The organism is Streptomyces sp. NPDC053542 (assembly GCF_044544685.1).
GTDB lineage: Bacteria > Actinomycetota > Actinomycetes > Streptomycetales > Streptomycetaceae > Streptomyces.
The window spans coordinates 598689-656359 of the sequence record NZ_JBITXL010000002.1; the positions used below are offsets into that span (position 1 = coordinate 598689).

At 71.4% G+C, this 57671-nt stretch carries 41 protein-coding genes and 2 pseudogenes (1 of these 43 only partly in view); 23 read left to right on the top strand and 20 right to left on the bottom strand.

The window, feature by feature from the left end; all coding sequences use genetic code 11:
- Positions 1–289 precede the first annotated feature (289 nt).
- The 4 genes from ACIGXO_RS06895 to ACIGXO_RS06910 all read left to right on the top strand — a co-directional run bounded on the left by ACIGXO_RS06895 (position 290) and on the right by ACIGXO_RS06910 (position 5100).
- The gene (locus ACIGXO_RS06895; RefSeq protein WP_399781372.1) at positions 290–1516 is read left to right on the top strand and encodes a DUF262 domain-containing protein; all 1227 of its coding nucleotides are present in this window, start codon (positions 290–292) and stop codon (positions 1514–1516) included.
- Positions 1509–2636 (top strand): DUF3696 domain-containing protein, encoded by a 1128-nt coding sequence (locus tag ACIGXO_RS06900; protein WP_399781375.1) that lies wholly within the window; start codon positions 1509–1511, stop codon positions 2634–2636. Before ACIGXO_RS06895 ends, ACIGXO_RS06900 begins: the two co-directional genes overlap by 8 nt.
- Before the next feature lie 69 nt (positions 2637–2705).
- On the top strand, positions 2706–3635 hold the full coding sequence (locus tag ACIGXO_RS06905; protein ID WP_399781378.1) for a hypothetical protein: 930 nt from the start codon (positions 2706–2708) through the stop codon (positions 3633–3635).
- A 55-nt stretch (positions 3636–3690) separates the two neighbouring features.
- Positions 3691–5100: a CBS domain-containing protein gene (locus tag ACIGXO_RS06910; RefSeq protein ID WP_399781380.1), complete on the top strand. Its 1410-nt coding sequence runs from the start codon at positions 3691–3693 to the stop codon at positions 5098–5100.
- A gap of 28 nt (positions 5101–5128) precedes the next feature.
- Here the strand turns inward: ACIGXO_RS06910 and ACIGXO_RS06915 are convergent, their stop codons facing one another.
- Positions 5129–5833, bottom strand: coding sequence for a hypothetical protein (locus ACIGXO_RS06915; RefSeq protein WP_399781383.1), 705 nt, complete (start codon positions 5831–5833; stop codon positions 5129–5131).
- A 173-nt stretch (positions 5834–6006) separates the two neighbouring features.
- A pseudogene (locus tag ACIGXO_RS06920) lies at positions 6007–6180 on the bottom strand (hypothetical protein); the annotation flags it as partial.
- Between the two features lie 273 nt (positions 6181–6453).
- Here ACIGXO_RS06920 and ACIGXO_RS06925 point away from each other — a divergent pair.
- The 8 genes and pseudogenes from ACIGXO_RS06925 to ACIGXO_RS06960 all read left to right on the top strand — a co-directional run bounded on the left by ACIGXO_RS06925 (position 6454) and on the right by ACIGXO_RS06960 (position 22623).
- Complete coding sequence (locus tag ACIGXO_RS06925) at positions 6454–13515, top strand: DEAD/DEAH box helicase (RefSeq protein ID WP_399781386.1); 7062 nt, start codon at positions 6454–6456, stop codon at positions 13513–13515.
- Positions 13512–15764: a UvrD-helicase domain-containing protein gene (locus ACIGXO_RS06930; RefSeq protein ID WP_399781389.1), complete on the top strand. Its 2253-nt coding sequence runs from the start codon at positions 13512–13514 to the stop codon at positions 15762–15764. Before ACIGXO_RS06925 ends, ACIGXO_RS06930 begins: the two co-directional genes overlap by 4 nt.
- A 104-nt stretch (positions 15765–15868) precedes the next feature.
- Positions 15869–16402: pseudogene (locus ACIGXO_RS06935) on the top strand (glycerate kinase); the annotation flags it as partial.
- A gap of 323 nt (positions 16403–16725) precedes the next feature.
- Entirely contained in the window at positions 16726–17589 is an 864-nt protein-coding gene (locus ACIGXO_RS06940; protein ID WP_399781391.1) for an SDR family oxidoreductase, read from the top strand.
- Positions 17586–19664, top strand: coding sequence for an acetate--CoA ligase family protein (locus ACIGXO_RS06945; RefSeq protein ID WP_399781394.1), 2079 nt, complete (start codon positions 17586–17588; stop codon positions 19662–19664). Before ACIGXO_RS06940 ends, ACIGXO_RS06945 begins: the two co-directional genes overlap by 4 nt.
- 39 nt (positions 19665–19703) lie before the next feature.
- The gene (locus ACIGXO_RS06950; RefSeq protein ID WP_399781395.1) at positions 19704–20882 is read left to right on the top strand and encodes an acyl-CoA dehydrogenase family protein; all 1179 of its coding nucleotides are present in this window, start codon (positions 19704–19706) and stop codon (positions 20880–20882) included.
- Position 20883: 1 nt separating this feature from the next.
- Entirely contained in the window at positions 20884–21054 is a 171-nt protein-coding gene (locus ACIGXO_RS06955) for a hypothetical protein (protein ID WP_399781398.1), read from the top strand.
- Between the two features lie 69 nt (positions 21055–21123).
- Positions 21124–22623, top strand: coding sequence for a purine-cytosine permease family protein (locus ACIGXO_RS06960; protein ID WP_399781400.1), 1500 nt, complete (start codon positions 21124–21126; stop codon positions 22621–22623).
- Here the strand turns inward: ACIGXO_RS06960 and ACIGXO_RS06965 are convergent.
- Positions 22598–23728, bottom strand: a complete 1131-nt coding sequence (locus tag ACIGXO_RS06965) for an acyl-CoA dehydrogenase family protein (RefSeq protein WP_399781403.1) — start codon at positions 23726–23728, stop codon at positions 22598–22600. The two genes, ACIGXO_RS06960 and ACIGXO_RS06965, sit on opposite strands and share 26 nt — an antisense overlap.
- Positions 23729–23870: 142 nt before the next feature.
- Here ACIGXO_RS06965 and ACIGXO_RS06970 point away from each other — a divergent pair, with 142 nt between their 5' ends.
- Together ACIGXO_RS06970 and ACIGXO_RS06975 are read left to right on the top strand one after the other, a co-directional pair.
- Positions 23871–25490 carry an AMP-binding protein gene (locus ACIGXO_RS06970; protein WP_399781406.1) on the top strand — a complete coding sequence of 540 codons (1620 nt, stop codon included), beginning with the start codon at positions 23871–23873 and terminating at the stop codon, positions 25488–25490.
- A gap of 4 nt (positions 25491–25494) precedes the next feature.
- Complete coding sequence (locus ACIGXO_RS06975) at positions 25495–26355, top strand: PaaX family transcriptional regulator C-terminal domain-containing protein (protein WP_399781409.1); 861 nt, start codon at positions 25495–25497, stop codon at positions 26353–26355.
- A 206-nt stretch (positions 26356–26561) separates the two neighbouring features.
- Here the strand turns inward: ACIGXO_RS06975 and ACIGXO_RS06980 are convergent, their stop codons facing one another.
- Entirely contained in the window at positions 26562–27326 is a 765-nt protein-coding gene (locus tag ACIGXO_RS06980) for an HAD family hydrolase (RefSeq protein ID WP_399781412.1), read from the bottom strand.
- Between the two features lie 582 nt (positions 27327–27908).
- Between ACIGXO_RS06980 and ACIGXO_RS06985 the strand changes: the two genes are divergently transcribed.
- Positions 27909–28625 (top strand): TetR family transcriptional regulator, encoded by a 717-nt coding sequence (locus tag ACIGXO_RS06985; protein ID WP_399781415.1) that lies wholly within the window; start codon positions 27909–27911, stop codon positions 28623–28625.
- A 124-nt stretch (positions 28626–28749) separates the two neighbouring features.
- Here ACIGXO_RS06985 and ACIGXO_RS06990 read toward each other — a convergent pair whose 3' ends face one another.
- Entirely contained in the window at positions 28750–29769 is a 1020-nt protein-coding gene (locus ACIGXO_RS06990; protein WP_399781417.1) for an MDR family NADP-dependent oxidoreductase, read from the bottom strand.
- 257 nt (positions 29770–30026) lie between these two features.
- Here ACIGXO_RS06990 and ACIGXO_RS06995 point away from each other — a divergent pair, with 257 nt between their 5' ends.
- Together ACIGXO_RS06995 and ACIGXO_RS07000 are read left to right on the top strand one after the other, a co-directional pair.
- The gene (locus ACIGXO_RS06995; RefSeq protein ID WP_399781420.1) at positions 30027–30623 is read left to right on the top strand and encodes a ScbR family autoregulator-binding transcription factor; all 597 of its coding nucleotides are present in this window, start codon (positions 30027–30029) and stop codon (positions 30621–30623) included.
- A 239-nt stretch (positions 30624–30862) separates the two neighbouring features.
- On the top strand, positions 30863–31846 hold the full coding sequence (locus ACIGXO_RS07000; protein ID WP_399781423.1) for a ScbA/BarX family gamma-butyrolactone biosynthesis protein: 984 nt from the start codon (positions 30863–30865) through the stop codon (positions 31844–31846).
- Between the two features lie 34 nt (positions 31847–31880).
- Here the strand turns inward: ACIGXO_RS07000 and ACIGXO_RS07005 are convergent, their stop codons facing one another.
- A complete protein-coding gene (locus tag ACIGXO_RS07005) occupies positions 31881–34238 on the bottom strand; it encodes a bifunctional salicylyl-CoA 5-hydroxylase/oxidoreductase (protein ID WP_399781426.1) in 2358 nt (785 codons plus the stop codon).
- Positions 34235–35062 (bottom strand): enoyl-CoA hydratase family protein, encoded by an 828-nt coding sequence (locus ACIGXO_RS07010; RefSeq protein WP_399781429.1) that lies wholly within the window; start codon positions 35060–35062, stop codon positions 34235–34237. Before ACIGXO_RS07010 ends, ACIGXO_RS07005 begins: the two co-directional genes overlap by 4 nt.
- A 239-nt stretch (positions 35063–35301) precedes the next feature.
- Between ACIGXO_RS07010 and ACIGXO_RS07015 the strand changes: the two genes are divergently transcribed.
- Positions 35302–35727, top strand: coding sequence for an ATP-binding protein (locus tag ACIGXO_RS07015; protein ID WP_399781432.1), 426 nt, complete (start codon positions 35302–35304; stop codon positions 35725–35727).
- A gap of 155 nt (positions 35728–35882) precedes the next feature.
- On the opposite strand, the gene ACIGXO_RS07020 is transcribed toward ACIGXO_RS07015, so the two are convergent.
- From ACIGXO_RS07020 to ACIGXO_RS07055, 8 genes are all read right to left on the bottom strand, one after another.
- Entirely contained in the window at positions 35883–37322 is a 1440-nt protein-coding gene (locus ACIGXO_RS07020) for an amino acid permease (protein WP_399781435.1), read from the bottom strand.
- A 198-nt stretch (positions 37323–37520) separates the two neighbouring features.
- Positions 37521–38525: an ornithine carbamoyltransferase gene (gene argF / locus ACIGXO_RS07025; RefSeq protein ID WP_399781438.1), complete on the bottom strand. Its 1005-nt coding sequence runs from the start codon at positions 38523–38525 to the stop codon at positions 37521–37523.
- A gap of 147 nt (positions 38526–38672) precedes the next feature.
- Entirely contained in the window at positions 38673–39896 is a 1224-nt protein-coding gene (locus tag ACIGXO_RS07030) for an arginine deiminase (protein WP_399781441.1), read from the bottom strand.
- A gap of 198 nt (positions 39897–40094) precedes the next feature.
- Positions 40095–41018 (bottom strand): LLM class F420-dependent oxidoreductase, encoded by a 924-nt coding sequence (locus ACIGXO_RS07035; protein ID WP_399781444.1) that lies wholly within the window; start codon positions 41016–41018, stop codon positions 40095–40097.
- 145 nt (positions 41019–41163) lie between these two features.
- Positions 41164–41631 (bottom strand): DUF6099 family protein, encoded by a 468-nt coding sequence (locus tag ACIGXO_RS07040; protein ID WP_399781447.1) that lies wholly within the window; start codon positions 41629–41631, stop codon positions 41164–41166.
- Positions 41632–41762: 131 nt separating this feature from the next.
- Complete coding sequence (locus ACIGXO_RS07045; protein WP_399781450.1) at positions 41763–42107, bottom strand: nucleotide pyrophosphohydrolase; 345 nt, start codon at positions 42105–42107, stop codon at positions 41763–41765.
- Positions 42104–43486: an AAA family ATPase gene (locus ACIGXO_RS07050; RefSeq protein WP_399781452.1), complete on the bottom strand. Its 1383-nt coding sequence runs from the start codon at positions 43484–43486 to the stop codon at positions 42104–42106. Before ACIGXO_RS07050 ends, ACIGXO_RS07045 begins: the two co-directional genes overlap by 4 nt.
- Before the next feature lie 84 nt (positions 43487–43570).
- Positions 43571–43960, bottom strand: a complete 390-nt coding sequence (locus ACIGXO_RS07055) for a cell division protein SepF (RefSeq protein WP_399781455.1) — start codon at positions 43958–43960, stop codon at positions 43571–43573.
- A 194-nt stretch (positions 43961–44154) separates the two neighbouring features.
- On the opposite strand from ACIGXO_RS07055, the gene ACIGXO_RS07060 reads away from it, so the two are divergent.
- Positions 44155–45411 carry an SLC13 family permease gene (locus ACIGXO_RS07060; protein WP_399781970.1) on the top strand — a complete coding sequence of 419 codons (1257 nt, stop codon included), beginning with the start codon at positions 44155–44157 and terminating at the stop codon, positions 45409–45411.
- On the opposite strand, the gene ACIGXO_RS07065 is transcribed toward ACIGXO_RS07060, so the two are convergent.
- The 3 genes from ACIGXO_RS07065 to ACIGXO_RS07075 are packed head-to-tail and all read right to left on the bottom strand — an operon-like array spanning position 45398 to position 50964.
- Positions 45398–48334, bottom strand: a complete 2937-nt coding sequence (locus ACIGXO_RS07065) for an FAD-binding and (Fe-S)-binding domain-containing protein (protein WP_399781458.1) — start codon at positions 48332–48334, stop codon at positions 45398–45400. The two genes, ACIGXO_RS07060 and ACIGXO_RS07065, sit on opposite strands and share 14 nt — an antisense overlap.
- On the bottom strand, positions 48300–49667 hold the full coding sequence (locus ACIGXO_RS07070; RefSeq protein WP_399781461.1) for an MFS transporter: 1368 nt from the start codon (positions 49665–49667) through the stop codon (positions 48300–48302). The genes ACIGXO_RS07065 and ACIGXO_RS07070 overlap by 35 nt, the downstream gene beginning before the upstream one ends.
- A gap of 13 nt (positions 49668–49680) precedes the next feature.
- Complete coding sequence (locus ACIGXO_RS07075; protein ID WP_399781464.1) at positions 49681–50964, bottom strand: hydroxyacid-oxoacid transhydrogenase; 1284 nt, start codon at positions 50962–50964, stop codon at positions 49681–49683.
- A 179-nt stretch (positions 50965–51143) separates the two neighbouring features.
- Here ACIGXO_RS07075 and ACIGXO_RS07080 point away from each other — a divergent pair, with 179 nt between their 5' ends.
- The 3 genes from ACIGXO_RS07080 to ACIGXO_RS07090 all read left to right on the top strand — a co-directional run bounded on the left by ACIGXO_RS07080 (position 51144) and on the right by ACIGXO_RS07090 (position 54418).
- The gene (locus ACIGXO_RS07080) at positions 51144–51974 is read left to right on the top strand and encodes an IclR family transcriptional regulator (protein WP_223735452.1); all 831 of its coding nucleotides are present in this window, start codon (positions 51144–51146) and stop codon (positions 51972–51974) included.
- A 164-nt stretch (positions 51975–52138) separates the two neighbouring features.
- A complete protein-coding gene (locus ACIGXO_RS07085) occupies positions 52139–53776 on the top strand; it encodes a M4 family metallopeptidase (protein WP_399781468.1) in 1638 nt (545 codons plus the stop codon).
- Between the two features lie 90 nt (positions 53777–53866).
- Positions 53867–54418, top strand: a complete 552-nt coding sequence (locus ACIGXO_RS07090) for a hypothetical protein (protein ID WP_399781471.1) — start codon at positions 53867–53869, stop codon at positions 54416–54418.
- Between the two features lie 10 nt (positions 54419–54428).
- Here the strand turns inward: ACIGXO_RS07090 and ACIGXO_RS07095 are convergent, their stop codons facing one another.
- The gene (locus ACIGXO_RS07095; RefSeq protein ID WP_399781474.1) at positions 54429–55430 is read right to left on the bottom strand and encodes an AraC family transcriptional regulator; all 1002 of its coding nucleotides are present in this window, start codon (positions 55428–55430) and stop codon (positions 54429–54431) included.
- A gap of 133 nt (positions 55431–55563) precedes the next feature.
- On the opposite strand from ACIGXO_RS07095, the gene ACIGXO_RS07100 reads away from it, so the two are divergent.
- Entirely contained in the window at positions 55564–56364 is an 801-nt protein-coding gene (locus tag ACIGXO_RS07100) for an ANTAR domain-containing protein (RefSeq protein ID WP_399781476.1), read from the top strand.
- Between the two features lie 21 nt (positions 56365–56385).
- Here the strand turns inward: ACIGXO_RS07100 and ACIGXO_RS07105 are convergent, their stop codons facing one another.
- A protein-coding gene (locus ACIGXO_RS07105; protein ID WP_399781479.1) for a GMC family oxidoreductase crosses the window boundary here: on the bottom strand, positions 56386–57671 show its 3' portion. It continues 268 nt past the right edge of the window; 1286 of the gene's 1554 nt are visible here — the last part of the coding sequence; its start codon lies off the right edge, out of view; it ends in the stop codon at positions 56386–56388.

A 57671-nucleotide genomic window follows, 5' to 3' on the forward strand; every position in this document is an offset into this window, starting at 1 on the left:
CGGGCGGGGGGCCCCCCCCCCCCCCGCGCTGCGGGGGGGGGTGGGTGGGGGGTTTTTGCGGGGTTTGTTTGGTGCGGGCGGGGGGGGCCGGGGGGGCCCCCCCCCCCCCCCCCCCCCCCCCCCCCCGCAACTGTCAGGCCCCCTGAACGGCTCGACCGCCCGCCCGGAACTGGCCCGATTCTTTCGGCCTTTTCAGGACAGAACGTAAGGCGGCACTCACGGCCGATCAGCTACTGTACGGACACGTTCGATTCGTGATCGACACGGACATACCGCGGAGGGGCACATCTTGGTCGGCGACGTTCCCGAGCCCTCGCATGACCCCCCGTCGGAAACCTCCTCCGCCGACCAGGCGACGCCTTGGGCGGACGAACCGCGGGTCGAGTTCACGGACACCGGACGCAGCACCGGCATCGAGACCGAAGACATCGGGGAAGCCGGGCGGACGCCCTTCGATCCGGAGCAGATCGAGGTCCACCCCCGTAACCCCACGGTCGACCTCATCATCCAGCGGCTGAAACGTGACCTCATCGACCTTCAACCGGACTTCCAGCGCAAGTCCGGTATCTGGAACGGCCGGGCACAGAGCCGGCTGATCGAGTCGCTTCTGCTGCGTATCGCGCTGCCGACGCTCTACGTAGCGGAAGAAGAAGACGAGTCCTGGTCGGTGGTCGACGGGGTGCAACGGCTCACCACCATCGTCAGATTCGTCAACCCCGCGGCCGCCGGCCTGGAGCCGCTGCGACTGAGCAGCCTGGAATACCTCGACCGTTACAACGGCAGCCGCTTCGAAGACCTGCCCGGCCGGATGCAGACGCGCATCCTGGAGACCGAACTCTCTGTTCTGGTGATCCGGCGCGGCACCCCTGAAGAAGCCAAGTTCAACATCTTCGCGCGGATCAACACAGGCGGCCAGCCACTCACCCGGCAAGAGCTGCGGCACGCCCTGATTCCCGGTCCCGCGCGCGCCTTCCTCGCCAAGCTGGCAGACAACGACTCCTTCCTGAAGGCGACCGGGCACAGCGTCAATCCCGCCCGCATGGCAGAACGCGAACTCTGTCTGCGTTTCCTCGCCTTCACGATGACGGAGCCCGAGCGGTACACCACACAGGACTTCGATGGCTTTCTCCGCCGGACCATGCATGACATCAATGGGCTCACGGACGACGCCCGTGCACGTCTGGAAGCTCATTTCAACTACGCGATGCTGGGGTGCGAACAGATCTTCGGGGATCAAGCCTTCCGCAAGCAGTTCAGCGGGGTCACCCGCCGCTACCCGATCAACAAGGCATTGTTCGAGGTCCAGGCGCTGAACGTGGCGAAATGCACGCCTGAAGAGATCAACGCTTTGCGAGAGCAGGCGTCGACCGTGCGGAAGGCGTTCCACACGCTTATGGACAACCCTACATTCTACGACTCCATCTCCTCCGGCACCGGCGATGCCGACAAGGTCAACTATCGATTCCAGTCCATGAAGGACTTGTTCCGCGAGGTGTTGGAGGCCACGAATGCTTGAGTCGCTCACTCTCACCAACTTCAAAGCGTTCGCTCACCAGGAACTGCGTCTGGCCCCCTTCACGCTGCTGACGGGACTCAATTCCTCCGGCAAGAGCTCGGTGCTCCAGGCATTGGCACTGCTGCGACAGTCGAACGAGTCGGGTGACCTCGCCCCTATCGGGGGCAGCGAGGCCGGACTGCTGCTCAACGAGGAATTGGTGCAGCTCGGTACCGGACAAGATGTCCGCTACGAGTTCTACGACGAGACCGGTCCGCACATCACGCTCGCGCTGCGGGGCGATGGATCAGCCGTGCAGTGGAGCGCGGTTTACGAGCAGGAAGCAGATCACCTCAAACTGCTGCCGGACAAGGAAAGGGAGAGCGGGGCACCGGCCCAACAGCTGCCGACCCTGTTCGGCCCCGGATTCCAGTACCTCAAGGCCGACCGTGTCTCCCCGCAGGTCAGCTACCCGCGCTCGCACCACGCCGTATCCACTCGCGGCTTTCTCGGCGCTCAGGGCGAGCACACCGTGAACTATTTGCGCGCCCACCAGGACGATCCCGTCGAAACCTCCGATCTCCTCGGCCCCGCGGCCGCTTCCGCCACGCTGCTCGGGCAGACCGAGGCGTGGATGCAGAGGCTGTGCCCCGGAGTGAGTCTGGAGGCGGCGGACATCCACGGCACCGACACCGTCCGCCTCAGCTACCGCTTCGGACACGGCGTCGATCGCTCCAACCGTTACCGACCGACCAATGTCGGATTCGGGCTCACCTACGTCCTCCCGATCGTGGTGGCCTGCCTGTCGGCCGAGCCCGGGACGCTGATTCTGCTGGAGAACCCGGAAGCTCACCTGCACCCGCAGGGGCAGACCTGGATGGCATACCTCGCGAGCGCGGCGGCGGCGCGCGGAGCGCAGATCATCATGGAGACGCACAGCGACCACGTACTGAACGGACTGCGGCTTCGCGTGAAGAACGGCCCGCTGAAGACAGAGCAGACCGCTGTGCACTACTTCCGTCGCAATGGGCAGACCTCGGAAGTCGTCAACCCGGTCATCGGGCCCGACGGACGGCTGTCCGACTGGCCGGAGGGTTTCTTCGACGAGTGGGAGAACTCCCTGGACCAGCTGCTCGACTGAGCATATCGAGTCAATGGATGTGTCCCGGGGGGTCGGGGACATCAGCGCGGATCAAGAATGGGGTGGGGCGTGCCGCTGCACGTGTTTCTCAACGAACGGTCCTGTGCGTCCGAGTGCGGGACGGACGAAGTCGCCGAGGGCATGCGCGCCTTTGTAGGTGTGCTCAGAGAGTTGCAGCGATGGCGCGGCATCAGCCTCGCCACGCAGAATCCCTTCGACGAAACGGAACTCGCCCGAGGCTACTACTACGCGCAGTGGCGCAACGATGCCCGCAACAAGGAAGAAGCCCGGTACATCCAGCGGATGCGGGACCGCTGCACGACCTTCACGGCCGCGCTTCACTCGGCGGCGCGCGACCGGGACGACATCTGGCACCGACACGATGGCGTCTACGTCTTCGGCTTGGCTGCTGCCCATTTGGCGGACGGCATCGCCGTCAGCCTGCCGCTCGCCCCGGACTGGGACACGGCCTGGCTGGACTTGCACATCGAGGAACTGTCGGAGGACCCCGAGACCGGGGAGAGCGTCGCCGACGAGTATGCGGAGAAGGTGCGGCACGCCTCCCGTAAGGCACACCTCCGCGAACACGAGAAGTGGGGCCGGCTGGAAGGGCTGGACCGCGTTTCGAGTGGTGCGGAACTGTGGGCGGGACGCGCGGACTTCTTCCCCGACCTCCAGTTCCTCGAACACGTGCAGGACCACCTGGAGAACCTGGACCCGAAGTGGTTCAAAGGCGCCCGCCAGCTGTTACGCCAACTCCAGATGACCGCTGCGGCATGGGATTCCGATGCCTCCCCCGCAGGCCCGCACTGGGAGGCTCCGAACATAAGACCGGAACACGAAAACGCCCGCAGGCACCGGTTCTGGGAGGACTTCGACGGCGAGAGCCGTTGCTTCGAACTTCACGGAAACCTCAACCGGGGCGCCGGACGCATCTACTTCCGGCTCGTCCACGAGGAGAGCAAGATCCGCATCGCTCACATCGGCCAACACCTCTGACACCTACGACTTCAACCCCTCTCCTACCCTCTCCACCAAGGAAGGCACAGGCGACATGGCTGACACCCCCGAGGCCGCGGAGACACAGTCACGCGCCAGCTACCTTCTCGATGGCAGGCGCGTGACCGTCGCGGACCTGCTCGACAGTGGGTTGCTCAAGGAAGGGGAGCAGTTGACTTTCACCCGCCCCCGCGTCGGAGAAGAACACACCGCCACGGTCACGTCCCGAGGCTGGATCCATCTGGCGGACGGGGAAGAGTTCCGTTCCCCCTCCAAGGCAGCCACGGTGGCCGTCGGATACGGGACGTTCGACGGGTGGGAGGCGTGGCAAGCGGACGACGGAAGATTCCTGTCGCAGCTGCGCCAGGAATTGCTGGACCGGGCCGCCTCCGAGGCCGACAGCAAGGAGCCAGGGGACCGTCCGCAGACGTCGGTGTCACCCAGCGAGCGGCACTCCAGGCTGAAGAATGCGCGCGCATCGGCCGAGGCGGGGAGCCCACTGTCTCTGTCGGTGCAGGAACTGCTGGCCTGGTGGGGCGCAACGGGCCGTGGGCTCGTCAACGAACTGATCGAGGCCGAACTTGCCAACCACGGCTTGTTCACGTCGCCGGAGTTCGACAAGGTGCCCCTGTCAGCGACGGTCCAGCTGGTCAAGGCCACCGAGCCGGAAAAGGACACCGGCCTCCCCACCGAAGCGCTGATGACCGGAGCCGTGCCGGCCGGAGCATCTGAAGAGCTGGAGCCACGTGAGGCCGGACTGACCGTCGGTACGCTGCCCTCCGCTTTGGGCGGTGTCATCAGCGTCAAACCGACGGCCACCTTCGAAGAGGTCATCACGCTCATGGTCCTTCATGACTTCTCCCAGCTGCCCGTGCTTGCCGGCTCGCACAATCTTCGTGGTTCCGTATCGTGGAAATCCATAGCCCAGACCCGGCACGCCGACCCCGGCGCCCACCTCTCCCAGGCCGTCAGGGACGCGCGCGAAGTCCGCTACGACCACGACCTGATCGATATCCTTCCCACCCTGGCCGAGCACGACTTCGTGCTCGTCAGGGACCAGCACAACGCCATCGCCGGGATCGTCACCGCCGCCGACGTGGCCCAGGCATACGGCGATCTGGCCGGGCACTTCCTCCTGATCGGCGAGATGGACCGCCGACTGCGACAGGTCATCGCGGGCGCCTTCACCCTGCCCGAGGTCACTCGTCTCTGCGACCCGGCGAATGAGCGCATCACCTCTTTCGGCGACATGGCCGTCGGCGACTATCAGCGAGTGCTGGAGAACCCCGAGTTGTGGGAACAACTCGGATGGCCGCTCGACCGGAAGGTGTTCATCACAAGGCTGGAAGAGATCCGGAAGATCCGCAACAACGTCATGCACTTCAACAGCAGCGATCCCCTGCCAAAGGCGGACGTGGACAAGATCCGCCACCTCAACAAGCTGCTGAGGGAGTACGGGGAGTAGTACGGGGTGACTCTCGGCAGGGGTGGGCTCAGCATTCCTGCTCACGTAGGGAGTTCACTGTGAACGTCATGTGCTGAACGTTCCCCACCCGGTTCCACACGGAATGATTGCCCGTACTCGTAGCACCCCGGCTCCGGTCATGCAGCCATCGCTCCCCCGCGCTCGCCTGCGGTGCCCGGAAGTCTGCGAGGTCTGTCAGGGACCGAGCGGCATGCCGGTTGGCGTCGTCATACTGTCTGCCGAGCGGCACCTTGGCCAGATGGTAGGAGCGGGCGGTCGTGTAGCGGAAGATTCCCCAGGACGGCCCGCCCCTGCCCGAAGGCGGGGTCCGGGCGGCATACGTAGCGGGGTGGACGCCGTAGTCGCCGTAGCGCAGCCGGGGAAGGTACGGGCGTTCAGCGTGCCGGAGCTCTTGCCAGGTCTCCCAGTCCGGACGCGGCTCCTCGTGCGGAACGCCTTCGCGGAAGTCCGCGGGCGGATCGGGGAAGCCGCCCGCCACGACGGCGACGGTTCGCCAAGAGGTGAGCGGCATCAAGGCGTCCACGGCGCGCAGCGCCTCCTTGGCCGCGTCGGGGCGGTCGGGCAGGACAGTACCGAGGTCGAGAAGAAGATCGGCGGAGTGACCGGCGGGCAGCCGGTCGAGCAGTCCGCCGACGCCCGAAGCCGTACGGTCACTCCAGTCGCCCGGCAGCCGTACACGGACACCGAGCCCGTCCTCGCGTCTCCGTGCCACGGCGAAGGCGAGTGTCTGCTGGGCCTCAGGGCGTCCAGGTCCGGTAACGGGCCGCAGGTTGTGATGGGCCCACACCATTCAGGAGCCAGGGCTTCGGCGAGGACCACAGCTTCGGCATCGTCGGCAAATGGCGCATCCAGCCAGGCGATTCCGTAGCGCTGCACGACGGTGACGTTGCCGACATCCTTGCGGACCTCTTCGGCCAGTGGTTTCGGCAGCATGCCGGTGCGAGGAGGCAGTGTCCACAGCGGAATGACCCGACGCTGTATGTCCGGCGTCAGCGTGCGGTAGGCGGCTGTCGCGTGCGGCCGGGTCGGCAGCACAGGGACATACAGCGGTACGGACATGACGTTCCCCCATCGGTCGCTGTCCGTGTGCGGTGCTTTGCTTCAGCGTGAAACCATCCGCAGGGGCTGGAAAGGGCGCGAATCAGCCACGACTCAGTGCAGGATGCAGGCCACTCGGGCGACAGCCTGCCGAGGGCGGTCGGCACGTGCCGGGCCACGGGTGTCCTGGTCCGGCCACACACTGTCCGACCTGCGATATACGGTTGATCCGCACCACACGGGTCGACCGTTGTCACAGGAACGGCCCCGGAGCCACGGACGAAGGGGAGCGTCGTGAAGCCCACTCTGGCCGCCGCGCAACTGCGGGGCAGTCTGACGCAGTACCTCACGACGACTTACGCACTGACCGACGATGACACCCGGCGAGCCCTGGAGCGCTTTCTGGGAGACCCTGATTCGGGCATCTTCCGGGGGCCTTACCTGCGGATCAGGACGCCGTTCCACAAGGCGGACGACGGGTGGGAGCGGCATCTGGACTGGCGACCCGGGTTTACACCGTGGCGGCACCAGGCCAAGGCGTGGCAGCGGCTGAGTACACGAGGCGGCATGGAGGCCGAACCGACACTCGTGACGACCGGCACGGGTTCCGGCAAGACGGAGTCGTTCCTGGTGCCGGTCCTGGACCACTGCCGACGGCAGAAGGCGCTCGGGCAGCGAGGCGTGAAGGCCGTACTGCTGTATCCGATGAACGCGCTCGCCACCGATCAGGCGGGCCGCATCAGCGACTACCTCGCGGCTCCCGACCTCGCTCAGGTGACCGCGGGTCTGTACATCGGCGACCGGCCGGACACCGACTACCGTCGGGTCATGACCCGGCGCGAAGAGATCCGGGTCTCCCCGCCGGACGTACTGATCACCAACTACAAGATGCTGGACCTGCTTCTGCAGCGCGGTGAAGACCGCGTCTTGTGGGACGGCGCCGATATCGCGTACGTGGTGCTGGACGAATTCCACACCTACGACGGTGCGCAGGGCACCGACGTCGCCATGCTGCTGCGTCGGCTGGCGACAGCGGTCGGTGCGTCACAACCCGGCCGGCCGTTGGGGCGGATCTGCCCCGTGGCGACCTCTGCGACGCTCGGTGCGGTGCGTGCCGGCACGTCGACTCGGGGCATCCTCGACGTAGCGGAGCAGGTGTTCGGCATCCCCTTCACCGAAGACGCGGTGATCGGCGAAGAGCGGATGACCGCCGAGCAGTTCACCGGCGAGGTCGACTACACGCTTCCCGAGCCGCCCACGCCTGCAGAGGTCATCGCGGCGTCCGGCGGCCTCGGTGTGGAGGCGAAGCCGGATTTGCTGGACCTGAATGGGCTGGCCGGCCGCCTCCTGGGGCAGCAGGACCTCGACGCGTTCCGGATCGGCCGCATGCTGAAGCGGCACGACTTCACACGGGGCGTGCTCACACTGCTCGATGGCGAACCGCTGGACGAATGGGGGCTCCGGGACCGGCTCGCCCGGTTCGGCTATGCGTGGGGGCGCACCGCCCGGGACAACCCACAACTCGTATTGCAGGCCCTGTCGCGATTCGTTGCGCTGTTGTCAGCGGCCCGGGACCCCGAATCCGACGAGCGGCACCCGCGCCCGCTGCTGCACGTGGAGGCTCATCTTTGGGTCCGGCCGGTGACACGCGTGCTCCGGGGGGTCGGCCGGACACCGGAGTTCCGCTGGTACGAGGACGACCGCGCGCAGGCCCGGCGTGCCGCCTTGGCCGCGGCTCCCTCCTCGGAAGAGGAGGAAGGACCGTCTGGGGGCAGCGCATCCTACGAGGGGGCGAACCGTGCGCAGCCCCTGGCGGGGAGCGACACTGCGGTGCGTCCCGCGCAGGTGCATCTGCCCGCCGTCTACTGCCGCGCCTGCGGACGCTCCGGGTGGGCCGCGCTGTCGCCGGAGAGCGATCCGCAGCAGCTCGTCATGGCCCACGACCGGATCTGGCGGGCCGGCATCGGCCGGGACAAGCGCCGCATCCGCTACTTCATCGCCGCGACCGAGCCGGAGCGCCGGCAGGCACTTGGCGCGCTCACCGGCCGGTCGGTCGCCGGCAGCGGTGTCGATCCGCTCTCCGTTGTGGTGCTCGACGCGGCGCAAGGCACCTATCGTTTGCCGACCTCGGGCGACGACGGAGACCTGGTGGACGCCTCGTTCGCACTGGCGCTGCTCGACAAGAAGACCGCTGACAAGGCAGCGAGAGACGACCGATGCCCGGCCTGTAACACAGACAACACCATCCGGTTCCTCGGCACAGCCCAGGCAGCGCTGGCCTCCGCCGCCGTCACCCAGCTCTTCACCGGCGGAGACATCGCGCTGGTACCGGAAGAGCGCAAGACCCTCCTGTTCAACGACTCCACTCAGGACGCCGCGCACCGGGCGGGTTACGTCGCCAATGCCTCCTACAAGTTCTCACTGAGGTCGCTGCTCGCACACAACCTCGACGAGTCCGGCGCCCCGGCCGCGCTCAACGATCTGATCGGCAATGTGCTGGAATCGGTGGACGATCCCGAAGCGCTGGCCGCCGTCGTACCGCCCGACCTGCACGACGAACCGGGCATCGACCGAGTCCTTTCGGGGCGCGGCACCGGAGACGCACGCACCTGGCGGCTGATCGGTGAACGGCTGGCGTTCGCCACGATCATGGAGTTCGGGCTGCGGTCACGGCTCGGCCGCACCCTGGAGCTGACACGGACGACCGCGGCGGAGGTCGTCGTCGAGGAGCCCGAGCGAGTCACCGGCCTCGCCCGCGATCTGCACCTAGCCCTGCCGGGCCAGCTGACGACGGCGGACGCGCTACCGACTCCCGAGCGCTACCTCGTATACGTGCGGGGGCTCCTGGAGCGGCTGCGGCTGCGCGGTGCGGTGCGACACCGATGGCTGGACCAATGGATGCGGGAGACCGGCGCCAATCGGTTCCTGATCAGCGGTCGGCGGCCCGACGGTATGCCGGCTTTCCCCGAAGGAGTGGCTCCCCCGCGGTTCCTGCTGGACGGACAGAAGGACAGGACCGAGTTCGACGTGGTCACCGGCCGACATGCCTGGTATCAGGACTGGACGCGCCGTTGCCTCGGGCTGGATACCGTCGGAGCCACCGAGTATCTCCGTCGGCTGCTGCCCGTCCTCGCCGACGAAGGCGTGCTCTGCGTGTGGACGGCGAAGGACCGGACCACCCGTGTCTACGGCCTGCAGCCGGGCCATATCCAAGTGCGGCTGCTGGACGACTCGATCGTCAACAAGGCATTCGTGGCGTGCGAAGACTGCGGCTGGCAGCAGGTCGTCCCTCCGGAGCGGCGCACCCGCTGGTACGGCCATCCGTGCCCGCGCTACCGGTGCAAGGGATCGCTGACACCGCCGCAGCCAGGGATGTTCCGCACGCACGCGTCCGGTTCGATGCGTGCGAGCGGAGACTTCACGAGTGCCGGCCTTGGTGGCCTACAGGAACGTGACTACACAAACGACTACTACCGGCGCCTCTACCTGACCGGCGGCACCTTCCGCGTGGTGACAGCCGAGCACACCGGCATGCTGACCCGTGCCCAGCGCGAGCAGGTGGAGCGGACCTTCCGCGCCGGAACGCATTACACCGACCCGAACGTGCTGTCCTGCACCCCCACGCTAGAACTCGGTATCGACATCGGTGACCTGTCTGCCGTCCTGGTCGGTTCTCTGCCGAAAGGGCCCGCGAATTATGTGCAGCAGGCGGGCCGCGCGGGACGCAAGACCGGCAATGCGCTGGTCGTGGCCTTCGGCGGACGCCGCGCCCGGGACCTGTACTACCTGGACCAGCCGCGCGAGATGATCGCCGGCGACATCGTGCCGCCGGGCTGTTACCTGTCGGCAGTGGAGATCCTGCGTCGCCAGTACACCGCCTGGCTGCTCGACCTCGCAGCGCGTGGCGGACTCAGCACCGCCGACGGCGAACAGTTGCCGCCGGTGCCCCGGCTGGCCTCTGCACTCTTCGGCACGACGGGCTGGTGCCAGGACCTCGCCGACGCCGCGCAGACACACGGCGCGGCTCTCGTCGAACAATTCCTGGCCTTGTTTCCTGCGAATAGCACTGCCGAACAACCCCACGACGACTCGGCCGTAAGGGACGAAGACACCGGAGTCTCGATGCATGCTGCCGACGAGCTGCGCGAGTACGCGACCGGCGGCATCGTGCGCACGCTTCAGGAGGCGGAAGAGGACTGGACCGGACGGCAGGAGGAACTGCGGCGCAGGATCGCCACGATCGACAAGGCCGTCGACTCCTTGGCACGTACTGATGACATCCAGGACCGGGAGCGGAGAGAACTGCTCGCCGAGCGCCGCAGCACCGGTGAACTGCTGCGGGACTTGAGCCGGGCCAGCGCGCACGGCACACTCGTCGAGCTGGGTCTCCTGCCGAACTACAGTCTGGCCGACACCACGACCCGGCTGGAGGCCACGCTGTACTGGTCCGAGGCCCCGTCGGACACGGACGATTCCGCCGGGACCGACGACCGCGACGGGGTCGGCGCTCCCAAGGAAGGCACGACGCCCGTTGGCACGCCGCGCGTCCACCGCAGCGAGACCCGTGACTACGAGCGGTCCCGGAAAACGGCCCTCACGGAACTCGCCCCGGGCAACAGCTTCTACGTCAACGGCTACAAGCACGTGGTGCGCGCCCTCGACATCGGCAGTCCGGACCGCCGTGCCTGGTCCGTGTGGCGCCTGTGCCCATCGTGCGGATACACGCGCACGCGCGACGCCCAGACGGAAACCTCCCCCTGCCCGCGCTGCGACGGCCGCGAGATCGCGGACGCGGGCTGCGTCCAGTACGTACTGCAACCGCGGCGGGTCGTCGCCCGCGACAAGCGGGACGATGCGCGGGTCCGCGACGACCGCGACGAACGTGTCCGCAGGCAGTACGCAGTCCTGACCACCGTGGACATCGACCCCGACCACCTGGCGGCCGGTTCCTGGCGACATGCCACGGCGACTTTCGGCGTGGACTTCTCCCGACGGGCCGTCATCAGAACCATGAACCTCGGGCTCGACCGGCAGGACGGCAGCTCCACCGTGCCGCTGGCCGGGGAGGACGTGCGGATCAACCCGTTCTACGTCTGCACGAGCTGCGGTGGCGCCACAGCGGACGGCCGCCCGGTCGTCGACCAGTCCTCACATGCGCTCACCGAGTCGGGGGCTGCCGCCATGAGCGGAAGCGCCCACCATCTGCTCTGGTGTCCCCGGCGACGCACGCTCGGCTCCGGCAACGGCGAGGGGCAGGCAGCCGGCAGGGACATTCCCTTGCTGCTGGCCCACGAGCTGACCACGGAAGCTGTACGGATCCTGCTGCCCGCTTCCGTGACCCGGGCCCGGGAGCGACTCTCCTCCTTCACCGCGGCGCTGTTCGCCGGCATCGCAGCGCGCTACGGCGGTGACCCCGACCACATCGACATTGCCGCCGCCTCCATGCCGGACAGCCCGGACCAGCTCGGCGCGGACTTTCCGCGGCGCTTCCTCGTCGTCTACGACCGGCTGCCGGGCGGCACCGGCTATCTGCACCGGCTGGCGTCCGCGGACGGCTTTCGCGAGGTGCTGCTGAAGGCACGGGAGGTCATCGAGAACTGCCCGTGCCAGCAGAAGGAACTGGACGGTTGCCATCAGTGCCTGCTGCGCAGGGTGCCTCCGTCGGACTATGACCGGGTCTCGCGTCGCGAGGTGCAGTCCATGCTGGACGAGCTCCTGGGCGCCGACGGGGAGCGCTGGCAGACCTCACCGGTGGCGACGACCCGCCACATTCCCCTGGAGCGCCAGGCGGAGAGCGACTTGGAGGTCATGTTCGTCGACACGCTGGAGGAATGGGCCAAGCAACCCGAGTCCCGTGCGGCGGCGGACACCTACACCACCCCGGCGGGCACCCGGGCACTTGATCTGCGGCTGACGACCGGCGACGGCACCACCGTGAGCTGGCGGGTATCGCAGCAGCGCGTTCTCGATGGCACGCGGCCCGACGTGCTCTTCGAACGGCTCGATGTGCCAGGACCACGGCTCGCCGTCTACCTGGACGGGTACCGATACCACGCGAGCCCGGAGCACAACCGTCTCGCCGATGACGCGACGAAACGCGCCCGACTGCGGGCTGACGGTCTGCGGGTGTTCCAGCTCACCTACCACGACGTCAAGGAGTGGCAGCGCCGCGTCCGCGACACAGGCTATGCCGGAGCGGCTCCCGCTGATCCGGTATGGCTGCCGTACGAGCAGACGGCACAGGACCGAGCACGTGGCTACTACGCCCGGACTCGGGGCGGCCTCCCCGGCGAGCTGGCCGAAACCGTATGGGTCAACCCCGCCGACCTGCTGCTCGCCTACCTGCGCTCGCCCGACGCACAGCAATGGCACCACCGTGCCGAGGCCGCCGTGGCCGGGCTCGTCGGGACGCCCGGCCTGCGGGACACACCGGTCGGCCCGGAAGCGGTCGGGCAAGTCGTCGAAGCGGCCCTGCGCAAAGAGAAGCCGGACGGCCCGAAGGGACCGTTGCGTGTCCTTGCCGCGACGGACCGGTCCGGTTGCCGACTCGTACTGGTCGCCGACGTGCGGCACCGACCGCCGGTCTGGACGGGGCTGACCGTTCTGGACGACGGCGCCCAGGCCATCGCGGACGAGGAAACTCATAAGCGGCGTTGGCGGGCGTGGTTGTACTGGAGCAATGTGCTGCAGTTCCTGGAGTACGGCGGCGGGGACAGTGCACAGCTCACCACCACACTGCTGGAGGGCTTCACCGCGGATGTCCTCACCGTGACCGGTGGGGAAGGGTGGCTGTCCGCGTCCCGCATCACAGCGGCCGCTACCGGTGGGCCGCAGCCGGGAGCTGACAGCCTGCCCCCGGTCACCGTGAGTACCGGACTGCCCGCGGTACCGACGAGAACAGCCGGGGCTACGCCGCCCGAAGACCGATCGCAGCGCGACGCCGCCTGGGACGCCGTGCTGGAGTACGTCGATCCGGACGAACCGGGGCTCACCGAACTGGCCCATGCCCTTGCCGGGCTGGGAGTGCCCGCTCCCAAGGACGGCTTCGAGCTCGACACACACGGTTGGCAGGCCGAACTGGCCTGGCCGGACGCCCGGCTCGGCGTGGTCCTGGCACCGCAGGGAACGGCCGAGGAACCCGACCACGAGGCACAGGACCGAGACCGTGCCTTCGCCGCCGCCCGCTGGGATGTTCGGCCGGCGGGCAGCTGGACCCCTGAGGAGATCGCCAGGCGCCTCGGGGTCACCACTGCGCAGCCATCGGATGATGGCCATCCTCACCACGGTCGTGCCGGCAGCGGCACCGGAACGACCGAGCACGAAGAGAACGAGAACCACGACGGGGAGTCGGCATGACGAAAACCAGGGGCGTGACGCTGCGCCTGCTAGACAAGGCGGACAAGGAGATCCTCCGGCTGCCGCGCCCGGTCAAGGGAGCCCTGTTCGACTTCCAGCACAAATTCAAGGACAACCCGCGCACCCCTGGACTCAAACTCAAGCAGCTCAAGGGCGACAGCAGGATCTGGTCCGCGCGTATCAACGATGAGTACCGCGCCCTGCTGCTGCGGCTGGCCGAGGACGACTGGCTCATCGTCTCGGTGAAACATCGCAAGGAGGTCTACGACCGGCTGGCGTACGGGATCAATCACGTCACCGGTGGCATCGAGTACGTCGACCTCCAAGTGGTGGAGGACAGCGTGCTGCGGCGTATCCCGCCCGCGGAACCGTCGTCCGGCGCCCCGGGCCCATCTGCCGGAGCGCCGCCCACCACTCCTCAACCGCTGTTCGCCGCGTGGAGCGATGGGCAGCTGACTGAACTGGGCGTGGCGGAACCGCTGGTGCCGGTGATCCGCACACTCACCACCGAGGAGCAGCTCCTCGGTCTCATCGAGTACGCACCACAGCTCACCGGCGAGGTCCTGCTCGCGCTCTACGACGGCAAACCGTTCGAAGAGGTGCGGGACGAGGTCACCGCACCTGTCGCCGCACCGGACCCGGTCGACACCGAGGACTTCCGGACAGCTGCTGAGCGGCCCGCCACCGTTGTCACGACGTCCGACGACGCGCTCCGTGAGGCTCTGGAAGCGGGCGATTTCGGCCGCTGGAAGGTCTTCCTCCACCCCGCCCAGGCCAAGCTCGTCGAGCGCCGCTACTCCGGCCCCGCCCGGGTCGGCGGAGGCCCGGGCACCGGCAAGACCATCGTCGCTCTGCACCGCGTCCGCCACCTGGTGTCCCAGCTGCCGCCGGGTCACACCAAGCCCGTGCTGCTGACCACGTACAACAAGAACCTTGCCGCCGACCTGCGCTCCCGCCTCCTGGAACTGGGCGGCGAGCAACTGCTGTCCCGCGTGGAGGTGAGTCACGTCGACCAGCTCGCACTGCGCGTCGTACGAGAGGCCGAGCCCGGCAGCCGCAAGCAGACCATCGACGACAGCCACGCCGTGCGGGAATGGCGAACGATGCTGGACGAACTCGGTGAGAGCGACTGGGACGCGGAGTTCCTGCATGACGAGTGGACGCAGGTGATCCTCGGGCAGGCGGTCGGCACCCGCACCGACTACTTCAGAGCCCGTCGGGCCGGGCGCGGGAAGAACATCGGCCGATCCGAGCGAGCTGCCGTCTGGCAGCTCGCCGAGCGCTTCACGCAGCGCCTGGACCGGCTCGGACGGCAGACCTGGGACCAGGTCGCCGAGCGCGCCGCCCGCCTGGAAATAGGACGCGAGCAGCGCATCCGTGGCATCGAGCAGCAGCGGCAGGAAGCCGGTGGGCTGGACAATATCCATTTCCAGGATGGTTCGGGCGGCTGGCTGCGTTATCGGTACCGGCATATCGTGGTCGACGAGGCCCAGGATCTGCGCCCCGCACACTGGAAGATGCTGCGTGCCATGACAGCCCACGACTCGGACGACCTGTTCCTGGTCGGTGACACCCATCAGCGCATTTACAAGAACCAAGTGACCCTCGGCAGCCTCGGCATCAATATCCGCGGCCGCTCCGCGAAGCTCAGTCTCAGCTACCGGACGACGCGGCAGATCCTGCGCTCCGCACTGGAGGTACTGGGAGAGGAAACGTACGACGACCTCAACGGGAGCGCGGAAACCCTCGCCGGGTACCGCTCCGTGCTCAGCGGCGGCACGCCCTGCATGCACCCGTGCGCCGACTGGCGGGCGGAACGTGAGGCGATCGCCGCGCACATCCAGTCCTGGGACGCACGCCCGGAAGAACGGATCGCGCACGAACAGATCGCCATCTGCGTACCCACCAACCGGATGGCGAGTGAACTGGGGAGCACTCTCGCGGAACACGGCATCCGGGCAGTGGAGATCGGCGCCGACGGCGCCAGGGGTGATGCCGGCGTCCACATCGGAACCATGTTCCGATTCAAAGGACTTGAGTACCAGCGCATGATCATCGCCGGCGTCAGTGATGGCCTGGTCCCACGGGAGCAGGTCACCCAGCTGCGCCGGACAGACCCCGTCCGTCATCGCCGAGAACTCCAACGAGCGCGCTCCTTGCTCTTCGTAGCGGCTACCAGGGCGAGGGACAGCCTGGACATCTTCTGGCACGGCAAACCGAGCCCGTTCCTGCGCGGCATGCTGCCCTGAGCTCTTTCATGCGGCTTTCACTGATCAGCGGACGAGAGCTTCCAGCCGCGTCAGTCACCGGCCAGGTCGGGGCATACCTCGCCGGGAGTCCGGCTGTACCGCCCCGCGCCTTCGGCCCGCAGAAGGGCGCGACCCCGCGGCAGATGGAGGAGCTCTCGGCCGCCCTGGTGCGCTGGGCGTACGTCCTCGGGCGCGATCTACCCTCCGACACCAACCTCCGGCTCGGCTCCCGAACCGGCGCTTCCGGTGGCCTGGGCTGGGGCTTCGCGACCCTCGGCGCCCGACTCCTCCCCCGCTTCGGCGTGCTCCTCGACCACCTCGACCTGGACGCCCGGCTGGCCCGCGCCGACCTGGTGGTCACCGCCGAGGGCGCGCTCGACCATCAGACGCCGCGCGGCAAGGCACCGGCCGAAGTGGCCCGGCGCGCCAAGCTGTCCGGACGCCCGGTCCTGGTGCTCGCCGGCACCATCGGCGAGGGCGCGCGCCAGGTCGATGCCGTGGGAGTGTAAGCGTACAGCGCGATCCTGCCCGCTCCCGTGTCGCTGCACGAGGCGCTCGGCAGGGGCGCGGAGTTCCTCACGGACGCCACGGAGCGGGCCCTTCGCATGGTGCTGCTCGGGGCCCGGCTGGCCGCGTGACCGGCGCGACAGAGTCGTAACAGAGCCCTACAGAAAAGAACCCCGGTCTCCGAAACGGAGACCGGGGTTCTTTGTTGAGCGCTGGGCAAGCCTTGCACTTGCATCTCCCCGCAGGAAGCGGGGCGTCTTTCCTTGGACCACCAACGCGTGGGCCGTCACCGGGTGTTCCCGGCGGCGTGCTCAAGATCAACTGTACCGCACGGTCGGCGTCCCGCCCACCGGCTCCCCTGCAATTACCGCTGCGTATCTCTTGACGAGCCCTCTTGTGATGAGGCTGACTGACGCATCAGTCAGATGAGTTCCTCTCAACGAGGAGGGCCCCTGTGGGGAGCGCAGCACCCCCGTACGCCGCGTCCGTCCTGCGGCCCGGCGTGCATGAAGGCAAGGTCGCCCTGGTCACCGGCGGCGGCACCGGCATCGGCCGGGCCACCGCCCTCGAACTCGCCGCGGGCGGGGCGGACGTGGTGGTCTGCGGGCGACGGGCCGAGCCGCTGGCCGCGGTCCGCGAAGAGATCGAGCGGGCGGGCGGCACCTGCCTGGACGCGGTCGCGGACATCCGCGACGAGCAGCAGGTCACCGAGGTCGTGGACCGGGCGCTGGATGCCTACGGGCGGATCGACGTGCTGGTCAACAACGCGGGCGGGCAGTTCACCGCGCCCGCCGAGGACATCAGCGCCAACGGCTGGCGGGCCGTGCACCGGCTCGCCGTGGACGCCGCCTGGAACGTCACCCGCGAGGTCGCGCGGCGGGCGATGATCCCGCAACGGTCGGGCGCGGTGTTCTTCCTCGCGTTCTCGCCGCGGCGCGGCATCCCCGGCATGGTCCACGCCGCCTCGGCCCGCGCCGCCGTGGAGAACCTGGCGGCCGGGCTGAGCCTGGAGTGGAGCCGGTACGGCATCCGCAGCGTGTGCGTCGCGCCCGGCACCATCGCCACCGGCGGCCTCGAAGAGACGTACACCGAGGCGGACCGCGAACGCTGGGCGCAGGCCGTGCCGCTGGGCCGGCTCGGCCGGGCCGAGGACGTCTCGGGCCTGATCTCCTTCCTCGCCTCGCCCGGAGGCGCGTACATCACCGGCACCACCGTCGTCGTCGACGGCGGCGCCGACGCCTGGGGCACCGGGCACCCCGTACCCGCGCAGGCCCCGGCGCCCGCCGGGCCGCCGCGCTCCGAGGAGGCCAACCCATGACGGTGCTCACCGATGAAGAGCAGGTGCGCGATCTGACCGCGCTGTTCGCGCCCCGTGCCGTCGCCGTGGTCGGCGCCAGCAACGACCAGGCCAAGTACGGCAACTGGCTCTCCGTACAGGCGCTGCGGATGCGGGGCCGGCGCGCGGTGTACCTGGTCAGCCGGCGCGGCGAGCCGGTGCTCGGCGAAGCGACGTACCGGACCCTGGCCGAGCTGCCCGAGCCCGTCGACCTTGTCGTCATCGCGGTGCCGGCCGCCGGCTTCGAGGAGGCCGTGACGGACGCGCTCGCGGCGGGCGCGAAGGCGATCGTGGGGATCACGGCCGGGTTCGGCGAACTCGGTGCGGAGGGACGGGCGCGCGAGGCGGCGCTCACGGAACGGGTGCGCGCGGCCGGTGCCGTACTCCTCGGCCCCAACTGCCTCGGCGTCCTGGACAGCACCACCGGCCTGTACCTGGCCTCCAACCCGCTGCCCGCCGGGACCGTCGGCCTGATCTCCCAGAGCGGCAATGTGGCCCTCGAACTGAGCCGTTTCCTCACCGACCGGGGCCTCGGCTTCTCCCGCTTCGCCTCGCTCGGCAACCAGGCCGATCTGGGCGCCGCCGACCTGATCCGCGCGTATGCGGACGACCCCGGTACCGAACTGATCGCGCTGTACTGCGAGGACTTCGGGGACGGGCGCGCCTTCGTGGCCACGGCGGCGGACGCGGTGGCGGCGGGCAAGCCGGTCGTGCTGCTCACCGTGGGCGGCAGCGCCGCCTCCGTACGCGGCGCCAAGTCCCACACCGGCGCGCTGACCACCGACAGCAGCGTGATCGACGCGGCCTGCCGGGCCGCCGGCATCGACCGGGTCACCAGTCCCCGGCAGATGGCCGACCTGCTCACCGCGCTGGCTCGCTTCGGACGTGCCCGGGCGGACCGGGTGGCCATCCTGTCCGACGGCGGCGGGCACGCGGCGGTCGCCTGCGATCTGGCCGAGGCGCAGGGGCTGTCCATACCGGAGTTCGGGCCGGAGCAGGCCGCGGCGCTGCGCGCCTCGCTGCCGCCGTCCGCGGGCGTCGGCAACCCGGTCGACATCGCGGGCGCCGGCGAGCGGGACATCGCGTCGTTCACCCGCACGATGCAGCTGCTGCTCGCCGCCCCGGACACCGACGCGGTGCTGCTGACCGGGTACTTCGGCGGGTACGGCAGCTACGGCGCGCGGCTGGCCGGGGAAGAGCCGGCCACCGCGCGGGAGATGGGCGAGCTGGTCCGCGAGTACGGCAAGCCGGTCGTCGTGCACACGATGTGCCCCGACGGCGCGGCCATCGAGGAGCTGCGCCGCCAGGGCGTGCCGGTCTTCGCGGCCGTCGAGGACGCGGCGCAGTGCCTGGGGATGCTCGCCCGGCACGCCGAACCGGCTGCCCGGCCGGCCCTGCCGGCCGGCGACCGCGGCCGGGCCGTCACCGATGACGGCTACTGGACCGCGCGCGAGCTGGTCCGCGCCGCGGGCGTGGCCTTCCCCGCGGCCCGGCGAGTCAGTACGCCCGGCGAGGCGGCCGAGGCCACGCGGGAGATCGGCGGCGGCCCGTACGTCCTCAAGGCGCTCGGCCTGCTGCACAAGTCCGACGCGGGCGGCGTCGCCCTCGGGCTCGCGGACGCCGGTGCCGTACGGGCCGCGGCGCAGGACATGGCGGACCGGCTGGCCCCGCCCGGCTTCTGCGTCGAGGCCATGGCCGACCTGAGCCGGGGCGTGGAGATCATCGTCGGCGTTCAGCGCGATCCCCGGTTCGGCCCGGTCGTCATGGCCGGGCTCGGCGGCATCACCACCGAGGTGCTGCGCGACATCACCTTCGCGCTGGCCCCGCTCGTACCGGCGCAGGCCAAGGACCTGCTGCTGCGGCTGGGCGCCGCCCGGCTGCTGCACGGCGTGCGCGGCCGCCCCGCCGTCGACCTCGACGCGCTCGCCGAGGCGGTCGCCGCGATCGCCACCCTCGCCGCCGCGCACCCGGAGATCGCCGAGCTGGAGGTCAATCCGCTGCTCGCGACGCCGGACGGCTGCCTCGGCCTGGACGCGCGCATCGTCCTCGCCGGCTGACCACCCCTCGCTTCCCTTCCTTACCTCTGAGGAGACACCGTGCAGTTCGCTCACACCCCGCGCCTGGCCGAGCTGAAGGAACGTGCCGCCGGACTGGCCGCGAAGATCATGCCGTACGAGGAGGAGTGCGAGGCGAACAACGGCCTCGCCCCCGAGGCGCTGGCCGCCATCCGGGACGAGGTGCTGGCCAGCGGGCTGCAGGCGATCAACATGCCGGCCGAGTGGGGCGGCGCCGGGCTGACCGTGCTGGAGCAGGTCGTCGTCCAGGACGAGCTCGGCAAGCTGACCGGCGCGCTCTGGGACACGGTCTGGCGGCCCGCCAACTGCCTGCGCGCCGCCACCCCCGAGCAGCGCGAGCGGTACCTGCTGCCCGGCATCCAGGGCCGCTGCCGGGACGCGGTGGCGATCACCGAGGCGGACGCGGGCTCGGACCCGTCCGGTATCAGGACCACGGCCGTACCGGACGGCGACGGGTACGTGATCAACGGCGAGAAGTGGTTCGTGACGGTCGGCGACGCGGCGGACTTCCTGATCGTACTGGCCAACGTCGCGCCGTCGGGCGCCCCCACGCTCTTCCTGATCGACAAGGACACCCCGGGCGTCTCCGTCAAGCGCACCCCGCGCTACACCCACACCTTCGTCTACGAGCACCCCGAATTCCTCTTCGAGGACGTCCGGGTGGGCGCGGACGCCGTACTCGGCGGGGTGGGCCAGGGGTACGAACTGACCCGCGACTGGTTCACCGAGGAGCGGCTGATGATCGGCGCGCGCACGATCGGCGCGGCCGAGCGGGCGCTGCGGCTGGCCACCGACTGGGCCAAGGAGCGCGTCCAGGGCGGCGAACCGCTGATCAACCGTCAGCTCATCCAGGGGATGCTCGTCGACTCGGTCGTGGACATCACCACCAACCGGGCCTTCACCCACCAGGTGGCCTGGGAGTTCACCGAGGGCGGCGACCGCAAGCTGCTGCACGCGCGGGCCGCGACGGTGAAGCTCGCCGCGTCCGAGGCGTCGGGCCGGGTCGTCGACCGCTGCCAGCAGATCTTCGGCGGCCGCGGCTACATGCGGGACCAGCCGGTCGAGCGGCTCTGGCGCGAGCTGCGCGTGGACCGCATCTGGGAGGGCACCTCGGAGATCCAGCGGCTGGTGATCGCGAACGAGATCAGCAAGCGCGGGCTCGACGGGCTGCTGTCCTTCGCGCCGGCGACGGAGGACTGAGGTGCCCGCCGACGCCCGCACCGAGCCGGCCGGCGAGGTGGCGACGGTACGGGACGGGGACATCGCCGTACTGCCCCTGCGGCGCGAGGCCAAGCTGAACGCCCTCTCCACGGAACTCGTCCCGTGCGGCGCCCACACGTACGCGGCACTGCACCGCACCGACCACAGATGAGAGCCCGGGGGCGGGCCGCGGCGAGGGACCCGCGGCCCGCCCCCTTCCGTCCCCTGAAGGAGTCGCATTGTGACAGCCAGTCCGATCATCGAGACCCGGTCCATCGACTACGTGCCGCTGGCCGAACGGCACGGCAAGGTGTGGCACCTCTTCCCCGTGTGGTTCGCGGGCGACGCCCACCTCGCCACCATCGCGACCGGCGCCATCGGCGTCGCGCTGGGCGGCAACCTCATATGGACCGCGATCGCCGTGGTGCTCGGCGGCGCGTTCGGCACGTTCTTCATGGCCTTCCACTCCACCCAGGGACCGCAGCTCGGGCTGCCCCAAATGGTGCAGTCCCGCCCGCAGTTCGGGTACGTGGGCGCGCTGCTGGTGTGGGTGGTGGCCCTGACGACGTACATCGGGTACACCGCCTTCAACCAGATCCTGATCGCGCAGACGATGCACCACCTGGCCGGCACCCCGGCCGCGGCGAGCTACATCGGGTACGCGGCGCTCGCCATCGTCCTCGCGGTCGTCGGCTACGACGTCATCCACCGCGCCTCCCGCTGGCTCACGTACCTGGTGATCGCGGTGCTGGCGGTCTTCTCGGTCGGCGTCGTGGTCGTCGACCCCTTCTCGCCCGCGCAGCTGGACCTCGGGGGCTTCGTCCTCGCGCCGTTCCTGGTGCAGTTCTTCACCGCGGCCGTGTACCAGATGTCCTGGTCGATCTATGTCTCGGACTACTCGCGGTATCTGCCGCCGACGGTCGGCGTGCGGTCGTCCTTCTGGTGGACGTACCTGGGCGCGTGGATCGGTGGCGCGTGGATGATGCTGATCGGCACGGTCGCCGCGGGGCTGTTCCCGAAGGCCGAGCTGGTCGACTCGGTGATCTCCGCGGGTGACGAGCTGTTCCCCGGCTTCGGCGTGACGCTGCTGCTGGTCTCCGTGGTGCCGCTGATCTCCATCGGCACGCTCAACTTCTACGGCGGGAGCCTGACCCTGCTCTCCAGCATGGACTCGGTACGCAAGATCCGGCCGACGCTCACCAAGCGGATCATGGCCCTGCTGGTGCTCGGCGTACTCTCCACCGCGATCGCGTTCGGCTCCGACAGGTCATTCCTGACCGACTTCGAGCACTTCCTGACCGTACTGGGCTACCTCTTCACCCCCTGGACGGCGATCAACCTGGTCGACTTCTACGTGGTGCGGCGCGGCCACTACTCGATCCGGGAGATCTTCAACCCGCGCGGGATGTACGGGCGGTGGAGCGGGCGCGGACTGCTCGCGTACGGGGTCGGGTTCCTGGCGATGCTGCCGTTCGCGGAGGTCGGGGACCTCCAGGGGCCGGGCGCCGCGTGGGTGGGCGGCGCCGACCTCACCATGCTGATCGGCCTGCCGGTCTCGGCCGGGGTGTACGTGCTGGCCTGCCGGTCGCTGGATCTGACGGCCGAGCGGGCCGCGGTGGCGGCGGCGGACGCGGGACTGGAGGACGGCGCCGCGGCCGGTGCCGGGGCGTCCGACGACGGGTCCGGTGACGGGGCGTTCGGCGGCGGGGCGACCGTCAGCGGTACAGCTCCCGCGCGATGATCGTGCGCTGCACCTCCGTCGCGCCCTCGTAGATGCGCGGCGCGCGCACCTCCCGGTAGAGGTGTTCCAGCAGGTGGCCGCGGCGCAGGGCGCGGGCACCGTGGATCTGTACGGCGGCGTCGACGGCCTCCTGGGCGGTCTCGGTGGCGAGCAGCTTGGCCATGGCGGCGCGCTTGGCGATGCCGGGCGCGCCCGCGTCGTAGGCCGCGGCCGCCGCGTAGACCAGCAGCCGGGCCGCCTCGGTACGGGTGGCGAGGTCGGCGAGGCGGTGCGCGACGGACTGCAGGTCCTTCAGCGGTCCGCCGAACGCCTCGCGGGTGGCGGCGTGTTCCAGAGCGGCGTCCAGCGCCGCCTGGGCCATGCCGACCGCGAAGGCACCGACGCTGGGCCGGAAGAGGTTCAGGGTCCGCATCGCGACGCCGAAGCCGTGGCCCGGCTCGCCCAGGACGTCCGCGCGGGTGACGGGCACGCCGTCGAAGACCAGCGTCCCGATGGGGTGCGGGCTGAGCATGTCCAGGTGCTCGCCGCTCAGTCCCGGCCGGTCGGCGGGGACGAGGAAGGCGGTGACGCCGCGGGCGCCCGGCGCCTCGCCGGTGCGCGCGAAGACGGTCGCGAAGTCGGCCTCGGGCGCGTTGGAGATCCAGCACTTCTCGCCGGTGAGCCGCCAGCCGTTGCCGCTGGTGCCGTCCGGCTCGGCGGCCAGGGTGAGCGCCGCCGCGTCGGAGCCCGCGCCGGGCTCGCTGAGCGCGAAGGCGGCGACCGCGCGCCCGGCGGTGACCTCCGGCAGCCAGCGCGCCCGCTGCTGCTCGGTACCGGACTGCAGTACGGGGTAGGCGCCGAGCCCCTGGAGCGCGAGCGCGGTCTCCGCCTCCGTGCACTCCTGGGCCAGCGACTCCCGCAGCAGGCACAGATCCAGCGCGCGGACGGTGCCGCCGTCGGGGAACAGCCGGCGCAGCAGCCCCCGTTCGCCGAGCGCGGCCACCAGCGGGCGGTTGACCCGGCCGGGCTCGCCCTTCTCGGCGAGCGGGCGCAGATGCGCGGCGGTCAGGGCGCGCAGCTCGGCACACCAGGCCACGTCCTCGGGGTCGAGCGCGAATGCGGTCACGAAGCGGCTCCCTCAACACGGTCTGCTTATCGCGGTCTGTTGACTGCCGTCACGAACACGTTACGCTGGCGAACCGTCCGTACGGCAGTCCCCGGCGGCCCTCGGACACCACGGCTGAGCGTCACGAGGGGGCGCATGCGTCATGGACCTACAGCCATCGGCCCACGCCGACACCTTCGCCCGCGACCATCTCCCACCACCCCAGCAGTGGCCGCACCTCGGCGATCTGGGCTACCCCGACCGGCTCAACTGCGGTACCGAGCTGCTGGACGGCTCGCTGCGCCGGTTCGGCGCGGAGCGGCCCGCCCTGCGCGACGGCGGCGGGACGGTCTGGACGTACGGAGAGCTGCGCGAGCGCGTCAACCGCCTCGCACACGTACTGACCGACGACCTCGGCGTGCGGCCCGGCACGCGCGTACTGCTGCGCGGACCGAACTCCCCCGCGCTCGCCGCCTGCTGGCTGGCGGTGATGAAGGCGGGCGCGGTGGCGGTGACCGTACCGGCCGCGCAGCGCGCCCACGAACTGGCCACGATCTGCGACCTCGCGCGTATCCGCCATGCGGTGTGCGACGTACGGTCGGTGGACGATCTGTCCAAGGCCGCGCTCCCCGGTCTGGCGGTCACCGCGTACGGCGGCGAGGCGCCCGACGACCTGCTGCGCCGGGCCGCCGGCAAGCCCGCCGAGTACCCGGCGGTGGACACCTCCGCCGACGACGTCGCGCTGATCGCCTTCACCTCCGGCACCACCGGACGCCCCAAGGGCTGCATGCACTTCCACCGGGACGTGCTCGCCATCGCCGACACCTTCTCGGCACAGGTGCTGCGCCCCGTGCCGGACGACGTCTTCGCGGGCAGCCCGCCGCTGGGCTTCACCTTCGGCCTCGGCGGCCTGGTGGTCTTCCCGCTGCGGGCCGGGGCCAGCGCGCTGCTCACCGAAGGGGCCGGCCCGCGCGGACTGCTGAGGGACATCGCGGCGCACCGGGTCTCCGTCCTGTTCACCGCGCCCACCGCCTACCGCGCGATGCTGCCCGAACTGGAGGGGTACGACGTCTCGTCGCTGCGCCGCTGCGTCTCGGCGGGCGAGAACCTCCCGGCGGCCACCTGGCACGCCTGGCATGCCGCGACCGGCCTGCGGCTCATCAACGGCATCGGCGCGACGGAGCTGCTGCACATCTTCCTCTCGGCCGCCGACGAGGCCGCCCGTCCCGGGTTCACCGGGGTGCCGGTGCCGGGGTACGAGGCGCGGGTGGTGGACGCGGCGGGCCGGCCGGTGCCGGACGGCGAGCCGGGGCTGCTGGCCGTGCGCGGCCCGACCGGCTGCCGCTACCTCGCCGATCCGCGCCACCTGGAGTACGTACGGGACGGCTGGAACCTCACCGGCGACACCTATGTGCGCGAGCCGGACGGGTACTTCCGGTATGTCGCGCGCGCCGACGACATGATCATCTCGGCCGGGTACAACATCGCCGGGCCCGAGGTCGAGGAGGCGCTGCTGCGGCACCCGGCGGTGACGGAGGCGGCGGTGGTCGGCCGGCCGGACACGGAGCGCGGGCAGGTGGTCGTGGCCCATGTCGTGCTCGGTGCCGGACTCCCCCGTTCGGAGGAGACCGTCGCCGCGCTGCGGGAGTTCACCAAGGCCGAGATCGCGCCGTACAAGTGTCCGCGCGAGATCGTCTTCCACGACGCGCTTCCCCGGACGCCGACCGGCAAACTCCAGCGTTTCCGGCTGCGGGCACCGCTGCAGGGTGCCCCTTTAGAGTGACGGCGTGAGTGACCCTCAGCCGCAGCGCACCCCACGGTCCCTGATCGTCACCTTCTACGGCGCGTACGGACGCGACGCGAAGGGCGAGCCGCTGGGGCCGGTGCCGGTGGCCGCGCTGATCACGCTGCTGGGCGTGGTGGGCGTGGACCCGCCGTCGGTGCGCTCGGCGGTCTCCCGGCTCAAGCGCCGCGAACTGCTGGTGCCCGCGCGCACGGCGTCGGGCGCCGCCGGGTACGCGCTGTCGGCGGCCGCGCGCGAGCTGCTGGCCGACGGCGACCGCCGGATCTACGGGCGGCCCGCGGCCCGCGCGAGCGACGGCTGGGTGCTGGCGGTGTTCTCGGTACCCGAGGAGGAGCGGCACAAGCGGCACCTGCTGCGCTCCCGGCTGGCCCGGCTCGGCTTCGGTACCGCGGCTCCGGGCGTGTGGATCGCCCCGGGCCATCTCTACGAGGAGACCCGGCACGTATTGCGGCGCCTCGGACTCGATCCGTACGTCGATCTCTTCACCGGCGCGCACGCCGGGTTCGCGCCGACGGTGGAGGCGGTGGCGCGCTGGTGGGACCTGCCCGCGATCGCCGGGCGGCACCGGGCGTTCCTCGACGCGCACGAGCCGGTGCTGCGGCACTGGACCCGCCGCCGCGGGACGGTGCCGGAGACGGCGTACCACGACTATCTGCTGGCCCTGGACGCCTGGCGACGCCTGCCGTACGCCGATCCCGGGCTGCCTGCCGCGCTGCTGCCGGAGGACTGGCCCGGCGGCCGCGCGGCGGCGGTCTTCGGCCGGCTGCACCGCCGGCTGCACGCGGCGGGCGCGGAGTTCGTGTACGGCGTGCTGGGTGAGCGGGGCGCGCTGGGTCCCGGGTGAGGGACGGGCCTCCGCATGGGGGGTCCGGCGTGCGCACGGGCGGGGACGGCCGTCAGGGTGGCGGCGCGGTCGCGCGCGGGGCACGTCGTGCGGAGCGGGCGTCGTACGGGCGGGTGTGGTGCGGAGCGAACGTCGTACGGGGCGGGCACGGGGATGCGGCCCCGGAGCGACGGGCGGCGGAGCGCCTCAGCGCATCCGGTGGCGGCTCAGCGCATCCGGTGGTGCCCGGCGGCCATTTCGACCGGGCGGGGGCGGGAGGCGGCCACCGCGGCGACCACGTCACGGAAGGAGCTGCACATCCGGGTGCCGGCCACCGCGGCCAGCTCCCCGAAGCGGCCCACGCCGTAGGTGACGGCGATCGGGGCCATGTGGGCGGTGACGGCCATCCGCATGTCGCCGACGGTGTCACCGACGTAGGCGCTCTCGCGCGGCGAGACGCCGAGCTGCGAGACGGCGCGCAGCGCCATCTCCGGGTGCGGCTTGCCGCGCCGCACCATGTCGTGGCAGATGACCGGGCCGACCAGGTCGCGGATGCCCATCACGTCCAGCAGTGCCTCGGCGCTGCGCGCGACCTTGGAGGTGGCCACGGCCAGTTCGATGCCGTGCGCGCGCAGCGCGGACAGGCCGGCGGAGACGCCGGGGAACAGCAGGCGCGGGCCCTCGCGGAGCACTTCGTGGGCGAAGAGTTCGCGGTAGCGACCCATGGCGGTGAGCACCGCCTCGTCCGTCTCCGGGCGGCCGAGCAGCTGCCCGAAGGCGGCGGGGGCCGGCTTGCCGACCGCGGCCGCGGCCTGCCGGGGCGTCACCCGGCGCCCCTGCTCCGCGACCACCTTGGAGAGCAGCCGGCCAATGGCGGGCAGCGTGTCGGCGAGGGTGCCGTCCAGGTCGAATACGACAGCCCGGATCGGGACCGCACCGCCACCCCGCGGCGCCCCCCCGAAGCCTTCGCCGACGTCCGCTGAATCGCGCATTGCTCGATACCTTCCGATGCGTTGACGGGCCGGGCGGAGTCCAGGACTCCCACCGGCGATGGGGAACTTAAACCGATGCATGTGTGAAGAGTGAAGCGGTTCCGTCGGTGCGCAACACCGCGGGGGCCTGGCGGGGAAGCGTCATAACGGCTTTCATGGAGGGCAACGCGTTTCGTTGCTCGCCTTTGCAGATTTAAAAACCGTCTGCGCTGTTTGTCAATGCGCTGAGCCACACCTCACACACAACGCGTACACGACTGCAACGCGTGTGACGCCCGGGGCGAACGACATCTCGACCGGCACGGCGCAGCGATCAAGGGGGTCGCTCTTCGGCCACGTCGGCTTCGAGGGATCGGCCGGTTACCGCGCCCGCCGCCGTCGGGCCGTACCATATTGAAACCGCATGGTTGGTTTTTCTCGCTACGCTTTCTACCCTTTCGCCGCAGCGAACCACGTGAACCAGGAACCAGGTGAGCCATCGGGCCACAGGGCTCCCGCGTCACCGAGCCCTCGGCTCACCGAGCCCGCGAGCCGGATCGGCTCCACGAGCCCGCGAGCCGGACGAGAGACAGGACGGACACAGTGCCCACGCAGCACCGCGCGATCCAGAGCCGCCAGGCGCTCATCCGCTCGGCCGCCCAGAGCTTCATCGACAAGGGCGTCTCCGCCTCCGGCATGGTCGACATCAGCCGGCGCGCGAGACTGAGCAAAGGCGCGCTCTACTTCCACTTCGAGTCCAAGGAAGAACTGACCCTCGCCGTACGGGACGAGGCCCTCGCCGCGCTGCGCGAGCTGGAGGAACAGCTGCTGCGCGCGCCCGACCCGGTACTGAGCGCCTCCCGCGACTTCGCCGCCGCCCTGCTGGACCGGGTGGACCGGGACGTCGTCGTCCGCGCCGGGCTGCAGATCCGCCCGGAGAGCGACCCCGCGTCCACCGGCACCCTGCTGCACCGGCGGTGGTGCGCGCTGTTCCTGGAGAAGGCCGCCGCCGACCGCTCGGCGGGCCGGCTGCCCCCGGACACCGACCCGCAGCGGCTCGCCCGGGCGCTGACCACGATGGTGGTCGGGCTGCTCGAGCTCGGCCACGCGGACCGTACGTGGTGGAGCCGGGAGGCCGTGACGGACATGTGGCGGCAGCTGGTGCCCACGCCGCGGGCGGTGCCCGCCACCGGCGCGGGACGCCCGCTGCGTTCCGGGCCGCCCGGCGGGCCGCGCGCCGCCGTCCCCCAGCCCGCCCTGCGCGGCGCCGCGGGGCGCGACCCGGCCGCCTTCGCGCCGCGCCGCACGCCGCCCCGCTGAGCTTCGCACGGGCGCGGCGGTCACCGGTGGCCCGGTGGCCGCAGCGCCCGTGTGCCGCCGGGGCCCGTCAGGGCGGGCCCCCACGGCTGCCGCCCGGCCCGCCCCCCGGCGGGCCGCACGGAGTTCACAGTTCGACCAGCACCGCTCCGGTGTGGTCGCCCTGGACGAGTTCGCGCAGCGCCTCCGGGGCCTGGTCCAGGCCGCGCAGCCGGCTGTGCGCGAAGATCAGCGTGCCGTCGCGCAGCCCGCGCCCGAACTCCTCGGTCCACTCCTGCGCGAGGCCCGGGTGGTCGCGTACCGAGAAGCCGCGCAGCGTGACCCGCCGGGTGACCACCAGACCGGCGTCCAGCTCGACCGGCGCCGTGGTCCCGTCCCCCTCCCCCAGCTGCGCCGACAGCGCGCCCACGAGCGCGAACCGGGCGCCGGTGCGGGCCGATTCGAGCGCCGCCGCCAGCTGCTCGCCGCCCACCGTGTCCAGCAGGACGTCGATGCCGTTGGGCGCCGCCCTGCGCAGCTGCGGACCGACCGGACCGGCGCCGCGGAGCACCACCTCGTCGTAGCCCAGCTCCTTCACCAGGTACTCGGCCTTGCTCTCGGAGCCGGTGGAGCCGATGACCCGGCGCGCCCCCAGGCGCCGGGCGAGCTGGCCCGCGAGGCTGCCGACACCGCCGGCCGCGCCGGTGATGAACACCGTGTCGCCGGGCCGCACCTGCGCGATGCGCACCAGGGCGCCCCAGGCGGTCGCGCCCTGCGAGAGATGCGCCGCCGGGTCGGGCAGCGCCTCGGGGTCGATGCGCTGCGCGCGTGCCGCATCCACCAGGGCGTACTCCCGCCAGCCCAGGTCGTGCCGGACGAGGTCGCCGGGCGCGAAGCCGCCGCCGGGCGCCTCGACGACCTCGCCGATCGCCGCGCCCCACAGAGCCCGGCCCGGCACATAGGAGGGCATGGGCAGTTCGGCGGCGGTCATCATCGTGCGCATCACGGCGGTCACGGCCATGAACCGGTTGCGTACCAGGACCGTGCCCGGCACTGGTACCGGGAGCGGGGTGTCGGCCACCGTGAAGTGATCCGGTGTCAGGGCGCCGTCGGCGCGGGCGGCGAGGCGGATCTCGCGGTGGGTGGCGGGGTGGACGGGCGCGGCCATGGGGGGAGGCTCCTGGGATAGAGGGCTGCCGGACGGTTTGCAGGGCCCGTACGCACGCGCCGCGTCCGGACTCGGGGGCCGACCGTTCACGACCGGTGCGACCGGAACGAAGCTTTCCCAAATCTCCACCACAGATCAATACCGTCTGGTTGGATTATTGTTTGCGGCGTCAATAGAATTCGGCCAGATCCGCGGAAGGCGGACGCACCCCAGAGCGAACATGCGGAGGACCGCCGGTGGCCAAGCAGGAACGGGCAGTGCGCACTCGACAGGCCGTCCTCGTGGCGGCCGCCGAGGTCATCGGCGAGCGGGGCTACGAAGCGGCCACCATCGCGGAGATCATCCAGCGGGCCCAGGTCACCAAGGGCGCGCTGTACTTCCACTTCCCGTCCAAGGACGCCCTGGCACGCGCGGTCATCGCGGAACAGACCGAGATGCTGGTGCCGCCGCCGAGTGAGTCGCGAGTGCAGGACGTCATCGACTTCAGTCATCAGGTGGCGCAGGCGCTGCGTGACGACCCGGTGCTGCAGGCCGGCACCCGCATCGCGGTGGAGACGACCTTCAACTCCGAGCCCCTGGTGCCCTACCAGGACTGGATCGACATCGTCACCAGGATGTTCACCGAGGCGCACGAGCGCGGGGAGTTGCTCTCGGCAGTGAACCCGGCGAAGGCCGCGGAGTTCGTGGTGTCCGCGTACATGGGCGTACAGCTCTTCTCCCAGGCCGTCACGAACCGCGCCGACCTGCACGAGCGCGTCACCAACCTCTGGCGGCACATCCTGCCGGGACTGGCTCCGCCGGGAGCCATGAGTCACCTGGACCCCAGCGGCCGGTGGTTGCGGCGCGCCGCCTGACCGACCCCGCACCCCCTCCGACGGCGGCCTCCCGGCCGCCGTTTTTCGTTGCCCCGGGCAACCCGCCGCCCATGCGGCACGGCCGAAACGGCCCTGACTGCATCCATGTACGTCACACGTAACACTTCTAGCCAAAGTTTCACTCTGAGACACTAGAAAACAAACCAGCCGGTTCGTATCTTGGGGCGGCAGGCGCTGAGTACGGGCGCACCCCGCGCCCGCCCAGGGAAGGAACCCGTATGACCGTCGTTCTGACCGTGCCGCCCCCCATGCCCGGCAGACGCACCGCACCAGCGGGGTACGAGGCCGCCCTCACGCCCCTGCGGCCGCTGACCACCACGGTCCCGCGGGAGTACGTCCACCGCAGCGCTGTCACCGAGGTGTTCCTCACCGACTGGCGCGCCGACGGCACGGACGCCTGGACCGTCGACGCCCAATGGCCGCGCGCCCACAGCTTCTACGGCCCCGCGTACGGACTGCACGACCCCGTCATGATGGTGGAGACCGTGCGCCAGGCCGGCCTCCTCCTCAACCACGTCGGCCACGGCGTGCCGCTGGGCCACACCGTGATCTGGGGCAGCGTGCGCTACACCGTCACCCCCGAGGCCCTGAAGGTCACCGGCGCGCCCGCCGAGGTCGAAGTCCGCGTGCGCAACCACGACATCCTGCGCAGAGGCAGCCGGCTGTCCGGCATGCGGCAGACCTTCGACACCTACCGGGACGGCCGGCGCCTGGGACGCGCCGAGTGCACCTTCACCTGCCAGACGCCGGCCGTCTACCGGCGGCTGCGCGGCCCGTACGCCGACCTCGGCCACGCCCTCTCGCGCGCGCTCCCGCCGGCCGAGCCGCTCCCTCCGGCACTGGTCGGCCGGGACCGCGAGGCCGACGTGGTCCTCTCCCCCGCCGACGAGGCCGGCCGCTGGCGGCTGCGCACCGACATCACGCACCCGGTGCTCTTCGACCACCCCGTGGACCACGTGCCCGGCATGCTGCTGGTGGAAGCCGCACGGCAGGCCGCGTACACCGTCGTCGGACCCGGCCGCTGGACGGCCGCCGCGATGGACTGCTCCTTCGCCCGCTACGCCGAACTGGACGCGCCCTGCTGGATACGCGCCCGGGCGCTGGGCCCGGACGCGACCGGCCTGCCCCGCGTGGCGGTACGGGCAGAACACGACGGTGACCCGGTCTTCACCGCCACGGTGACCTGCGCGCCGGTTTCTTGAACCACCGCGCCGCCCGGTCCGTCCGCCGGGCGTCTCAGCTCCCCAGTGACAACCGCTGCTTGGGCGCGTCCGTCCGCCCCGTGGGCGGAATGCGACTGCCTGCCCGGTACGGCGCGGGCCAGGGCGCACCGGGGCCGGAATACCCCTGCTCCGCCGCCGCGTGCAGGGTCCAGTTCGGGTCGTAGAGATGCGGCCGGGCCAGCGCGCACAGGTCCGCGCGCCCCGCCAGAATCAGCGAATTGACGTCGTCCCAGGACGAGATGGCGCCCACCGCGATCACCGGGACGCCCACCGCGTTGCGAATGCGATCGGCGAACGGCGTCTGGTACGAGCGTCCGAAGGCGGGCTGCTCGTCAGGGACCACCTGCCCCGTGGAGACATCGATCGCGTCGGCTCCGTGCGCGGCGAAGGCCCGCGCGATCTCCACCGCGTCCTCGGCGGTGGTGCCGCCCGCCGCCCAGTCGGTGGCGGAGATCCGTACCGTCATGGGCCGCCCGGCCGGCCAGACGGCGCGCACCGCGTCGAAGACCTCCAGCGGGAAACGCAGCCGCGCGGCGAGGTCGCCGCCATAGGCGTCGGTGCGCCGGTTGGTGAGCGGCGAGAGGAAGCCGGAGAGCAGATAGCCGTGTGCGCAGTGCAGTTCGAGCAGGTCGAAACCGGCGCGCGCGGCACGCTCGGCGGCGCGGACGAAGTCCTCGCGCACGCCCGCCAGCTCCTCGGTGGTCAGCGCGTGCGGTATCTGGTTGACGCCCTGCCGGTACGGGAGCGCGGAGGCGGCCACGAGCGGCCAGTTGCCCTCCGGGAGCGGCTGGTCGATGCCCTCCCACATCAGCCGGGTCGAGCCCTTGCGGCCCGAATGGCCGAGCTGGACGCCGATCGCCGTGCCGGGCGCACCGGCGTGCACGAAGTCGGTGACCCGGCGCCAGGCGGCCTCGTGCTCCGGCGCGTACAACCCCGTGCACCCGGGTGTAATGCGGCCCTGCCGGCTCACGCAGACCATCTCCGTCATCACCAGGCCCGCGCCGCCAAGAGCCCGGGCGCCGAGGTGGACGAGGTGGAAGTCGCCCGGCGTGCCGTCGGCGTCGGCGCTGTACATGTCCATCGGCGAGACGACGACACGGTTGCGCAGGGTGAGCCCGCCGAGCCGGAAGGGCGTGAACATCGGCGGCGTGCCGGGCGCCACCCCGGCCTCCTCCTCGACCGCGGCGACGAAGCGGGGATCGCGCAGCCGGAGATTGTCGTGGGTGACCCGGCGGCTCCGAGTGAGCAGGTTGAAGGCGAAACGGCGGGGCGGCTGCTCGACGTACTGCGCGAGGTTCTCGAACCACTCCAGGCTGGCGCGCGCCGCCCGCTGGGTGGACTCGACGACGGGCCGGCGCTCGGCCTCGTACGCGGCGAGCGCCTCGGGGAGTACCGCGTGCTCCTGGAGGCAGGCGGCGAGCGCGAGCGCGTCCTCGACGGCGAGCTTGGTGCCGGAGCCGATGGAGAAGTGCGCGGTGTGCGCGGCGTCGCCGAGCAGCACGATGTTGCCGTGCGACCAGCGCGCGTTGGTGACCGTACGGAAGGCGGTCCAGGCGGAGTTGTTGCCATGCAGCGGGCGGCCGCCCAGCGCGTCCGCGAAGATCTTGGCGCACTGCCCGACGGACTCCTCCACCGGACAGGCGTCCCAGCCCGCCCGCCGCCAGACGTCCTCGTGCGCCTCGACGATGACGGTGCTGGCCCCGACTGGAAGGGGCGGCCCGGAGGGCCTCGTTGAGGGGCGGTGGTCGGGTGACGGGCGGGAGTACGGGTAACCGTGCAGCTGCAGTACCCCGTGCTCGGTCTCCGCGATGTCGAAGCGGAAGGCGTCGAAGGCGAGGTCGGCGGAGAGCCAGATGTAGCGGCAGCGGTGCGTGGTCAGGTGCGGGCGGAAGATCCCGGCGTGCGCGCCGCGCGTGGCGCTGTGCACGCCGTCGGCGGCGATCACCAGATCGTGGTCGCGCGCGAGAACGGCGGCGGGCGGCGCCTCGGTACGGAAGCGCAGCCGTACGCCGAGCGCGCGGCAGCGCTCGTGCAGCAGCTGGAGGAGGCGGCGGCGCCCGATGGCGGCGAAGCCGTGGCCGCCGGAGGTGAGGGTGCGGCCGCGGTGCGCGATGTCGATGGCGTCCCAGCGCACGTACTCGCGGCGCAGCGCCTCGTGGACGACCGGGTCGGCCTGTTCGATGCCGCCCAGCGTCTCGTCCGAGAGGACCACGCCGAAGCCGAAGGTGTCGTCGGGCGCATTGCGCTCCCAGACGGTGACCTCGCGGGCCGGATCCAGGCGCTTGAGCAGGACCGCCGCGTACAGGCCGCCGGGGCCGCCGCCGATGACGGCCACCCGGCCGCCGGGCAGCGCCCCCTCCCCCGGGCTCATTTGCCCTGCCACTTCGGGCTGCGCTTGGCGGTGAACGCCGCGTGGAACTCCGCGTAGTCGGAGCTGTTCATCAGCAGCGCCTGGGTCGCCGCGTCCATCTCGACGGCCGCCGCGAGCGGCATGTCCAGCTCGGCGGTGAGCAGCGCCTTGGTCTGGGCGTGGGCGAGTGCGGGGCCGGCCGCGAGCCGGCGGGCCAGCGCGGCGGCCGTCTCGTGCGCCTTTCCCTCCTCGGCCAGCTCGCTGATCAGCCCGATGCGCTCGGCTTCGGGGGCGCGCACGGCCTCCCCCAGCATCAGCAGCCGGGTGGCGTGCCCGAGGCCGACGACGCGGGGCAGCAGGTAGGCCGCGCCCATGTCGCCGCCGGAGAGCCCGACCTTGGTGAAGAGGAAGGCGAAGCGCGCCGAGGGGTCGGCGACGCGGAAGTCGGCGGCGAGCGCGAGGACGGCGCCGGCCCCCGCGGCCACGCCGTGCACGGCCGCGATGACCGGGAACGGGCATTCCCGCAGCGCCCGTACGACCTGACCGGTCATCCGGTTGAAGTCCAGCAGCTGTCCGGTGTCCATCTCCAGCGTGGCGCCGATGATCTCCTCGACGTCGCCGCCGGAGCAGAAGCCGCGGCCCTCGCCGCCGAGCACCAGGGCGCGTACGGCACGTTCGCGGGAGAGTTCGGCGAGCAGGTCGCGGAGGTCGGCGTAGGCGCCGAAGGTGAGGGAGTTGAGGGTGTCCGGGCGCGCGAGGGTGACGGTGGCGACCCCGTCCTCCCTGGTCACGCGGAGGTGTTCCCATGCGTCGGTGGCGTGCGCGGAACCTGTGAACGGGCTCATGGGCGTCGTGCCCCCTTCAGCCGGAGGGCTGGTGCCTGGCGGTATCCGCCGGTATCCGGCGTTACCCGTTTCGGGAAGTTATCACGCAGTCGTGACCGCCGTCACGAGTACGCGATAAGGCGGCCGCCGGGCCGTTCCGGCATTGCTACGGCCGGTGACGAGCCGTTCGCAGCGGATATTCGTACCGTTATAGGAGGACATCACGCCGAACGTCATGCCCCTGCGAACGGAAACGCACCTTGCCGGAGCCAGCCGTCCCGCCGTCCTGGCGGATCACGCTGCCGCACACCACAGCCGCGGTGCCGATCGCGCGTGCCCTGATCCGGATGGCGTTCACGGACATGCGGGTGGCGACGGACAGCGACACGGCCGAGCTGCTCACCGGCGAGCTGGTGGCCAACGCCGTCGAGCACACCCCCGGCGACAAGCCGATCGAGCTGGTCATCGAGGTGCTGCCGAGCGGCCACCAGCACGTGGAGGTGCACGACAACGATCCGGCGCCGGTGCAGGGGCTGGGCGACGACGCGCCCCCGGAGGTGGATCTGCTGGACGAGGGCGGCCGAGGGCTGCTGCTGATCCGCACCCTCAGCGCGGACTCCGGCTACCGGCCGACCGAGCAGGGGAAGGCGGTGTGGTTCCGGCTTCGGGGGGAGGTGTCGGGGTGAGGGGTGTCCACGGGGGGTGGGGGTGGGACGGGGTTATCCACAGGGGGTGAGGGAGGGCGGTGGGGGTGGGTACGGTCGGGGGAGTGCGGTGGAGGTGGGGGAGGGGCCTTACCGCCGGTGGTTGGGGAGAGGGAGGGGCCCATGCCAGGCGAAGTTCACCCCTTCGGCGTCACTTCCCCCACAGATTTCCGCCCAGCACCCCCCAGCCGCGAATGCCGGCCCCCGTACACCGCGTACACCACCGCACCGACCACCAGAAAGGCACCGAACTGCAGCCAGGTCGCCGGCCCCGTCCCGTAGATCAGGTACAGACAGAACGCGACCCCGAGCAGCGGGCTGACCGGAAAGAACGGCACCCGGAAGCGGCGCGGCAGCTCGGGCCGGGTGCGGCGCAGCCGCATGACGCAGACGTTGACCACGGCCATGACCGCGAGGGTCCCGATGGTGGTCAGATTCATGACCACGTCCAGCGGCACGACAGCGGCCGGGACCGCGAAGACGACCGCGACGATCCAGGTGCCCCGGGCCGGCGTCGACGTCTTCGGCGAGATCCGTTCGAACACCCGCGGGATCAGCCCGTCCCGGGACATCGACATCAGGATGCGGGTCTGGCCGTACATCACCGTGAGGACGACCGACGCGATGGCCACCACCGCGCCGAAGGCGATGATCCCGCCGCCCAGCGCCGAGCCGGTGACCCTGTCGACGATCAGGGAGAGCGCGGCGGGCTTGTCCGCGACGTCGTCGGCGGAGAGCGCGCCGATCGCGGCGAGCGCGACCAAGCAGTACAGCACGGTGACCACGCCGATGCAGATCAGGATCGCGGCGGGGATGTTCCGCCGCGGGTTCTTGACCTCCTCGCCCGCCGTGGTGACCGCGTCGAAGCCGATGTACGAGAAGAACGCCAGCGAGGCGCCGGAGGTGATGCCGGCGACGCCCTGCGCGGCGAACGGCGAGAGGTTGCCGTCCTCGAAGGCGGTGAAGGCGATCACGCAGAAGAGGATCAGTACGCCGATCTTCAGGACGGCCATCGCGGCGGTGGCGCGGGCGCTCTCCCGGATGCCGCGTACGAGGAGCGCGGCGGCGAGCAGCATGACGACGACGGCGGGGACGTTGACGATGCCGCCGTCACCGGGCGGCGCGGACAGCGCGGCGGGCAGCTGCCACCCGACCAGGCTGTCCAGCAGCTCGTTGAGGTACTGGCCCCAGCCCACCGCGACCGCCGAGACCGACACGCCGTACTCCAGCAGCAGGCACCAGCCGACGAGGAAGGCGGTGCGCTCGCCGAGCGTGGCGTACGCGTAGGAGTACGAGCTGCCGGACACCGGAATCGCGCCGCCCAGCTCGGCGAACGAGAACGCGGTGAAGACGCAGGTCAGGGCGGCCAGCACGAAGGAGACGACGACGGCGGGACCGGCCTCGGCGACGGTGTCCGACAGGCCGACGAAGATGCCCGTGCCGACGATCGCGCCGACGCCGAAGCCCACCAGCTGGAAGAGGCCCATGGTGCGCTTGAGGCCGTGGCCTTCGAGATCCGCGCCGGATTCGGCGACGAGCAGGTCGGGGGACTTGATGCGCAGTCCGGACGCGGACATGGGGTGGTTCTCTTCCTGGTGGTGCGACGTGCCCGGCGGGGGTGGGCGGGCACGGAGAAGGGGACGGGCTGGTGAGCCCGTCCCCCTGAGTTCGGTTCAATGGTAACCGAAATGGTGCATGATCGCCCATTGAGGCGTATTTGTATGCACCCTTCTCTGCGTATGCGCTCTTCTCCGCGTATGCGCTCTTCTCCGCGCTCAGCGGCCGAGCGTCGCGACCATGACCGCCTTGATCGTGTGCATCCGGTTCTCCGCCTCGTCAAAGACGACCGAGTGCGCCGACTCGAAGACCGCGTCGGTGACCTCCAGCGACTCCAGGCCGTGCCGGGCGTAGATCTCGCGGCCGACGGCCGTGCCGAGGTCGTGGAAGGCCGGCAGGCAGTGCAGGAACTTCACGTTCTCCTTGCCTGTGGCGCGCAGCACGTCCATCGTCACGGCGTACGGGCTGAGCAGTGCGATCCGCTCGTCCCAGACCTCCTTCGGCTCGCCCATCGACACCCAGATGTCGGTGGCGACGAAGTCCGCGCCGCGCACGCCTTCGGCGACGTCCTCGGTGAGGGTCAGCCGGGCGCCGCTCTTCTCCGCGAGCTGCCGGGCACTGGCGATCACCGACTCCTCGGGCCACAGCTTCTTCGGCGCCACGATGCGTACGTCCATGCCGAGCAGGGCGCCGGTGACCAGGTAGGAGTTGCCCATGTTGTACCGGGCGTCGCCCAGGTACGCGAAGGACAGGTCCGTGAGCTCCCGGCCGGGGCTGTGCTCGATCATGGTGAGCACGTCGGCGAGCATCTGGGTGGGGTGCCACTCGTCGGTCAGGCCGTTGTAGACCGGCACGCCCGCGTGCGCGGCCAGCTCCTCGACGTTCGTCTGGGCGCTGCCCCGGTACTCGATCCCGTCGAACATCCTGCCGAGCACGCGGGCGGTGTCCTTCACCGACTCCTTGTGCCCGATCTGCGAGCCGGAGGGGTCCAGGTACGTGGTGTGGGCGCCCTGGTCGGCGGCCGCGACCTCGAAGGAGCAGCGGGTACGGGTCGAGGTCTTCTCGAAGATCAGGGCGATGTTGCGGCCCCTGAGCCGCTGCTCCTCGGTGCCCGCGCGCTTCGCGGCCTTCAGCTCCGCCGCAAGGTCGATCAGGTGGCGGAACTCCTCGGCGGTGAAGTCCAGCTCCTTGAGGAAATGGCGGCCCGTGAGGTCGATCGCCATGGCAGGCTCCTAGGTCGCGGTGAACGGGATGAATTCTGGAAGTGTATACGACGAGCCGTATCCCTATACAAAGCCGTCCGAGCGCCGGCCGCATACGGGCCACCTCCCGCCGGCCGTATACGGCCACCTCCCGCTCCCCTGCCCTCACTACGCCGGATCGCGCTCCACCGGACAGCTCATGCAGCGCGGCCCACCCCGTCCCCGCCCCAGCTCGCTCCCCGGGATCGTGATCACCTCGATCCCGCGCTTCCGCAGAAACGTGTTGGTCGTGACGTTCCGCTCGTACGCCACGACCACGCCCGGCTCCACCGCCAGCACATTGCAGCCGTCGTCCCACTGCTCGCGCTCCGCCGCGTGCACGTCCTGCGTCGCGGTCAGCACCCGCACGCCGTCCAAACCGAGCGCCGCCGCGATCGCCCGGTGCATGTGCTCCGGCGGGTGATCGGTGACCTTCAGCTCCTGCTCGCTCGCGCCCGGCTCGATCGTGTAAGAGCGCAGCATCCCCAGCCCTGCGTACTGCGTGAACGTATCGCCGTCCACCATCGTCATCACCGTGTCCAGATGCATGAAGGCGCGCCGCTTGGGCATGTCCAGCGCCACGATCGTCTGCGCGGAGCCGGCCGCGAACAGCCCGCGGGCCAGCATCTCCACCGCCTGCGGCGTGGTCCGCTCGCTCATCCCGATCAGCACCGCACCGTTGCCGATCACCAGCACGTCGCCGCCCTCGATCGTCGAGGGGTACGCCGCCTGGCCTTCGGACCACACGTGGAAACGTTCATGCGTGAAGAGCGGGTGGTACCGGTAGATCGCCTCGTAGTGGACCGTCTCGCGCTGCCGCGCGGGCCAGCGCATCGCGTTCACCGACACGCCGTCGTACACCCACGCCGAGGTGTCCCGCGCGAAGAGGTGGTTCGGCAGCGGCGGGAGCAGGAAGTCGTCCAGGTCCATCACATGGAACCGCACCGACGTCGGCTCGGGGTTGCGCTCCAGGAACTCCCGCTTGGTCATCCCGCCGATCAGCGCCTCGACCAGCTCCGCGAGCGGCAGCTCGTCGAACGCCGTCCGGAGGTGATCGGTGGCCAGCGGCCCGTACTCCTTCTCGTCGAAGACCCGGTCCAGCACCAGCGACCGCGCCTCCGGGATGCGCAGGCTCTCCGCCAGCAGGTCCCCGAAGAGGTGTACCTCGACGCCGCGGTCGCGCAGGGTGTCGGCGAAGGCGTCGTGCTCGGCCCGCGCGCGCCGCACCCACAGCACGTCGTCGAAGAGCAGCGCGTCCTTGTTGGACGGGGTGAGCCGCTTCAGCTCCAGGTCGGGACGGTGCAGGATGACCCGGCGGAGGTGACCGACCTCTGAGTCGACATGGAATCCCATCCCTCCATCCTGGCCGGATTCGACGATGATCACTCGGTATCCGGGAAGGTGGGTGCGGCGCGGCCCCTGGGGGCCGGGGCCGCGCCGCGCAGCCCTCGGGCGATCAGCTCAGCCGGCTCTGTACCGGTACCGGCGATCGGCCCACCCGACTCCGTACGCCTTTGTACGCCTCCGTACGCCTCCGTACTGGTCCGGCGCTCAGGCCAGCTGGCTCTGCACCTGCGAGGAGATGATCTCCAGGTGGTCCAGGTCGTCGAGGTCCAGCAGCTGAAGGTAGAAGCGGGAGGCCCCGGCCTCCGCGTACCGGCCGATCTTGTCGACCACCTCGGCCGGCGAACCCGCCAGGCCGTTCGCCTTCAGCTCCGCCACGTCCCGCCCGATGGCCGCGGCGCGGCGCGCCACCTCGGCGTCGTCCTTGCCCACGCAGGCGACCAGCGCGTTGGAGTACACCAGGTCGTCGCCCTTGCGGCCGATCGCCTCGGCCGCCGCCCGCACCCGGCCGAACTGCCGCCGGGTGTCCTCGAGGGAGGCGAAGGGGATGTTGAACTCGTCGGCGTACCGCGCGGCCAGCCGCGGCGTACGCGTCGCGCCGTGCCCGCCGATCAGCACCGGCACCTTGCGCTGCGCGGGCTTCGGCAGCGCCGGGGACTTCTCCAGCTGGTAGTACGTCCCCTCGTACGAGAACTCCTCGCCGACCGGCGTCTCCCACAGCCCCGTGACGATCGCCAGCTGCTCCTCCAGCCGCGCGAACTTCTCCTTGGGGAACGGGATGCCGTACGCCTTGTGCTCCTCCTCGAACCAGCCCGCGCCCAGCCCCAGCTCGACCCGGCCGCCGGACATCTGGTCCACCTGGGCGACCTGGATGGCGAGCACGCCGGGCAGCCGGAACGTGCCGGCGGTCATCAGCGTGCCGAGGCGGATGCGCTGGGTCTCGCGGGCGAGACCGGCGAGGGTGATCCAGGCGTCGGTGGGGCCGGGCAGCCCGTCCACGGCGCCCATCCGCAGGTAGTGATCGGACCGGAAGAACGCGTCGAAGCCGAGGTCCTCGGTGGCCTTGGCGACGGTGAGGAGGGTGTCGTAGCTGGCGCCCTGCTGAGGCTCGGTAAAAATTCGCAGATCCATCCCCCCATCTTCCCCCTCCCCTCCCCCCACCTCCCGCACCACCACCCACTGCCCACGCCCACCAACGGCCGCCCACCAACGCCCAACGACCGACCAGCTACCCACCACCCGACCCTCTCCCCCACGCGAGGTGTCCGGCTGTTCGTCAGGCTAAGTCGCGGTCGTGGGGGCGGTCGCGGACCAGGAGTTGTTTGAGGATGGCGGCGGCGCGGTCGCGGGACTCGTCGGCGGCGTCCATCGCCTCCACGCAGGTCCAGTAGAGTCCGTCCTCCTCCGCGGCGCAGACGACGCTGACCAGTGCCTCGCACACCTCGGCCAGCAGGCCGCACAGGTCCGTCAACGCCACCTTGCTGTCCTGGACTTCGGACAGCTGGGCCGCCCTGGGACCGTACGTTCTCGGGACCGGACACAGCACCGCTGCGCCGGACCGCCCTCCCGCCTCGCCCAGCCTTCGCGCCTTGGCCCGCACCTCGAACGGTCCGGATATCGCCAGGAGGCTGCCGACCGCCTCCGCCAGGGCCTGCGCCTGCCACGCCTCTATGACGATGTCCTGGACCGTCCGTGCCTGGGCCAGACCGTGCCGACTGGCCGCGATGATCCGCACCGCATCCATGCACGACCCCTTCCCTTGCCTCGTCCGCTGCCTTGCGCACACCTGCCACTACCCAGAGTGAACTGGAACCGCCGAAAGCGCTAGAGTAATTCGCAAATCTGTGGACAACTAAGGCGAGTTTGCGAGATCCATCACTCCGGAGAGTGACGGTCGGGTCGATTCGCGGGGAATCGTTCCTCATTGCGCTCGATCTTCGCGGCGAGCGCGGCCGCCGCGTCGATGCCCAGTACGCCGCAGAACTGGAGCAAGTACGCCAGCACATCCGCCACTTCGTCCTCGACCCGCGCCGCGGACGCCGGGTCGGTCATGATCTTGGCGGACTGCTCCGGAGTCAGCCACTGGAAAATCTCGACCAGTTCGGACGCCTCGACGCTGAGCGCCGCGGCGAGGTTCTTCGGCGTGTGGTACTGCTGCCAGTCCCGGGCCGCCGCGAAGTCGGCCAGCCGGCGCTGCAAGGTCTCAAGATCTTCACTCATGCCCCCAGGTGTAGCACCCCGACCTCCGGCAGCCGGGCGGCGGCCGAGGCGTCCGTGACCGTCCCCAGCAGCCGGATGTGGCCGCGCGCCGCCATCCGTACGGCCAGCGCGAACAGCTCGGCCGACTGCCGCCGGTCCAGGCAGCGGTCCAGCCCGTCCACCACCACGGTCAGCACCTGACGGGCCGGCAGCACCTCGGCGACCGGGTCGACGGCCAGCACTCCGGGGCCGGTCAGCAGCACCAGCGCCAACGCGAGATAGCGCAGCTCGCCGTCGCCCAGCCAGTCCACGGGCAGCGCCCCGCGTCCGCCGCCCCGCTCCAGCACGGCCCGCACCGCCGGCACGTCACCCGGTACATCACTCGCTACGCCGCCCGGCCGGCCCGCGTCCTGCCGTACAGCGGCCTCCGCGCGGAGCCCCTGCACCGGGCCCGGACAGCCGGCGCGTACCGCGGCGACGAGCGCCGCGTGGCGGGTGGCGCACTCCCGGCTCGTGCGCTCCAGTACGGCGGCGAGATTGCCGCAGTCCGGCCGCAGCCGTGCGCCTTCGGAGGCGTCCGCCACGCCCGCCCCCGAAGCCCCGGGCCGGCTGCCGCGTGCCACCGCGCGTACTGCCTCGGGGCGTGGGTCGCAGAGGAAGGAGGAGCGCAGGGCGATCAGGGTCTGTTCGGCGGCGGCCAGTACCAGGCGCTGGCCGGCCGTCGTGCCCGCGACGCGCAGCGGCAGCAGTGCGGTGCCCAGCCGGTCGTCGGGGAGCGGCGCGCGGGTGACGGGCGTGGCACCGGCGGTGTGCCACGCGGCCTGCACCGTGCGGCGGCCGGGGTCGGTGAGCGCGGTGGTGAACAGCGTGCGCCCGCCGCCGGTGAGCCGTTCGCCGGCGATCCGCAGCTCGGGCTCCGTCTGCACGGCGACGTCGAGGCGGGTCGGGCCGGCCGGTCCGTCGACCGTGCAGCCGAGCCGGAAGCCGCGCCGTCCCTGGGCGTCCGGCGTGGCCCGGTCCGGCACGCAGGCCGCGGCCCCGCCCGGTACGGCGGCGAGCGCCCGGTCCAGCGGCTCGCCGGCGCCGAGCCGGACGAGCAGCCCGTACGCCTGGAGGGCGCTCGACTTGCCGCTGCCGCTCGGGCCGGCGAACAGTGTGAGGGGGCCGAGCGGGTAGGTCGCGCCGCGGTGCGACTTGAAGGCGGACAGGCGCAACTCGGTGACGAGAGGGCGGGTCGGCCCGCTCGCCTCAGCCGGATGAGGCGGCCCGCTCGCCTCGGCGGCCGCGCTCGGGGCGGCGTCCGCATCCGCATCCGCATCCGCGCCCACGGTCACGGCAGCGGCCACGCCCGCGGTCGCGCTCGCCGGTGTCGCCTCGTCCGTACCGCTCCAGGGGTCCATGCCGGGAACGCTAGAGAGCCGCGCCACCGGAGAACCGTTACGCCGGACGGCCGTTCCTACGAACGGGGGACGCCGGCGCTGTGCCTACGGGCGCGGCGCCGCCCCCGCCCGCGGTTCGTCGACCTCCGTGCCGACCGGGGCGAGCAGGAAGACATTCGTGTCGACGCGGTGCATGCCGCTGCCGATGCCGAAGACGACGCCGCTGGAGAAGTCGAGGATGCGCTTGGCCACGTCCGTGTCGGCGCTGCTCAGGTCGAGCAGCACGGGCACTTGGGCCATGAGGTGCTCGGCGACCTCGCGGGCGTCGGCGAAGGTCTGGACGCGGATGACGATGAACCGCCGGGACGCCTCGCTCGGTTCGTCGTCGGGCAGGGCCCGGTGGTCGGGCCACGAGGGCCACTCGCGGCCGCCGCGCAGCGGGACGACCTCAGCGAGGCCCTCCCACTGTTCGTCGGTGGCGTCGGGGCGGGTCACCGGATCACCTCGCTCGCAAGGGCGCTGGGCAGCTGCGGTATCTGCATCGAGCAATTCTAGGGATATACATACAAACCTGACGGCGCATGACACGCGTGCCGCGCCATCCGTTGCCCCCATCCTGCACCATGACGCCTGGCCAGCGCATACTCTGCGACATTTGTCCGACCCTTGCGGACCGGAAAGGACCGATCCTGAACACCCCCCTCGCGGAAACGCTCTCCGCGGCACTGCTCGTCCTCGTGCTCGTCTGCGCGGTCGTACGGCCGTTCCAGCTACCGGAGGCGGCCGTCGCGGTGCCGGCCGCCGGGGTCGTCCTCGTGACCGGGGCGATCCCGCTGGACCACGCGCGCGAGGAAGCCGAGCGGCTCGGCCCCGTGATCGGCTTCCTCGCGGCCGTACTGGTACTGGCCCGGCTGTGCGCCGACGAAGGGCTCTTCGAGGCGTGCGGCGCCTGGATGGCGCGGGCGGCGGCGGGGAGCCCCCGGCGGCTGCTGGCCGCCGTCTTCGGCCTCGCCTCGGCGATCACCGCGGTACTGAGCCTGGACGCCACCGTCGTGCTGCTCACCCCGGTCGTCTTCGCGACGGCGGCCCGGCTCGGCGCCCGCGCGCGCCCGCATGTGTACGCCTGCACGCATCTCTCGAACACCGCCTCGCTCCTCCTCCCGGTGTCCAACCTCACGAACCTGCTGGCCTTCGCGGCGAGCGGGCTGAGCTTCACGCGCTTCGCGGCGCTGATGGCGCTGCCGTGGCTGGTCGCCATCGGTACCGAGTACGTGGTCTTCCGCCGTTACTTCGCCGCCGATCTGGACGCGGACGCGCCGCCGCCGGAGGCCGCGGAGCCCCCGTCCGTACCCGTGTTCGCGCTGGTCACCGTGGTCTGCACGCTGGCCGGTTTCGTGCTCGCCTCCGCGCTCGGCATCGACCCGGCGTGGGCGGCGGCGGCCGGCGCGCTGGTGCTCGCGGCGCGCACGCTCGCCCGCCGCCGTACGACCGTCCGCGCCGTCCTGGGCTCGCTCTCGCTGCCGTTCCTCGCCTTCGTGCTGTCGCTCGGCATCGTGGTGCGCGCAGTGGTCGACAACGGGCTCGCCGACGCGCTCGGCCGCCTGGTCCCCGACGGCACGTCGCTGCCCGCGCTGCTCGGCGTCGCCGCGCTGGCCGCCGTACTGGCCAACGTCATCAACAACCTGCCCGCGGTACTCGTCCTGATCCCGCTGACCGCGCCGGGCGGCCCCGGCGCGGTGCTCGCCGTCCTGCTCGGCGTCAACATCGGCCCGAACCTCACCTACGCGGGGTCCCTGGCCACGCTCCTGTGGCGGCGCATCCTGCACGCGCACGACACCGACGTCGTGCTCAAGGACTTCACCCGCCTCGGCCTGATCACGGTGCCCGCGGCACTGTCCCTGTCGGTGGTGGCCCTCTGGGGCGCACTGCGCCTCATCGGGGGCTGAGCCCGCGCGCCAGCAGTTCCGCCAGATGCGTCCCCCGCCGTCCGGCCAGGTCGGCGAGCTGGGTGCGGCAGCTGAAGCCGTCGGCGAGGAGCAGGGTGCCGGGTGCCGAGCGGTGTACGGCCGGGAGGAGACCGTGTTCGGCGACGGCGACGGAGACGTCGTGGTGGCCGCGTTCGACGCCGAAGTTGCCGGCCAGGCCGCAGCAGCCGCCGAGGCGTTCGACCTCCGCACCGGCCGCGGCGAGCAGCGCGGCGTCCGGGTCCCAGCCCATGACGGCGTGGTGGTGGCAGTGCGGCTGGGCGACGGCCTTCGTGCCGGTGAGGTCGGGGGGCGACCAATCGGGCGTGGCGGTGAGCACTTCGGCGAGGGTGCGCGTCGCGGCGGCGACCTCGGCCGCCTCGCCCGCCGCGGCCCCGTATGCGCCGTGCCCGCCCAGAAGCTCCGCCGCGTCCGCGCGCAGTACTCCGGTGCAGGACGGTTCGAGGCCGACGACCGGTATGCCCGCGCGTACGTACGGGAGGAGGGCGCGGACGGTGGCGCGCACGCGGGCCCGGGCGGCGTCCAGCTGGCCCGTGGTGATCCAGGTGAGGCCGCAGCACACGGGGCGCTCGGTGACCCTGACGCGGTAGCCCGCGGCTTCCAGTACGGCGACCGCCGCTCGGCCCGTGTCCGGTGCGAAGGCGTCGGTGAAGGTGTCGACGAAGAGGACCACGTCACCGTAAGGCGCCTCGCCGGGCGCCGCACGGTCCGCGAACCAGCGGCGGAAGGTCGTGCTCGCGAAGGCGGGCAGGGACCGCCGGGCGTCGACGCCTGCGCCCCAGGTGAGGAGCGGGTGCAGCAGCCGGGACCGCAGCACCGCGTTCGCCGCCCGTGCCGCGCCCGGTATACGGGCGGTCAGCCGGGTCCAGCGGGGCAGCCACCCCAGCGCGTAGTGGCTGCGGGGGCGCAGGCGGCGGAAGCCGCGCCCGTACCTCTGGTGCAGCGCTTCCGCCTTGTAGGCGGCCATGTCCGTGCCCGTGGGGCAGTCCGAGGAGCAGCCCTTGCAGGCGAGGCAGAGGTCGAGCGCTTCGTGCAGGGCGGGCGAGCGCCAGCCGTCCGGGCCGAGGGCGCCGGAGACGACGTCCTGGAGGACGCGGGCGCGGCCGCGGGTGGAGTCCTTCTCCTCCCGGGTGGCGAGGTAGCTGGGGCACATCACGCCGCCGGTGGCGGTGGTGTCGGCACGGCACTTGCCGACACCGGTGCAGCGGTGCACGGCGCGGGAGAGATCGCCACGGTCGGCGCTGTGGGCGAGGGCCAGGGTGGGGAGTTCGCGGCGGGTCAGGGGGCGGGCGGCCGCGGCGCGCACGGCGTGGTCGACGGGGTCGGGGCGGACGATGACGCCGGGGTTGAGGAGGTCGTCGGGGTCGAAGAGGGCCTTGACCCGCGTGAAGAGCGCGAGGGCCGCGGGTGAGTACATGAGCGGCAGGAGTTCGCCGCGGGCGCGGCCGTCGCCGTGTTCGCCGGAGAGGGAGCCGCCGTGCCGGGCGACGAGGCGGGCGGCCGCGAAGAGGAAGTCGCGCATGACCTTCGTGCCGCCGGGGGCGTCGAGCGGGAAGTCGATGCGGAGGTGGAGGCAGCCGTCCCCGAAGTGGCCGTAGGGGACGCCGGTGAGGTGGTGGTCGGCGAGGAGTTCCTCGAACTCACGGAGGTACGAGCCCAGTTGGTCGGGCGGTACGGCGGCGTCCTCCCAGCCGGCGTGGGCCGGCGCGCCGTCGGGGGTGCGGGCGGCGAGCCCGGCGCCGTCCTCGCGGATCCGCCACAGCGCCGCGGCCTCGGCGGGGTCGGAGACGGTACGGGAGTCCAGTGCGCCGGCGTCCCGTACGAGCCGGGCCGCGGCGTCCACCAGGTACGGCACGCTCTCGCCGACGAGTTCGACGAGGAGCCAGCCCTCGCCGCGCGGGAGGGCGGGGACGGCCGAGCGGCCCCTGCGGGCGGTGACCGTGCGGACGATGCGGGCGTCGAGGCCCTCGCAGGCGACCGGCGTGTGCTTCAGGAGCGCCGGTACGGCGTCGGCGGCGTCCGCCATCGTGGGGTAGCCGAGAACGGTGAGGACGCGGTGCGGGGCGTCGCGGACGAGCCGCAGCCGGGCGCCCAGGGTGAGCCCCAGGGTGCCTTCGCTGCCGACCAGGGCCCGGGCCACGTCGAAGCCGCGCTCGGGCAGGAGGTGTTCGAGGGCGTAACCGGAGACCTGGCGGGGGAAGCGTCCCAACTCGGTGCGTACAACGGCGAGTTCTCTGCTGATGGTACGGCGGAGACCGTCCAGGAGTGCCGAATCCGGCGTCGGCTGCGGTACGTCACCCAGCCGCAGCCGCTCCCCCGCCCCCGTCAGCACGTCCAGCCCGAGCACGTTGTCGCTCGTCCGGCCGTACCCCAGCGCCCGTGACCCGCAGGCGTTGTTGCCGATCATGCCGCCGAGGGTGGCGCGGTTGTGGGTGGAGGGGTCGGGGCCGAAGCGCAGGCCGTACGGGGCGGCCTCGCGTTGCAGCTGAGCCTGTACGACGCCCGGTTCGACCAGTGCCGTCCGCGCCTCGGGGTCGATCTCCAGGACGCGGTCGAGATGGCGGCTCGCATCGATGACGACGCCCGGGCCGACCGCGTTCCCGGCGATGGACGTGCCCGCGCCGCGCATCGTGACCGGCACCCGGTGCTCGGCGCACACCTCCCGTACGGCGGCGATCTCGTCCGTGTGCCGCGGGGTGACCACGGCCAGCGGGCTGATGCGGTACAGCGAGGCGTCGGAGGCGTAGAGGGAGCGGGCGAGGCCGGAGGCGTCGGCCCCGGTCACGCCGGCGCGGCGCAGCTCCGCGACGAGCCCGGCACCGGTCACGCTGCCGGTCTCGCCACCGGTCTCACTGCTGGGCCGGGACTTCGGCGACGGGCGCATGACACTCCTTGTCCGACGATTCCGAGGCGGATGCGGGGGCGCGGCGCCGCCTCCGCAGGGCGATGAGGACGACGCAGAGCAGGCTGAGCGCGGACATCCCGACGATGTAGGTGACCATCAGCCAGGGACTGCCGCCGCCCGCCTGGAGGAGCGCGGTGAGGATCAGCGGGGTGCAGCCGCTCGCGAAGACGCCGGAGACCTGGTAGACGCAGGAGACGCCGCTGTAGCGGACGTTGGCGGGGAACAGGTCGGCGTACAGGGCGGCCTGCGGCCCGTACATCGCTCCGTAGAAGAGGCCGAGCGTGACGACGAGGGTGCCGCCGATGACGAGGACGGAGCCGGTGTCGAAGAGCGCGAAGGCGGGGACGGCGGAGGCGCCGAAGAGGGCGGCGCCCAGGCCGAAGGTGCGCAGCAGCCCGAAGCGGTCGGAGAGCGCGCCCCACAGCGGGATCATGGGCACGCAGACGGCGGCGGCCGCCATGACGCCGATGAGGGCGTGGGTGCGGGGCACGTGCAGTTCGGTGGTGGTGTACGCGATGGCGAAGACGCCCCAGGTGTTGAAGGCGATGCCCTCGGCCATGCGGGTGCCCATGCCCAGCAACAGATTGACCTTGGAGGTGCGGAGCAGTTCGACGAGGGGGATGCGGGCCCGGGTGTGCTGGTCGCGTACGGAGCGGAAGGCGGGCGTCTCGTAGACCTGGAGGCGGATGTAGAGGCCGATGAGGACGAGGACGGCGCTGAGCAGGAAGGCGATGCGCCAGCCCCAGGCGAGGAACTGCTCGCTGTCCAGGACGGAGGAGAGCAGCGCGAAGACGCCGGTGCCGAGCATGAGGCCGGCGGGGACGCCGATCTGGGGCCAGCTGCCGTAGTAGCCCTTGCGGCCTTCCGGGGCGTGTTCGACGGACATCAGGACCGCGCCGCCCCATTCGCCGCCGATGCCGATCCCTTGGAGGATGCGGAGGACGACGAGCAGGACCGGGGCCCAGATGCCGATGGTGTCGTAGGTGGGCAGGACGCCGATGAGGCAGGTGCCGGCGCCCATGATGAACATCGTGGTGATCAGGGCGGTCTTGCGCCCTACGCGGTCGCCGAAGTGGCCGAAGACGATGCCGCCGAGGGGGCGCGCCACGAAGCCGATGGCGAAGGTCGCGAAGGCGATCAGGGTGCCGACGAGGCTGTCGAACTTCGGGAAGAAGAGCTTGTCGAAGACGATGCCCGCGGCGGTTCCGTAGAGAAAGAAGTCGTACCACTCAATGGTGGTGCCGATGGCGCCGGCCAGCGCGATTCTGCCGATCGGACTGGCCTGTTGCTGCTCGGGGGCGGTGTGTTGCACGGCTGCGCTCCCTTCACCAGTTGCGGAGCGACTCGCGGAAGATCCGGCCGGCCGCGTCGGTGGTGAGCGGGCGCGGTACGACGGAGAGCTGGCGCGACTGCTTCATCGTGCCGGCGACCAGGGTGTCCAGGTCGGACTCGGTGTAGCCGAAGGCGGCGATGCCGTGGGGCATGCCGATGTCGTGCTGGAGTTCGCGCAGGACGCGGGGCAGCGCCTCGGCGCCCTCGTCGGGGTCGACGGGCCGGCCGCCGATCAGCTCGGCCGCGCGCAGGTGGCGTTGCGGGTCCGCCGGGTAGGTGAAGCGGAAGGCGGCCATGGCGGTGGACGCGACGGCCTGGCCGTGCGGGACCATCGGCATGTCCGGGTAGCCCTCGGCACGGTAGTTCTCGACGGCGCCGGCGATGGGGTACGCGTTGGCGTGCGGGATGTGCGTACCGGCGTTGCCGAAGCCCATGCCGGTGACGGCGGAGGCGTACGCCATGCCGTACCGCGCGGACAGGTCGTTGCCGTTCATGACGGCGCGGCGCAGATGCTTGCCGACCAGTTCCATGGCCTTCTCGCACCAGACGTCGCTGATCGGGTTGGCGCCGCAGAACGCGGCGCGGGCGGCGGCGTCGGGGAAGGCGGGGCGGGCGTCGAAGGCGAGCGCGGTGTAGCTCTCGGCGGCGTGGGTGAGGACGTCCATGCCGCTGGCGGCGGTGACGGCGGGCGGTACCGACAGGGTGGTGAGCGGGTCGACGACGGCGAGCGCGGGGCGCAGCCGGGGGTGGCTGATGCCGGCCTTCAGGCGCAGGTCGAGGAGGTCGACGACGCAGATGGTGGTGGCCTCGGAGCCGGTGCCGGCGGTGGTGGGGACGGCTATGAGGGGCTTGACGGGGAGTTCGGGGACCTTGCCGCCGCCGATGGGCGGGGCGATGTAGTCCATGAGCGTGCCGGGCTGGGTGGTGAGGAGGTTGACGGCCTTGGCGGTGTCCATGGCGGAGCCGCCGCCGACCGCGACGTAGCCGTCCCAGTCGCCGGCGCGGGCGAAGGCGACGGCTTCCTCGATGCTCGCGTCGGTGGGCTCGACGGCGACGCCGTCGAAGATGTCGCAGCCCAGGCCCGCGGCCTTGATCGCATGGGCTACGCGGTCGGGTACGTCGCTCGCGGCGACGCCCGGGTCGGTGATGACCAGGGCGTTGGTGACGCCGAGGGCGCGCAGGTCCTGGCCGGTCTCGGCGAGGGCGCCGAGGCCGAACTTCAGGGGCGGCGCGGCCCAGGTGAAGACGGTCTCGGTGGGGTGCTCGAAGTGCGGCATGAAGTCTCCTGGCGTGCATAAGGGAGCCGGTCGGGCGGAGCGTGAGGGAGGTCCGCGGGCCTGGCGTCCGGAGCCTGGGAAGATCTTTGGAAGGCCATCCACATTGTGGAGCTGCCGCCAAGCTAGGGCGGCAGGTGCCCGCCGTCAATGGGCGTGCACGGCTCGGTAGGCTGCCGCGGGTGAGTGAGCGACGCGCCAAGGCACCCGACACCCCGGCCGGAACCCAGGCCATCGGCCGCGCGATGGCCGTGCTGCGGCTGTTCATAGAGGCCGAGGGCGACGTCCAGGTGACCGAGATCGTGCAGCGCCTCGGCCTCACGCCCGGCACCGCGCACCGCGTCGTCGGCGCGCTGGCCGCCGAGGGCTTCCTCAGCCGCAATCCCGCGACGGAGGGGTACTACCTGGGCAGTACGGCCATCCTGCTCGGCCAGGCGGCGCAGCGGGCGCTCGGCGCCGACCGCGCCATGCCGCTGCTGAAGCAGCTCAACGAGGAGACGAACGAGTCGGTCAACCTCGTCGTGCGGGACGGCGGCGAGTCGGTGGTGGTGATGCGCGTCCAGTCCACGTTGCCGCTCCGCTTCGAGCAGCACCCGGGGGCGCGCTTCCCGCTGTACTCCACGGCCTCGGGCAAGGCGATGATGGCCTTCGCCGAGGACGCCGAGGACTATCTGGCCGCCCTGCCCGAGCGGCTGCCCGCGGTGACCCCGCACACCGTGACGACGCCCGCGGAGTTCGCGCGGGAGCTGGCGCGCACCCGGGAGCGTGGCTACAGCGTCGACAACGAGGAGAACGTGGAGGGCGTGCGCTGCATCGGGGCGCCGGTACTCGGTGCCCAGGGATACGCGCACGCCGCCGTCGTCGTCCAGGTCCCCTCCGTGCGCCTCCCCGACGCGCGCATCGGTGAACTCGCTCCCCGCCTCAAGGAAATCGCGGAGCAGGTGGCGCAGGTCGTGCCCTCGGAGCGGACGATGCAGCCGGCGCGGTACGCACTGGAAGGCGACGACGCGTAGGACCCGTGCCGGGCATGTGCCCGTCGCGGGGAGGGTATGGACAGGCTGTTGTCATGGCGCTGTCATGGACGCTTAACGTTCGTTGACATGGACGTTTGATGTGACCCGCCATCAGTGCGCCTGCCCGCGCGCCGGCCGCTCTCCCCCACCGCCCGAGGAGTCCGATGAGATCGTTGAGATCGAGAACGCGCCTCGCCACCGGCGTCATAGCCACGGCGGCGGCCGCTCTGGTCGCCGCCGCCCTGCCCGCCACCGCCATCGCCCAGCCCGCCCCCGACCGCACCGAAGCCGTCCGCAGCGCCGACGCCGCGCTCGCCGCGCACGCCACCCAACTCGCCGTCACCGCCGGCCAGGACACCTCCGTACGCGACGTCGTCATCGACTCCGACGGCAGCCGGCACGTCCGCTACGACCGCACCTTCGGCGGTATCCCCGTACTCGGCGGCGACCTGGTCGTCCACCTCTCCCCCGACGGCAGTTACGAGGGCGCCTCCCGGGCCACCCGCAGCGACCTCGCCGTCCCCACCGTCAAGCCCCTGATCAGCGCGGAGAAGGCCGCGGGGCTGGGCACCGAGGCGCTGCGCGCCGCCAACTCCGGTACCGCGCTGAGCAAGGTCACCGCCAAGCCGCTGCTGGTCATCGACGCACTGCACGGCGCGCCGCAGCTCGCCTGGCGCACCACCGCCGCCGGCCGGGACGGCCGGGGCAACCCCGCGGCGCACGTCGTGCTCACCAACGCCCGTACCGGCAAGGCGATCGACTCCTGGGACCGGCTGAAGACCGTGACCGGCGACGGCAAGTCGCTGTACGGCGGGACCGTGCCGCTGGAGACCACCCAGTCCGGCAGCAGCTACCAGCTCAAGGACGCCACGCGCGGCGGGACCTACACCGGCGACGCGCAGAACAAGACGGACTCCTGCATCCTCGGCATCTGCTGGGGCCGCGCCCCCGCAGCCCTCTTCACCGACGCGGACAACCACTGGGGCAGCGGCACCACCGCCGACCGCGCCTCGGCCGCGGTGGACGCCCAGTACGGCACGGACACCACCTGGGACTACTACAAGAACGTGCACGGCAGGAACGGCATCGCCGGGGACGGCAAGGGCTCGTACAACCGCGTGCACTACGGCAGCGGCTACAACAACGCCTTCTGGGACGACAACTGCTTCTGCATGACGTACGGGGACGGCGACGGCAAGGTCTTCGGGCCGCTGGTCGCGCTCGACGTGGCCGGGCACGAGATGTCGCACGGGGTCACCGCCGCGACCGCGAACCTCACGTACAGCGGTGAGTCCGGGGGCCTGAACGAGGCGACGTCCGACATCTTCGGGACGCTCGTGGAGTTCTACGCGAAGAACGCGAGCGACCCCGGCGACTACCTCATCGGCGAGAAGATCGTCCGGCCGGACTTCGGGCAGGCGGCGCTGCGCTACATGGACAAGCCGTCCAAGGACACGAAGTCGGCGGACTGCTGGAACTCCAAGGTGAAGGACCTCGACGTGCACTACTCGTCCGGGGTCGCCAACCACTTCGCGTACCTGCTCGCCGAGGGCAGCGGCCAGAAGGTCATCGGCGGCGTCACGCACAACTCCCCCACCTGCAACGGCAGTACGGTGCAGGGCATCGGCAAGGACAAGCTCGGCAAGATCTGGTACCGGGCGCTGACGGTCTACATGACGTCCGGGACCAACTACGCCGCGGCCCGCACGGCCACGCTGAACGCGGCGAAGGACCTGTACGGCGCGGACAGCGCCGAGCAGAAGGCGGTGGCGGCGGCCTGGTCGGCGGTCTCCGTCGGCTGACGCACCGTCACGCATGAACGGCCGTACCGGCCGGGTGGCCGAGCCGCCCGGCCGGTACGGTCGCGGGCCCGGCCGGTACGGTTGCCGACCATGGCCGAAAGCACCCTGTGGACCCTCTCGATCGCCGCGGTCACCGGCGGCACCGCCGTACTGGCCAGCTGGGTCACCAGCCGCGGCAGCACCCGGGCGGCCCGCATCCAGGCCGAGACCGCCGCCGACTCCCAGCGCCGCGAACGCCTCCGGGAGAGCCGCCGCACCGCCTACCTGGACCTGATCGAACAGACGCACATCATGGGCGAGTTGTTCTGGGAGGTCTCGGACGTGCTGCGGCAGCCGGACGCCGACGGGAGCACGGCGGCTCTGCAGCAGCTCAGCGAGCGTCAGGTGGCGGAGTACGCCAAGATCCGCCGCTGTGTGCGGGTCGTGGAGCTGGAGGGGCCGCTGACCGCGGCCGCCGCGGCGCTCCGGGTGCAGAAGTCGACGGGCGACTTCCACGCCGCGATCCAGCAGGCGCTGGCGGCCGGACCGGGCGGGGCGGACTGGGCCGCCGCCGAGGCGCGGTTCGACGCCGCGTACTCCCCCTTCTGGGCCGCGCTGGAAGCGTTCGTGGACACCGCGCGCGACGCCCACCAGGGGAAATGACCCCGGGATGTCAGCGGCGGTGTACCTGGGAGGGCAGCTTGCCGTAACGGGCCCGGTAGGCGGCGGCGAAGCGGCCCAGGTGCGTGAAGCCCCAGCGGCCCGCGACCTCGGTGACCGAGACGGCCGGACCGGCGCTGACCAGCTCGCGGTGGGCGCACTCCAGCCGCAGCCGGCGCAGATAGGCCATCGGCGTGGTCTCCAGGTGCTGCCGGAAGCCGGCCTGCAGGGAGCGCGGCGCGACGCCGGCGAGCCGCGCCAGCTCCAGCACGGTGAAGGGGTGCGCGGGGTCGGCCTGCATGGCGTCCACGGCGCGCTTGACCGGGCGCGGGCAGGTGCGGGCGGCCGGGTCGGCCAGCTCCTCGCGGTACTGGTGCGGGGTGGCGTACAGCATCGTGGTGAGCAGCGCGTCCGCCAGGCCGGTGACCACCGCGGGATGGGCCAGAAGGCCGGTCGGCGCGGTCAGTTCGCCGGCGAGGCTGCGGGCCAGCGAGACGAGGGTGAGCCCCCGGCCGTGGTACGGGTCCAGGCCGCCGGGGAAGTGCAGCGGGCGCACGGAGTGTTCGAGGTGCTCCTCCAGCGCGCTCTCCACCGCCTGCCGGTCGAAGCTCAGGGCCAGCACCTCGGCCGCGGCGTCCAGTTCGCCGGTGAGGGCGCCGGTCGGCTCGAAGACCGGGACCCGGCCGTCGGTGGCGGTGGCCCGGAACACCTCGCCACGGTGGGACTGCACCGCCTGTCCGCTGCGCACCACGTTGATGTGGTACGCGACGCCCAGTCCCTCGCTCCTGCTGAGGACGTCGGCGCCGTAGGTCAGGGTGGCGAGGGTGACGGGGCCCAGCGGCAGCGTGCTCATGGCGAAGGCGAAGTCGGCGGGGTCGGTGAGGGGGTTCAGCACCACCGGGTAGGAGAGTGTGTCGGCGATCCAGGCGCGGGCGTGCTCGACGTCGGCGGTGCGGAAGGTCCGCAGGCCGCACTGGGCCCGCCGTGCTCTGCCGCCGCCGCGCTCCCCCGGCATCGCCGCCCCGTCCCTCGGATTCACGCTCCCCGGCGGCGTGAGCAGCCGACTGCGCTTGGTGTCCTTATGCTACGCAAAATGGATATCGGCGGGCCCCGCACGGGCATTGACTGTCTGAATGGAGGCATTTCCGATGCCGCGCCTCGAGACGGACGCGTCAGAACCGACCACGCCTCGACTGCCGCACTGCCCGGCGTCCGAGCACGAGTGGCTGCTGACCCGTGCGCTGCTGGATCTGGCCTCGCCCGAGGACCGGGAGCCGGCCGCGCACGCCGCGTCCCTGATCAAGTACGTACGGCTGCTGGGCGGTGAGCCGGTCCCGGACGCGGTGACCGTGCTGGCCGGGCGGCCGCCGGTCACCGCCGCTTCGGGCCCCCGGGCCGAGCGGCTGCGGGAGCTGGAGGAGCAGCTGGGCGAGGGCCCGGTACGGGACACCCTGGCCGGTGCGGCGGCGGACGAGATACCGCTGGAGGGCCCGGCGGCCGCCCGCTGGCCGCGGTTCGCGGCGCGGGCACGGGAGTGGGGAGTCCTCCTGGTCCGCACGGTGCCGCTGGCCGATGTGGCGCACGGGGAAGGTTCCGGCGCCGCGCGGCCGGGCGCGCCGCTGGGCGCGCTGGTGCTGTACTGCGACGTGGCCACTCCCTGGCCGGGTGACCGGTCGGCGCCGGTGCCGGCGCTCGCCGGCGCCGCGGCGCTGCACCTGCGGCACCGGCGCACCCGTGACCACGCCCGGCAGCTGGAGCAGGCGCTGCACAGCCGGATCGTCATCGAGCAGGCCAAGGGGATGCTCGCCGAGCGGTTCGGCTGCCCGGTGGACGGGGCGTTCGCGGAGCTGCGCCGGTACGCGCGTGCGCACCAGCGCAGCCTCCACGACCTGGCACGCTCCGTCGTGGACGGCACGGCACCGCCGCCGTTCCGCAAGGAAGCGCGCTGAGGAAGCGCCCGACCGGACCGGCTAGCGGTCCTCCTTGAGCAGGTCGGCGCACTTCTCGCCGATCATCATGGTGGTGATGCACGGGTTGACCGTGACCAGCTCCGGCATGACCGAGCCGTCCGCGACGCGCAGTCCCTGGATGCCCTTGACGCGCAGCCGGGCGTCCAGCGGCGCCATGGCGTCGTCGTCGGCGCCCATCTTCACCGTGCAGGCCGGGTGGTAGACGGTGTTGTGGGTCTTGGTGATGTAGTCCAGCAGCTCGTCGTCGGTGCGCACGTCCGGGCCCGGGGCCAGCTCGGCGCCCGCCCAGTCCGCCAGCGCCGGCTGCGCGGCGATCTCGCGGGCGAGGCGCAGCCCGTACGTCATCACCCGTACGTCGTGCTCGTGGGTGAAGTAGCGCGGGTCGACCTTCGGCTTGTCGCGGAAGTCGCGGGTGCGCAGCCGGACCGTGCCGCGGGAGCGGGCGCGGGTGACGTTCGGGGTGAGGCAGAAGGCGTTCTCGGAGGTCGGGTAGCCGTGCCGCGCGGTGTTCATGTCGAAGGGCACGGAGCCGTAGTGGAACATCAGGTCCGGGCGGTCCAGTCCCTCTTCGGTGTCGGCGAAGATGCCGATCTCCCACCACTGGTTGGAGCTGGTCACCATGGGCTGCTTGGCGTCCCACATGATGACGCCCTCGGGGTGGTCCTGGAGGTTCTCACCGACGCCGGGCGAGTCGACGAGCACGTCCACGCCGTTCTCGCGCAGATGGGCCGCCGGGCCGATGCCGGAGAGCATCAGCAGCTTGGGGGTGTCGATGGCGCCGCAGGAGACGATGACCTCGCGGCGGGCGCGGACGGTACGCGTGTGGATGAGGTCGGGGTCGAGGTACGTCGCGCCGGTGCAGCGGCGGTGCTCGTCGATCAGCAGCTGCTTGGCGCGGACGCCGGTGCGCACCTCGAGGTTGGGGCGGCGGCCGAGGATCGGGTGGAGGTAGGCGACGGAGGAGGACTGCCGGATGTTGTTCTCGTCGGAGTTGATCTGGAACCAGTTGGCGCCGCGTATGACGGTCCTGCCGGTGTTGAACGGGGTGGTGGGGATGCCCTGTTCGGCGCAGGCGGCGAGCAGCGCGGAGCCGCAGGGGTCGGCGCCCTTGATGGTGCGCAAGGTGACGGGGCCGGAGCGGCCGTGGTGGTCGCCGGGCGCGTCGTTGGACTCCAGGCGCTGGTAGAGCGGGAAGGTGTCCTTCGCGCCCCAGCCGGTACAGCCCGCCGCCTCCCAGCCGTCGAGGTCCTCGGCGGGGGCCCAGAACGCGATACAGGAGTTGTGCG

Bases quoted from the DNA above. Each gene is read 5' to 3' on its own strand.
- ACIGXO_RS06900 (WP_399781375.1), top strand. From the start codon at position 1,509: ATGCTTGAGTCGCTCACTCTCACCAACTTCAAAGCGTTCGCTCACCAG.
- ACIGXO_RS06910 (WP_399781380.1), top strand. From the start codon at position 3,691: ATGGCTGACACCCCCGAGGCCGCGGAGACACAGTCACGCGCCAGCTAC.
- ACIGXO_RS06930 (WP_399781389.1), top strand. From the start codon at position 13,512: ATGACGAAAACCAGGGGCGTGACGCTGCGCCTGCTAGACAAGGCGGAC.
- ACIGXO_RS06945 (WP_399781394.1), top strand. From the start codon at position 17,586: ATGACGGTGCTCACCGATGAAGAGCAGGTGCGCGATCTGACCGCGCTG.
- ACIGXO_RS06970 (WP_399781406.1), top strand. From the start codon at position 23,871: ATGGACCTACAGCCATCGGCCCACGCCGACACCTTCGCCCGCGACCAT.
- ACIGXO_RS06980 (WP_399781412.1), bottom strand. From the start codon at position 27,326: ATGCGCGATTCAGCGGACGTCGGCGAAGGCTTCGGGGGGGCGCCGCGG.
- ACIGXO_RS06990 (WP_399781417.1), bottom strand. From the start codon at position 29,769: ATGGCCGCGCCCGTCCACCCCGCCACCCACCGCGAGATCCGCCTCGCC.
- ACIGXO_RS07000 (WP_399781423.1), top strand. From the start codon at position 30,863: ATGACCGTCGTTCTGACCGTGCCGCCCCCCATGCCCGGCAGACGCACC.
- ACIGXO_RS07005 (WP_399781426.1), bottom strand. From the start codon at position 34,238: ATGAGCCCGGGGGAGGGGGCGCTGCCCGGCGGCCGGGTGGCCGTCATC.
- ACIGXO_RS07010 (WP_399781429.1), bottom strand. From the start codon at position 35,062: ATGAGCCCGTTCACAGGTTCCGCGCACGCCACCGACGCATGGGAACAC.
- ACIGXO_RS07020 (WP_399781435.1), bottom strand. From the start codon at position 37,322: ATGTCCGCGTCCGGACTGCGCATCAAGTCCCCCGACCTGCTCGTCGCC.
- argF (WP_399781438.1), bottom strand. From the start codon at position 38,525: ATGGCGATCGACCTCACGGGCCGCCATTTCCTCAAGGAGCTGGACTTC.
- ACIGXO_RS07030 (WP_399781441.1), bottom strand. From the start codon at position 39,896: ATGGGATTCCATGTCGACTCAGAGGTCGGTCACCTCCGCCGGGTCATC.
- ACIGXO_RS07035 (WP_399781444.1), bottom strand. From the start codon at position 41,018: ATGGATCTGCGAATTTTTACCGAGCCTCAGCAGGGCGCCAGCTACGAC.
- ACIGXO_RS07040 (WP_399781447.1), bottom strand. From the start codon at position 41,631: ATGGATGCGGTGCGGATCATCGCGGCCAGTCGGCACGGTCTGGCCCAG.
- ACIGXO_RS07045 (WP_399781450.1), bottom strand. From the start codon at position 42,107: ATGAGTGAAGATCTTGAGACCTTGCAGCGCCGGCTGGCCGACTTCGCG.
- ACIGXO_RS07050 (WP_399781452.1), bottom strand. From the start codon at position 43,486: ATGGACCCCTGGAGCGGTACGGACGAGGCGACACCGGCGAGCGCGACC.
- ACIGXO_RS07065 (WP_399781458.1), bottom strand. From the start codon at position 48,334: ATGCGCCCGTCGCCGAAGTCCCGGCCCAGCAGTGAGACCGGTGGCGAG.
- ACIGXO_RS07075 (WP_399781464.1), bottom strand. From the start codon at position 50,964: ATGCCGCACTTCGAGCACCCCACCGAGACCGTCTTCACCTGGGCCGCG.
- ACIGXO_RS07085 (WP_399781468.1), top strand. From the start codon at position 52,139: ATGAGATCGTTGAGATCGAGAACGCGCCTCGCCACCGGCGTCATAGCC.
- ACIGXO_RS07090 (WP_399781471.1), top strand. From the start codon at position 53,867: ATGGCCGAAAGCACCCTGTGGACCCTCTCGATCGCCGCGGTCACCGGC.
- ACIGXO_RS07095 (WP_399781474.1), bottom strand. From the start codon at position 55,430: ATGCCGGGGGAGCGCGGCGGCGGCAGAGCACGGCGGGCCCAGTGCGGC.
- ACIGXO_RS07100 (WP_399781476.1), top strand. From the start codon at position 55,564: ATGCCGCGCCTCGAGACGGACGCGTCAGAACCGACCACGCCTCGACTG.